The 57,671-nt window shown below is 67.5% G+C and carries 49 protein-coding genes (1 of these 49 running past the window's edge); 26 read left to right on the forward strand and 23 right to left on the reverse strand.

What is annotated here, in order from left to right:
- Positions 1–181 precede the first annotated feature (181 nt).
- From TSO5_RS20245 to TSO5_RS20260, 4 genes are all read right to left on the reverse strand, one after another.
- On the reverse strand, positions 182–2,233 hold the full coding sequence (locus TSO5_RS20245) for a molybdopterin oxidoreductase family protein (RefSeq protein ID WP_109153248.1): 2,052 nt from the start codon (positions 2,231–2,233) through the stop codon (positions 182–184).
- Between the two features lie 187 nt (positions 2,234–2,420).
- Positions 2,421–3,719, reverse strand: a complete 1,299-nt coding sequence (locus tag TSO5_RS20250; protein WP_109153249.1) for a TRAP transporter large permease subunit — start codon at positions 3,717–3,719, stop codon at positions 2,421–2,423.
- Entirely contained in the window at positions 3,716–4,285 is a 570-nt protein-coding gene (locus TSO5_RS20255; protein ID WP_199230955.1) for a TRAP transporter small permease, read from the reverse strand. Before TSO5_RS20255 ends, TSO5_RS20250 begins: the two co-directional genes overlap by 4 nt.
- 238 nt (positions 4,286–4,523) lie before the next feature.
- Positions 4,524–5,546: a TRAP transporter substrate-binding protein gene (locus TSO5_RS20260; protein ID WP_109153250.1), complete on the reverse strand. Its 1,023-nt coding sequence runs from the start codon at positions 5,544–5,546 to the stop codon at positions 4,524–4,526.
- 177 nt (positions 5,547–5,723) lie between these two features.
- Here TSO5_RS20260 and TSO5_RS20265 point away from each other — a divergent pair, with 177 nt between their 5' ends.
- From TSO5_RS20265 to TSO5_RS20275, 3 genes are all read left to right on the forward strand, one after another.
- On the forward strand, positions 5,724–7,916 hold the full coding sequence (locus TSO5_RS20265) for a PAS domain S-box protein (RefSeq protein WP_109153251.1): 2,193 nt from the start codon (positions 5,724–5,726) through the stop codon (positions 7,914–7,916).
- Complete coding sequence (locus tag TSO5_RS20270) at positions 7,913–8,509, forward strand: response regulator (protein WP_109153252.1); 597 nt, start codon at positions 7,913–7,915, stop codon at positions 8,507–8,509. Before TSO5_RS20265 ends, TSO5_RS20270 begins: the two co-directional genes overlap by 4 nt.
- Positions 8,510–8,660: 151 nt before the next feature.
- Positions 8,661–10,379 (forward strand): sensor histidine kinase, encoded by a 1,719-nt coding sequence (locus TSO5_RS20275; RefSeq protein ID WP_109153253.1) that lies wholly within the window; start codon positions 8,661–8,663, stop codon positions 10,377–10,379.
- A 171-nt stretch (positions 10,380–10,550) separates the two neighbouring features.
- Here TSO5_RS20275 and TSO5_RS20280 read toward each other — a convergent pair whose 3' ends face one another.
- Entirely contained in the window at positions 10,551–11,855 is a 1,305-nt protein-coding gene (locus TSO5_RS20280; RefSeq protein ID WP_109153254.1) for a pentapeptide repeat-containing protein, read from the reverse strand.
- Positions 11,856–12,442: 587 nt separating this feature from the next.
- On the opposite strand from TSO5_RS20280, the gene TSO5_RS20285 reads away from it, so the two are divergent.
- Positions 12,443–13,066, forward strand: coding sequence for a DUF882 domain-containing protein (locus tag TSO5_RS20285; protein WP_247870845.1), 624 nt, complete (start codon positions 12,443–12,445; stop codon positions 13,064–13,066).
- Positions 13,067–13,161: 95 nt separating this feature from the next.
- On the opposite strand, the gene TSO5_RS20290 is transcribed toward TSO5_RS20285, so the two are convergent.
- The 5 genes from TSO5_RS20290 to TSO5_RS20310 all read right to left on the reverse strand — a co-directional run bounded on the left by TSO5_RS20290 (position 13,162) and on the right by TSO5_RS20310 (position 17,302).
- Positions 13,162–13,863 (reverse strand): endonuclease/exonuclease/phosphatase family protein, encoded by a 702-nt coding sequence (locus TSO5_RS20290; protein WP_109153255.1) that lies wholly within the window; start codon positions 13,861–13,863, stop codon positions 13,162–13,164.
- A gap of 240 nt (positions 13,864–14,103) precedes the next feature.
- Positions 14,104–14,604, reverse strand: a complete 501-nt coding sequence (locus TSO5_RS20295; RefSeq protein WP_109153256.1) for a DUF934 domain-containing protein — start codon at positions 14,602–14,604, stop codon at positions 14,104–14,106.
- Positions 14,591–16,282, reverse strand: a complete 1,692-nt coding sequence (locus TSO5_RS20300; protein WP_109153257.1) for a nitrite/sulfite reductase — start codon at positions 16,280–16,282, stop codon at positions 14,591–14,593. The genes TSO5_RS20295 and TSO5_RS20300 overlap by 14 nt, the downstream gene beginning before the upstream one ends.
- A gap of 45 nt (positions 16,283–16,327) precedes the next feature.
- A complete protein-coding gene (locus TSO5_RS33360; protein ID WP_109153298.1) occupies positions 16,328–16,615 on the reverse strand; it encodes a DUF2849 domain-containing protein in 288 nt (95 codons plus the stop codon).
- 129 nt (positions 16,616–16,744) lie between these two features.
- Positions 16,745–17,302, reverse strand: coding sequence for an NAD(P)-dependent oxidoreductase (locus TSO5_RS20310; protein WP_109153258.1), 558 nt, complete (start codon positions 17,300–17,302; stop codon positions 16,745–16,747).
- A gap of 275 nt (positions 17,303–17,577) precedes the next feature.
- On the opposite strand from TSO5_RS20310, the gene TSO5_RS20315 reads away from it, so the two are divergent.
- The 3 genes from TSO5_RS20315 to cysC are packed head-to-tail and all read left to right on the forward strand — an operon-like array spanning position 17,578 to position 20,949.
- Positions 17,578–18,285 (forward strand): phosphoadenylyl-sulfate reductase, encoded by a 708-nt coding sequence (locus TSO5_RS20315; RefSeq protein ID WP_109153299.1) that lies wholly within the window; start codon positions 17,578–17,580, stop codon positions 18,283–18,285.
- Positions 18,282–19,079, forward strand: a complete 798-nt coding sequence (gene cysD, locus TSO5_RS20320; protein ID WP_109153259.1) for a sulfate adenylyltransferase subunit CysD — start codon at positions 18,282–18,284, stop codon at positions 19,077–19,079. The genes TSO5_RS20315 and cysD overlap by 4 nt, the downstream gene beginning before the upstream one ends.
- A gap of 1 nt (position 19,080) precedes the next feature.
- Entirely contained in the window at positions 19,081–20,949 is a 1,869-nt protein-coding gene (gene cysC / locus TSO5_RS20325; RefSeq protein ID WP_109153260.1) for an adenylyl-sulfate kinase, read from the forward strand.
- 73 nt (positions 20,950–21,022) lie between these two features.
- Here cysC and TSO5_RS20330 read toward each other — a convergent pair whose 3' ends face one another.
- Complete coding sequence (locus TSO5_RS20330; protein ID WP_109153261.1) at positions 21,023–22,252, reverse strand: MFS transporter; 1,230 nt, start codon at positions 22,250–22,252, stop codon at positions 21,023–21,025.
- Between the two features lie 119 nt (positions 22,253–22,371).
- On the opposite strand from TSO5_RS20330, the gene TSO5_RS20335 reads away from it, so the two are divergent.
- Together TSO5_RS20335 and TSO5_RS20340 are read left to right on the forward strand one after the other, a co-directional pair.
- On the forward strand, positions 22,372–23,259 hold the full coding sequence (locus TSO5_RS20335; protein WP_109153262.1) for a LysR family transcriptional regulator: 888 nt from the start codon (positions 22,372–22,374) through the stop codon (positions 23,257–23,259).
- 104 nt (positions 23,260–23,363) lie between these two features.
- Complete coding sequence (locus tag TSO5_RS20340; RefSeq protein ID WP_109153263.1) at positions 23,364–24,986, forward strand: ABC-F family ATP-binding cassette domain-containing protein; 1,623 nt, start codon at positions 23,364–23,366, stop codon at positions 24,984–24,986.
- Between the two features lie 76 nt (positions 24,987–25,062).
- Here the strand turns inward: TSO5_RS20340 and TSO5_RS20345 are convergent, their stop codons facing one another.
- Positions 25,063–26,007, reverse strand: coding sequence for a DMT family transporter (locus tag TSO5_RS20345; protein ID WP_199230956.1), 945 nt, complete (start codon positions 26,005–26,007; stop codon positions 25,063–25,065).
- A gap of 119 nt (positions 26,008–26,126) precedes the next feature.
- Here TSO5_RS20345 and gcvA point away from each other — a divergent pair, with 119 nt between their 5' ends.
- Both gcvA and TSO5_RS20355 read left to right on the forward strand, forming a co-directional pair.
- A complete protein-coding gene (gcvA, locus tag TSO5_RS20350; RefSeq protein WP_109153265.1) occupies positions 26,127–27,035 on the forward strand; it encodes a transcriptional regulator GcvA in 909 nt (302 codons plus the stop codon).
- A 117-nt stretch (positions 27,036–27,152) separates the two neighbouring features.
- Positions 27,153–28,244: a nitronate monooxygenase gene (locus tag TSO5_RS20355; RefSeq protein ID WP_109153300.1), complete on the forward strand. Its 1,092-nt coding sequence runs from the start codon at positions 27,153–27,155 to the stop codon at positions 28,242–28,244.
- A 37-nt stretch (positions 28,245–28,281) separates the two neighbouring features.
- Here the strand turns inward: TSO5_RS20355 and TSO5_RS20360 are convergent, their stop codons facing one another.
- From TSO5_RS20360 to TSO5_RS20395, 8 genes are all read right to left on the reverse strand, one after another.
- Positions 28,282–29,310 (reverse strand): GGDEF domain-containing protein, encoded by a 1,029-nt coding sequence (locus TSO5_RS20360; RefSeq protein WP_109153301.1) that lies wholly within the window; start codon positions 29,308–29,310, stop codon positions 28,282–28,284.
- 120 nt (positions 29,311–29,430) lie between these two features.
- Positions 29,431–29,967 (reverse strand): pentapeptide repeat-containing protein, encoded by a 537-nt coding sequence (locus TSO5_RS20365; RefSeq protein WP_109153266.1) that lies wholly within the window; start codon positions 29,965–29,967, stop codon positions 29,431–29,433.
- Positions 29,968–30,013: 46 nt separating this feature from the next.
- A complete protein-coding gene (locus TSO5_RS20370; RefSeq protein ID WP_109153267.1) occupies positions 30,014–30,511 on the reverse strand; it encodes a thioesterase family protein in 498 nt (165 codons plus the stop codon).
- A 107-nt stretch (positions 30,512–30,618) separates the two neighbouring features.
- On the reverse strand, positions 30,619–30,951 hold the full coding sequence (locus TSO5_RS20375) for a nucleotidyltransferase domain-containing protein (RefSeq protein ID WP_109153268.1): 333 nt from the start codon (positions 30,949–30,951) through the stop codon (positions 30,619–30,621).
- Between the two features lie 66 nt (positions 30,952–31,017).
- Complete coding sequence (metH, locus tag TSO5_RS20380) at positions 31,018–34,509, reverse strand: methionine synthase (RefSeq protein ID WP_109153269.1); 3,492 nt, start codon at positions 34,507–34,509, stop codon at positions 31,018–31,020.
- A gap of 50 nt (positions 34,510–34,559) precedes the next feature.
- Complete coding sequence (locus tag TSO5_RS20385) at positions 34,560–35,033, reverse strand: DUF29 domain-containing protein (RefSeq protein WP_109153270.1); 474 nt, start codon at positions 35,031–35,033, stop codon at positions 34,560–34,562.
- Between the two features lie 75 nt (positions 35,034–35,108).
- Positions 35,109–36,011: a methylenetetrahydrofolate reductase [NAD(P)H] gene (gene metF, locus TSO5_RS20390; RefSeq protein ID WP_109153271.1), complete on the reverse strand. Its 903-nt coding sequence runs from the start codon at positions 36,009–36,011 to the stop codon at positions 35,109–35,111.
- The gene (locus TSO5_RS20395) at positions 36,008–37,003 is read right to left on the reverse strand and encodes a metalloregulator ArsR/SmtB family transcription factor (RefSeq protein WP_109153272.1); all 996 of its coding nucleotides are present in this window, start codon (positions 37,001–37,003) and stop codon (positions 36,008–36,010) included. The genes metF and TSO5_RS20395 overlap by 4 nt, the downstream gene beginning before the upstream one ends.
- Before the next feature lie 468 nt (positions 37,004–37,471).
- Between TSO5_RS20395 and TSO5_RS20400 the strand changes: the two genes are divergently transcribed.
- The 6 genes from TSO5_RS20400 to TSO5_RS20420 all read left to right on the forward strand — a co-directional run bounded on the left by TSO5_RS20400 (position 37,472) and on the right by TSO5_RS20420 (position 42,695).
- Positions 37,472–38,257, forward strand: coding sequence for a VacJ family lipoprotein (locus TSO5_RS20400; RefSeq protein ID WP_109153273.1), 786 nt, complete (start codon positions 37,472–37,474; stop codon positions 38,255–38,257).
- Positions 38,258–38,420: 163 nt separating this feature from the next.
- On the forward strand, positions 38,421–39,095 hold the full coding sequence (locus TSO5_RS20405; protein WP_247870846.1) for an ABC transporter substrate-binding protein: 675 nt from the start codon (positions 38,421–38,423) through the stop codon (positions 39,093–39,095).
- Positions 39,096–39,288: 193 nt separating this feature from the next.
- On the forward strand, positions 39,289–40,785 hold the full coding sequence (locus TSO5_RS20410; protein WP_109153303.1) for a pentapeptide repeat-containing protein: 1,497 nt from the start codon (positions 39,289–39,291) through the stop codon (positions 40,783–40,785).
- A 158-nt stretch (positions 40,786–40,943) separates the two neighbouring features.
- Positions 40,944–41,084, forward strand: coding sequence for a hypothetical protein (locus tag TSO5_RS32770; protein WP_158282065.1), 141 nt, complete (start codon positions 40,944–40,946; stop codon positions 41,082–41,084).
- A 19-nt stretch (positions 41,085–41,103) separates the two neighbouring features.
- Entirely contained in the window at positions 41,104–41,568 is a 465-nt protein-coding gene (locus tag TSO5_RS20415; RefSeq protein ID WP_109153274.1) for a YsnF/AvaK domain-containing protein, read from the forward strand.
- Positions 41,569–41,573: 5 nt separating this feature from the next.
- Positions 41,574–42,695 (forward strand): YsnF/AvaK domain-containing protein, encoded by a 1,122-nt coding sequence (locus tag TSO5_RS20420; protein WP_109153275.1) that lies wholly within the window; start codon positions 41,574–41,576, stop codon positions 42,693–42,695.
- A gap of 79 nt (positions 42,696–42,774) precedes the next feature.
- Here TSO5_RS20420 and ettA read toward each other — a convergent pair whose 3' ends face one another.
- The gene (gene ettA / locus TSO5_RS20425) at positions 42,775–44,451 is read right to left on the reverse strand and encodes an energy-dependent translational throttle protein EttA (RefSeq protein WP_109153276.1); all 1,677 of its coding nucleotides are present in this window, start codon (positions 44,449–44,451) and stop codon (positions 42,775–42,777) included.
- 136 nt (positions 44,452–44,587) lie between these two features.
- On the opposite strand from ettA, the gene TSO5_RS20430 reads away from it, so the two are divergent.
- Complete coding sequence (locus TSO5_RS20430; RefSeq protein WP_109153277.1) at positions 44,588–45,055, forward strand: YaiI/YqxD family protein; 468 nt, start codon at positions 44,588–44,590, stop codon at positions 45,053–45,055.
- A gap of 123 nt (positions 45,056–45,178) precedes the next feature.
- Here the strand turns inward: TSO5_RS20430 and TSO5_RS20435 are convergent, their stop codons facing one another.
- Entirely contained in the window at positions 45,179–46,582 is a 1,404-nt protein-coding gene (locus TSO5_RS20435; protein ID WP_109153278.1) for an FAD-linked oxidase C-terminal domain-containing protein, read from the reverse strand.
- 345 nt (positions 46,583–46,927) lie between these two features.
- On the opposite strand from TSO5_RS20435, the gene TSO5_RS20440 reads away from it, so the two are divergent.
- The 7 genes from TSO5_RS20440 (at position 46,928) to lipA (ending at position 54,355) form a co-directional block, all read left to right on the forward strand.
- Entirely contained in the window at positions 46,928–47,992 is a 1,065-nt protein-coding gene (locus tag TSO5_RS20440) for an NAD(+)/NADH kinase (protein ID WP_109153279.1), read from the forward strand.
- A gap of 30 nt (positions 47,993–48,022) precedes the next feature.
- A complete protein-coding gene (locus TSO5_RS20445; RefSeq protein ID WP_109075236.1) occupies positions 48,023–49,006 on the forward strand; it encodes a thiamine pyrophosphate-dependent dehydrogenase E1 component subunit alpha in 984 nt (327 codons plus the stop codon).
- A 37-nt stretch (positions 49,007–49,043) separates the two neighbouring features.
- Positions 49,044–50,075, forward strand: a complete 1,032-nt coding sequence (locus TSO5_RS20450; protein ID WP_109153280.1) for an alpha-ketoacid dehydrogenase subunit beta — start codon at positions 49,044–49,046, stop codon at positions 50,073–50,075.
- Positions 50,076–50,250: 175 nt separating this feature from the next.
- The gene (locus tag TSO5_RS20455) at positions 50,251–51,375 is read left to right on the forward strand and encodes an acetoin dehydrogenase dihydrolipoyllysine-residue acetyltransferase subunit (RefSeq protein WP_199230957.1); all 1,125 of its coding nucleotides are present in this window, start codon (positions 50,251–50,253) and stop codon (positions 51,373–51,375) included.
- A gap of 94 nt (positions 51,376–51,469) precedes the next feature.
- Positions 51,470–52,255: a glucose 1-dehydrogenase gene (locus tag TSO5_RS20460; RefSeq protein WP_109153281.1), complete on the forward strand. Its 786-nt coding sequence runs from the start codon at positions 51,470–51,472 to the stop codon at positions 52,253–52,255.
- A 52-nt stretch (positions 52,256–52,307) separates the two neighbouring features.
- Positions 52,308–53,423, forward strand: coding sequence for a 2,3-butanediol dehydrogenase (locus TSO5_RS20465; protein WP_247870847.1), 1,116 nt, complete (start codon positions 52,308–52,310; stop codon positions 53,421–53,423).
- On the forward strand, positions 53,423–54,355 hold the full coding sequence (lipA, locus tag TSO5_RS20470) for a lipoyl synthase (protein WP_109153282.1): 933 nt from the start codon (positions 53,423–53,425) through the stop codon (positions 54,353–54,355). The genes TSO5_RS20465 and lipA overlap by 1 nt, the downstream gene beginning before the upstream one ends.
- A 13-nt stretch (positions 54,356–54,368) precedes the next feature.
- On the opposite strand, the gene zapE is transcribed toward lipA, so the two are convergent.
- Positions 54,369–55,541, reverse strand: coding sequence for a cell division protein ZapE (zapE, locus tag TSO5_RS20475; RefSeq protein ID WP_109153283.1), 1,173 nt, complete (start codon positions 55,539–55,541; stop codon positions 54,369–54,371).
- A 254-nt stretch (positions 55,542–55,795) separates the two neighbouring features.
- Between zapE and TSO5_RS20480 the strand changes: the two genes are divergently transcribed.
- Positions 55,796–57,671, forward strand: the 5' portion of a protein-coding gene (locus TSO5_RS20480) for an ATP-binding protein (RefSeq protein ID WP_109153284.1). It continues 314 nt past the right edge of the window; the window shows 1,876 of its 2,190 coding nt (coding positions 1–1,876); it begins with the start codon at positions 55,796–55,798; its stop codon lies beyond the right edge, outside the window.

Genomic DNA, 57,671 nt, shown 5'->3' on the forward strand with positions numbered 1-57,671 from the left:
AACAAGGAATGGGAGGCAATGCCACACTCACCATGAAAACAACATGGTTGCTCCCCCGCTTCGCGGGAGAGGGGGCAGGACGCTTGGCGGCGTTGCATTAATGGCGAAACGGCGGCAGTCCCCTCTCCCGCCAAAGGCGGGGGAGGGTTAGGGAGGGGGCAACCCGTACCCACAGCCGCACTTACGCCGCCCGCATCCACACCGCCGTGTCATGAAACGCAGCACCTCCGGCCGGCGGGATCGGTTCCGGTGAGGTCAGGCTGTTGATGCCGATGCCCTCGACGAAGGCGCTGTTGGGCCAGATGCCTTCGACGATCACCACACCGCGCGGCACGCCGTCGAAGGGCTTGGCATGGACCAGCACGCTGCCCTGCGGGTTGCCCAGCCGCACCGCGTCGCCGTCGGCCAGCCCGAGCCCGGTCGCGTCGTCGGGGTGGATCAACGCGGTGGGACGGCCCTCGCGCTTCTGGGCGGTCAGCGTCTCGGTGAAGGAGGTGTTGAGGAACTGGCGGGCCGGGGCGGTGACCAGACGGAACGGGTGCTCCGCGTCGGCATCGCGGCCGGGGGGCATGTGGTCGGGCAGTTCCGGCATGCCGCCATAGGGGCCGAGCGCCGCCCAATCGGGGGCGAAGCGGAACCTGTCATCCGGGTGGGCGAAGCCGTTGAGGAAGTGCGAGGTCTCGAAATCGGGCTGGGCGTCGATCCAGCGGTTCTCGCTCAGCGTCGCGGCGTCGCCGAGGTCGGAAGCCTTCAGCATGGCGTCGATGATCTCCAGCGCGGTCATGCCGAAGCCGGGATGCTCGGCGCCGACGCGGCGGGCGACTTCGGAGATGACCCAGTGGTTCTCTCGCGCCTCGAACTGCGGCTCGATCACCTTGCGGCCGATCAGGATGTGCATCTGGCCGCCGCCGCGGTAGATGTCGTCATGCTCCAGGAAGGTGGTGGCGGGGATCACCAGATCGGCCAGCTTGGCCGTGTCGGTCATGAACTGCTCATGCACCGCGACGAACAGATCCTCGCGCAGGAAGCCCTGGCGGACGCGGTTGGAATCCGGGCAGATCGTCACCGGGTTGGTGTTCTGGATCAGCATCGCCGTCACCGGCGGACCGCTGGTCAGGTCGCGCGGGTCGCCGGTCAGCACCGCGCCGATGCGCGACTGGTCGAAACTGCGGACGCTGGTGTCGAGGCGGTCCAGCCCCTCCGACAGGGTCTTGTCCAGCTTGTAGATGCCGGACGAGCAGTAGAGCGCGCCGCCACCCTTGTGCTGCCAGGAACCGGTGACGACCGGCAGGCAGGACACGGCATGGACCTGGGCGGCGCCGTTGTGGGCGCGCGACAGGCCGTAGCCGATGCGCAGGTAGGACCGCTTGGTGGTGCCGTAGAGGCGGGCGAACGCCTCGATCTCCGCCACCGTCAGGCCGGTGATGGCGGCTGCCCATTCGGGCGTGCGGGTGGCGAGGTGCGCCTCCAGCCGGTCGGTGCCGGCGGCGAGGCGGGTCAGATAGGCGCGGTCGGCGTAGCCGTCGCGGAACAGCACATGCATCACCGCGCAGGCCAGCGCCCCGTCGGTGCCCGGCCGCAGCATCAGGTGCAGGTCGGAAACTTCGGCAGTGCCGGTGCGGTAGGGGTCGATGGTGACCAGCTTGGCGCCGCGGCCTTTGCGGGCACGGCTGACATGGGTCATCACGTTGACCTGGGTCGCCACCGGGTTGCCGCCCCAGTTGACGATCAGGTCGCTCTCCGCCATCTCGCGCGGGTCGGCGCCACGGATGTCGCCATAGCCGGCGAGCCAGCCCATGTTGGCCGGCGTGTCGCACACCGTGCTGGTCTGGCGCGAATAGCCCTTGGCATGGCGCAGGCGCTGGATGGCGCCGCGCTGCACCAGACCCATGGTGCCGGCGTAGAAATAGGGCCAGACGGCCTCGGGGCCGTAGGTGCGCTCGGCGGTCAGGAAGGAGTCCGCGATGCGGTCCAGCGCCTCGTCCCAGCCGATCTCCTTCCACTGGCCGGAGCCCTTGGGGCCGGTCCGCAGCAAGGGCGTCTTCAGCCGGTCCGGCGAATGCACCCGCTCGGCATAGCGGCTGACCTTCGCGCAGATGACGCCGGCGGTGTAGCTGTTCTCCGCCGCGCCGCGCACCTTGCCGATGCGGTCGGGGGCGAGGCGTTCCACCTCCAGCGCGCAGGTGCTGGGGCAGTCGTGCGGACAGGCGGTGGGGAGGAACTGGGCCGGCAAGGCTAACCTCTGGTCTGGCTGGCGGCGGGAGAAGACCGCAAGTTTAGGCCCGGCCGCGCGTCCGCTTCAATGCACAACAATGTATGGGTACAATAACGAAGGGCCGCGAAGCCCAATTCCGGACTTCGCGGCCCCTGCCGTTTCAACGAGAAAATCCCCTGACGACTTGTGGTTTACCCTTATCGGTTCACATGGCCCCGATCAGGCGCGGGAACCACAGCGAGATCGCCGGCACATAGGTGACGAGGCCGAGGAAGATCAGCATCGTCAGCAGCCACGGCCACACCGCCACCGTCAGTTCGGTGATGCCCATCTTGGTGATGCCCGACGCGACGTAGAGGTTCAGGCCCACCGGCGGGTGGCACATGCCGACCTCCATGTTCACGATGATCAGGATGCCGAAATGGACCGGGTCGATGCCCAGCGACATCGCCACCGGGAACAGGATCGGCGCCATGATGAGGACGATGGACGACGGCTCCATGAAGTTGCCGGCGGCCAGCAGCACGATGTTCACCACCAGCAGGAAGACCCACACACCCAGATGCTGGCTCTGGATCCAGGCGGCCATCGCCTGCGGGATCTGCTCCGACGTCATGACGAAGGAGAAGAGGACGGCGTTGGTGATGATGTAGAGCAGCATCGCCGACATGCTGGCGCTGTCCAGCAGCACCTTCGGCACCCGGCTGAGCGGCATGTCGCGGTAGACGAACACCGCCACGATGAAGGCATAGACCGCGGCCATCGCCGCCGCTTCCGTCGGGGTGAAGACGCCGGTGTAGATGCCGCCCATCACAACGACGATCAGCAACAGACCCCAGAAGCTTTCGCGGAAGGCGTGCCAGCGCTGGGCGGCCGACGCCTTGGGCAGGCGGGGATAGCCGTACTTGCGGGCGCGGAACCAGGTGGTGAAGCCGAGGAAGGCGGCCAGCATCAGGCCCGGCACCACGCCGGCCAGGAACATCTGGCCGATGGACGGCGCCTGCGGGTGGCCGGTGGTGGCGACGCAGTACATCACCATCACGATCGACGGCGGGATCAGGATGCCGAGAGCGCCCGAGGTGGTGACAATGCCGGCGCCGAAATTCTTCGGGAAGCCCTGGTTGACCATCGCCGGCAGGATGATGGAGCCGATGGCCACCACCGTCGCCGGGCTGGAGCCCGACACCGCCGCGAACAGGGCGCAGGCGAGAACGCCGGCCAGACCGAGGCCGCCGTGCCAATGCCCGACCATCGAAGTGGCGAAGTTGATCATGCGCCGAGCGACACCGCCGTGGGTCAGGAAGTTGCCGGCCAGAATGAAGAACGGGATCGCCATGATCTCGAACTTCTCGATGCCGGTGAACAGCTTCAGCGCCACGGCCGCGATCGGCACGTCGGTCATGGTGAACAGGAAGGTCAGAACCGTCAGGCCGAGCGAGATGGAGATCGGCATGCCGGTGAGCATCAGCGTCAGCAGCAGCCCGAAGATGATGGCGGCGTTCATGCCGGGCCTCCTTCATTGGCGGCTTCGACCGGGTCGATGCCTTCGACCTGGGCATGATCGTGGTGGGGAAGTTCGCCGGTCCGGATGAAGGTCCAGGCGACCTGGAGGAAGCGGAAGCACATCAGGTAGGAGCCGAGCGGGATCGCCAGATAGATGATCCACATCGGCCATTCCAGGTCGGCCGACACCTGCTCCGTTTCCGACATGTGGTAGACGAAGGTGGCGCCCAGCGTGCCGACGACGCCGGTGAACAGGGCACCCGCCAGCAGGCCGAAGATGACGAAGTAGCCGCGGATATCCGGCCGCAGCCGGTTGATCACCACGTCCACGCCGACATGGATGCCGGTGCGCACGCCATAGGCGGCGCCGAACTTGGCCATCCACACGAACAGGTAGATGCACAGCTCCTGGGCCCAGGCCAGATTCCAGTGGATGACGTAGTCCTGGATGTAGGGCACGCCGGAAAGATAACGGTGAAGGACGGCCGCGAAGATGACGAGCGTCGCCACCGCCATGAGCGAGGCGATCAGCGTCTCCTCAAGGCGGTCGAGCAGTTTCATGAGCATGTCGGGGGGATCTCCCGGTCGGCGGAGATGGTCTGGTACGCTGGGGAGGCGCCGCAAAACCCACGGCGCTCGGTCTGGCCGTCATCCCCGCGCAGGCGGGGATCCAGGCGACTGCCGCAGCGAAAGCACCGGAAAGGCTGGATTCCCGCCTTCGCGGGAATGACGGCCGAATAAGGTGGACGTCGCGTTGGAGCGGGCGACGCCTTCCGACGGGAAGGCGCCGTCCCCTCGCAAGTCCTTACATCTTGAAGCCGGCGGCTTCGGCTTCCTTGTAGATCGATTCGATCAGGTCCTTGCCGACGCGGGATTCGGCTTCCTTGTGGACCGGCTTCAGCGCCTTCATCCAGGCCTCGCGCTCGGCCTTGGTCTGGGTGTGGAACTCGGTCTTGCCCGACGCCTTCATCTGGGCCAGCGCGACGTCGTTCTCATGCTGGGCGATGTCGTTGGCGTAGTCGGTCGACTCCTTCATCGCTTCTTCCAGCTGGGTGCGGACGTCGGCCGGCAGGCCTTCCCAGAACTTCTTGTTCACGATGACCGCATAGCCGAGATAGCCGTGGTCGGTCAGCGTGGCGTACTTCTGCACCTCGTGCATCTTCTGGGTGTACATGTTGGACGGCGGGTTCTCGGTGCCGTCGACGACGCCGGTCTGCAGCGCCTGATACACTTCGGAGAAGGCCATCACCTGCGGCAGGGCGCCGAGCGCGCGCATCTGGGCGTCCAGAACCTTGGACGACTGGATGCGCATCTTCAGGCCCTTCACGTCCTCCGGCATGATCAGCGGCTTGTTGGCGCTCATGATCTTGAAGCCGTTGTCCCAATAGGCGAGGCCGATGATGCCCTTGGACTCCAGCTTCTTGAACAGCTTCTTGCCGATCTCGCCCTTGGTGACGCGCTGCAGGACTTCCTTGTTCGGGAAGATGTAGGGCAGGTCGAAGACCTCGAATTCCTTGGCGCCCAGCGGGCCGAACTTGGCCAGCGACGGGGCCAGCATCTGCACGGCGCCCAGCTGCAGCGCCTCAAGCTCTTCCTTGTCCTTGTAGAGCTGGCTGTTCGGATAGACCTCGACCTTGACCTTGCCGGCCGTCAGCTTCTCGGCCAGTTCCTTGAACTTCTCGGCACCCTTGCCCTTCGGCGTCTCCGGCGCGACGACGTGGCTGAACTTGATGACGATCTGGTCCTGGGCCCAGGCCGTCGAAATGGCCATCGGCGCCGCCATCATGCAGCCGACCGCAGCCGCGCACAGGAGCTTCACGAGTTTCATGGGTGCGTCCCCCTTCCGGTGTTGATTGTCGACAGTGCGGATTGTTCCGCTCCGTACTTGTCGCGCATTGTTCATGATCGGACGAATTGCGGCTATTGTGGATATCCGCAGAGTCGGCCTATCCCACTTTCGTCCGGTCCCGCCATCCCCCGCCGCCACACTTTCGTGTCCATTCCAATGTCGAACCCGCTCCGCACCGGCTCCTCCCCTGCCCGCCCCTCCTTGAGCAGTTTCGGGCGGGCGGTGCGGCACGCCATGCCGGTGGTGGCGATGGCGCTGGTCGTGGTGCTGCTGGGCGCCTTCCTGTGGCTGCTTCAGCGCAACGAGCGCGACGAGGAGGCGCTGGCGCTGATCAAGGACGCGCTGTGGGTCGAGCAGAACCTGCATTTCCAGCTCGCCTCCGACGAGGACAAGCTGGAGCGGCTGGCGGAGACGCTGGGGCGCACCGAGGTGGATATGCGGCAGTTCGCCGCAATGGCCCGGCTGGTGGTGAACACCAACCCGGCGATCGAACGGGTGCTGTGGCTGGACGCCCAGGGGCGCACCCAACTGGCGGAGCCGCCGCTGCCGGGGAACGGCGCGCCGGCCGGGGAAAATGCGGCCAAGGAAAATGCGGATGGGGACGACAGCCGGCTCGGCGGGCTGAGCCGGACCGACGCCGTGCGCATCGCCCGCTCCTCCGGCCTGCGCGCCCACAGCGCGCCCTATCGGGTCGATGCCGCCAATCATGGTTTCGACGCCGCCTTCCCGCTGTTCCGCGACGGCAAGTTCACCGGCGCGCTGGTCGGCGTCTTCTCGTTCGAGGCGATGCTGACCCACCATGTCCCCTGGTGGTTCGCCCAGCGCTATCAGCTGGAGGTGATGGACGCGCGGGGGGCGGTCCTGGGGTCGAAGTCGCGGATGTCGGTGCCGGGGTCGATGGCGGGGCCGGCGCCGGACCCGGCGCGCAGCCACGTCATCCCGTTCGATCCGCCCGGCCACGGGCTGTCGCTGGTCGCCACCGCCTATCCCAGCGATTCGAACGTCATGCGCACGGTGCTGGTGGCGGCGATCTTCGCGCTGACCGGATCGGCGCTGTGGAGCCTGTGGTCGCTGCGCCGCCACATCGCCGGCCGCCTGCGCGCCGAGGAGGCGCTGCGCGAGGAGCACGCCTTCCGCAAGGCGATGGAGGACAGCCTGACCGTGGGCATGCGCGCCCGCGACCTGGAAGGGCGCATCACCTACGTCAACCCGGCCTTCTGCAAGATGGTCGGGCTGGAGGCCGAGGATCTGATCGGACGCGGACCGCCGGCGCCCTACTGGCTGCCGGAGGAGATCGACCAGGCCGAGGCCGCCTTCCATGACGTGCTGGCCGGCCGCGCGCCGGAGAGCGGGCTGGAGATGCGGTTCCAGCGCCCCAACGGCGAACGCTTCGACGCCCTGATCTACGAGGCGCCGCTGATCGACGCCAACGGGCGCCAGACCGGCTGGATGGGCTCCGTCCTCGACATCACCGAGCGCAAGCGCGCCGAGGAGTTGGCCCGCCAGCAGCAGGAGCGGCTGCAGCAGACCTCGCGCCTGATCACCATGGGCGAGATGGCCTCCACCCTGGCGCATGAGCTGAACCAGCCGCTGTCGGCCATCGCCAGCTATTGCACCGGCTGTCTCAACCGCCTGCGCTCCGACCGCTGCGACACGCAGGAAGTGGCGGCGGCGCTGGAGAAGCTGGCGGCCCAGGCCAAGCGCGCCGGGCTGGTGGTGCGCCGCATCCACGATTTCGTGCGCAAGCGCGATCCGAAGGTCGCCCCCTGCTCGCTCGCCCGCGTGCTGGAGGACTGCGTCGGGCTGGCCGGCAGCGATGCCGCAAGACTGGGTGTGCGGGTGGAGCTGGACGCCCCGACCGACCTGCCGCCGGTCACCGGCGACCGCATCCTGCTGCAGCAGGTGGTGCTGAACCTGATGCGCAACGGGATCGAGGCGATGGCCCGCACCCCGCGCGCCGACCGCCGGCTGACCGTCACCGTCCGCTTGGCCGGCGGCGATGACAGCGGACAGGCCGGCGACGGCGAAGGCCGCGTGCTGCTGACGGAGATCCGCGATCATGGCTGCGGCATCGCGCCGGATGTCGCCGACCGGCTCTTTTCCCCTTTCTTCACCACCAAGCGCGAAGGTATGGGCATGGGCCTGAACATCTGCCGCTCCATCGTCGAGCATCACCGCGGCCGGCTGTGGTTCGAGGCGGTGGCGGACGGGAACGGCCCGGAGGCGGTCCCTGCGGGAACGCGCTTCCTGTTCACCCTGCCCGTTCACGCCCCGGCTGCGGACCGTCTTCCCGACCGCACCGCGCCAGACAACGCTTCTCAAGACAACACCGCCGAGGCCGCCGAATGACCACGCTCCACATCGTCGACGACGACGAGGCCATCCGCGACGCGCTCGGCTGGCTGTTCCAGTCGCGCAACGTTCCAGTGGCCGGCTGGCCGTCCGCCGAAGCCTTCCTGGAGGCATGGCGTCCGGACACCGCCGGCTGCCTGCTGCTGGACATCCGCATGGAGGGCATGAGCGGGCTGGAGCTGTTCGACCGTCTGCTCGCCAAGGGTTGCCGCATGCCGGTGATCTTCCTGACCGGCCATGGCGACGTGCCGATCGCCGTCGGCGCCCTGAAGAAGGGAGCCCGCGATTTCGTGGAAAAGCCCTTCAACGACAACGAACTGGTCGACCGGGTGATCGACGCGCTGGCCTTCGACGCCGAACAGCGCGAGCGTGAGGCGGGACAGGCGGGGCTGACGGCCCGGCTGGCCACCCTGACCCAGCGCGAGCGGCAGGTGATGGAGCTGGTCGTCGCCGGGCGCCTGAACAAGGTCATCGCCGACGAACTGGGCATCAGCATGCGGACGGTGGAGGTCCACCGCAGCCATGTGTTCGAGAAGATGCGGGTGAAGACGGCGGTCGAGCTGACCCGGCTGCTGACCGGCGCGTCCTGAACGGCCCCTCCCGAGCGGCCCCTCCCGAACGGCAGGGCCCGATTGGGGGAAACCCGCGAAGTCGGCGGACGTCACTGGAGTCGGTACGGATCCCGTACTACTCTGCCCTGCCACTCCGGTGGTTTTACGCAGTGGTTTGGAGCATCCGCGGTTGCGTTTTCGGTTACCCAGTTCCCTGCTCGCCATCGGTCTGGCCGTGGTCGCGCCCCTGCTGCTGTTCGGCGCCGTTCTGGTCTGGCAGTTGGACACGCGCGAACGGGCGGAGACGGAGGACGCGCTGCAATCGGTGGCGCAGTCGCTGTCGCTGTCGGTCGACCGCGAACTGGCCAGCCAGTTGCGGCCGCTGGAACTGCTGGCCTCGCTGCTTCAACCCAATGTCGACGACCTGAGGACCCTGTACCAGGAGACGACCACCGCCACCCACAGCCAGCCGGGCTGGCTGGCGATGGGGCTGATCGACGCCGACACCGGGCGCTTCGTCTTCCACACCCATTACCCGCTGGGGGTCCAGCCGCTACCGCCGCCGCGGCTGGACGAGGTCACCCGACACGTCGTCGAAAGCCGCCGCGCGGTGATCGGCGGCGTGCTGCCGCCGGGTGGGCCGCCCGGCCGGCCGTCGCTGATCCTGCGCGCGCCGATCATGCAGTTCGACCCCGTGCGTCAAAGCGACCGGGTGCGGTATATCCTGTCGCTGGCCGTCGGGCTGGAGGGGCTGAGCGGCGCGCTGCGAACCCGCGATACCCCGCCGGAATGGACGGTCACGGTCATCGATCCAACCATGCTGATCGCCGCCCGCTCCCACAACGCCGCCGCCTATCTGGGCCAGAAGACCTATGCGGCGCTGGAGGCGCGGATCCGGACCGGCAGCAACCGCATGTTCCTCGGCAGGACCAAGGATGGGGTGGAGGTCCATGCCGTCATCCACCGCTCCCCGGAAACCGGCTGGTCGGTGGTGCTGGGCGTGCCCTCGGATATCGTGCAGCGAGAGTTGAACGCCACCCGGATGACGGTGGTCGGCGGCGGCGCCCTGGCCTGCGCGGCGACGCTGATGCTGGCCCTGCTGGTGACGCGCGCCTTTCGCCGCCGCCGCAGCGCCGAGGAGGAGGTGCGCCGCGCCCGCGAGGCGGTGCTGATCGAACAGCGCCGCCGGCTGGAATCGGAAAAGGAGCATGCCGAGGCGGCCAACCAGGCCAAGAGCGACTTCCTGGCCAACATGAGCCACGAGCTGCGAACGCCGCTGAACGCCATCATCGGCTTCGCCGAGGCACTGATGTCCGGCATCTTCGGCGCCGCCCCGCCCAAACATGTCGAGTATCTGTCGGCGATCCACCAGTCCGGCCGCCACCTGCTGGACCTCGTCAACGAATTGCTGGACATGGCGAAGATCGAAGCCGGCCGGCTGGAGCTGTTCCCGGCCAACGTCGCGCTGGACGAACTGCTGGACGACTGCCTGGGGCTGGTGGAGGCGCTCGCCCTGCGCAAGGGCGTGACCCTGACCGGCGGCGCCATCGCGAAGAACCTGCGGGTCACGGTGGACGGCGTGCGCATGCGTCAGGCGGTGCTGAACGTCCTGTCCAACGCCATCAAGTTCACCCCGCCGGGCGGCGCCGTGCGGGTGGAGGCGGCCCCCGGCCCCGACGGCACCGGCGCGGTCATCGTGATCGCCGACACCGGCGTCGGCATGACCGCGGACGAGCTGCTGATCGCGATGGAGCCGTTCCGCCAGGTCCACAATTACCTGACCAAGGCGGAGGCCGGCACCGGGCTGGGCCTGCCGCTGGCCCGCCGCTTCATCGAGGCCCATGGCGGCACCCTGAGCCTGGACAGCAGCCCCGGCGTCGGCACCGCGGTGACGATCAGGTTGCCGTAGGGGTGGGAGTTTTTATGAGCTTCTGAGAGACGCGAGAAACATCACCCACTTCGCATTGGCTCTTATCACGAACGTCTTTCGGCCGTCATTCCCGCGAAGGCGGGAATGACGGCCGAGAAACCCCTGGAACTCAAGCCTCTGAGCAGGGAACGCGCGCCCCCCGCCGGACCTTTACCCCCGGCGGGGCGGGCGTCCGGGAAGCATCGCGCGCTGCAGCTTGGCGCCGGCAAGGTCGGCGCCGTCCATGTCGGCGCTGTCGAGATTCGCGTCGGACAGGTTGGCCTGCACCAGACAGGTGCCGACCATCAGGGCGCCGCGCAGGTCGGCACCCATCAGGTTGGCGGCCCAGGAGCGGCCGGTGGGGCGGCCCGAGGGATCCTTGATCGCCGCCGGACCCAGCCGAACCCGCGTCAGGTCGGCGCCGGTCAGCACGGCATAGCTGAGGTTGGCGCCCGACAGGTCGGCGCCCATCAGGTTGGCGCCCTCCAGATTGGCGCCGGACAGGTCGGTCATCATCAGCCGGGCGCCGGTCAGCGCCGCCGCCGACAGGTTCGCCCCGCGCAAGCTTGCGGCGCTGAGGTTGACGTTGCGCAGGTCGGCGCGGCTGAGGTCGGTGCCGTCGAGGTCGGCCCTCTGGCCACGCTGGCCGAAGCTGTCGATCCAGCGTTCATGGTCGAAGATGGCGCGCTGGATCTCCGACCCCATGCTGTCGATGGGGCGGGTCATCTGCGCGGTGGCGATCCGGGTGGAGGACAGGTCGCAGTCGGCCATCCGCGTGCCGACCATGTCGGCCTTGTCGAAGCGGGTGCCGTCCAGCGCCGCGCCCGACAGGTTGGCGCCGTTCAGCCGCGCCCCGGTCAGGTCCGCCCCGTTCAGCACCGCCCCCGACAGGTCGGCGTTCTGCAGCACCGCGCCGCTGAGGTCGGCGTCCGCCAGATTGGCGCCGCGCAGCACCGCGCCGGTCAGGTCGGTGGGAATGCCGCCTTCCGCCGTCAGGCCGTTCTGCAGGCGGGCCAGGGCCGCCTTGTGGATCTGGCGGGCGCTTTCGGCGTCCTGCGCATCGGGGCCGGCGCCGCGCCGGGCGGTGCCGCCCGGCTCCAGCGTGCCGGCGCGCAGGTCGGCGCCCTTCAGGTTGGCATTGGAGAAGTCGGCCGCGCGCAGCCGCGCGCCGCGCAGATCGGTCTGCATCAGGTTGGCGCGGCTGATGTCCGCATCGCGCAGATCGACGCCGAACAGGTCTGCCCCGGCCAGATTGGTGCCGTTCAGCCGCCCGCGCGCCAGCCGCGCACCGACCAGCCGTGCGCCGCGCAGGTCACGCTGCGACAGGTCCGCACCCTCCAGATCGGCCATGGCGAGGTTGGCGCGGGCACCGCCCGGCTGGCCCTTGATCCAGCGGGCGTGCCGGTCCAGCACCTCGGCCAGTTGGTCGGGCCGGAAGAAGGACACGGTGGAGGCGGTCGGTGAGGTGGTTGGCACGGACAAGTTGTCGCCGTGAAAATGGTTACATCGCGACAATCATGCGATTCATTCCTTACCGAAGGCTGAATGAATCCCCCTTTTGCGCATCCCCTTTTGGGGGATGCGTTTCGGCCGCCCGCCGCTATGGCTCCCCGCCGATGCGGCGGCAGAGTCGGTCGGGATGAATATGGAAAACAGACGCTTGGCCATAGGCGCGGCCATAGGCCCCTCCCTGGTTCTGCCGGTGATGATACGGCAATGATCCCGAGTCGCGCACGTTACGGTTCTGTAATCGAACCACCTGCGAACGAGTCGCGAACAGCTTCGACTCGGCTGCTGTCACGGCGGGCGGGCGAGTCGGCGGAAACCCTGGAGTCACCGAAAAACCGGCATCGGTTAAGCAATGGTTTCTTGACAGAAAAGGCCACGGGCATCCTAAAAGTGTCCCACCTTTCGGAATAACGCACCGCAGCGCGCCTTGACCTTAGCCAGGGTGTGACTTTGGCCGTAACCGGAACGATGGGCTCCAGAGGACGGATCCCGGGTGCCGGAGCGGAAAAACGGGATATGAAGGAAGAATGATGAAGGATGCGGACGCCCGGTCGATGACGACCGCACGCCCGAGCGCTGGCGAGAGCCACGCCACCGAACGCCATCATCTTGATCGCTGCCATCTCGATCGCCGCCATCTTCTGCGCGCCGGCCTGGGGCTGGCGGCGGCGGCATCAGCCGGGGGAACCCTGTTCAGCAGCGAAGAGGCGGAGGCCGCCTCCCTGCGCGCGCCGCCGCGGGTGCTGTCCCTGGTGAACCTGCACACCGGCGAGAAGCTCAATGCCGAATACTGGTCGAGGGGCCGCTACGTGCGCGACGCGATGCGGGCGGTCAACCATCTGCTGCGCGACCACCGCAACAACTCGGTGCACGCCATCGACCCGAAGCTGCTGGATCTGGTCCATGCGTTGAGCCGCAAGCTCGGCCGCCGCGGCCCGATCGAGATCGTGTCCGGCTACCGCTCGCCCGAGACCAACGCGATGCTGCGCGAGGCCGACCACAGCGGCGTCGCCCAGAATAGCTTCCACATGCGCGGCATGGCCATCGACCTGCGGGTGCCGAACATGGCCACCCGACATCTGCAGCGGGCGGCGCTGAGCCTGCGCGGCGGCGGTGTCGGCTATTACCCCGACAGCAACTTCGTCCATGTCGACGTCGGCCCGCTGCGCCACTGGTGAGCGCTATCCGACACGGAGATCCACGTCGAAGGCCCCGGACACCATCCGGGGCCTTCGACGTTTCGGGGGCGCCGTTTCAGGCTCCCCGTCCTGGATCAGGCGACGCGGAATCCGATCGGCGTGTGGTCGATGACGTCCCAGTCGCTCCAGTCATGGGTCGCCGTTGCCGCACGGGCATAGCCGTCGATGCCGGTCAGCCAGGCGTAATCGATCACGCGCCCCAGCCGATGGGTTTTCGACAGCGCCTGCGCCGCGTTCGAAGCCTTGCAGGGTGCGCGGAGGGTCCAACCCTTGGTGTAGGCCGAATCGAACACACTCCATTTATCGATGGCATAGTTCATGTCGCCCAGCAGGATGGCCCCCTTGCGCTTGTGGGTGGAGGCGGTGCCGCCGAGATGGGCCAGCATGTCCAGGATCTCCTCCTTGGACGGTTCCCCCTGGGTGGCGATGGTGTGGCAGGCGCCGACCAGGATGTCGCCGGTGTCGATGAAGATCAGCGGGCGCTTGCCGTCGCCGACCGCCATGGCCTCCACCTTCACGCCCTTGGACAGGACCATGAAGGAACAGGGGCTGACGCCGCCCTTCTTGTTGGCCACCGGCACGAACTGGCACCACATGTTGGTCGATTTCATCTCCTTCACCAGCGCCGGACCGTTCTGCGTCACCTCCGCCAGAACGATGAGGTCGAAGCGCTTCGCCATCTCGTCGACCCAGGCGGCCATCAGGCCGTAGCGGGCGGCGGCGTCCGACGTACCCCAGGACGAGGCGCGCTGAATGTTCCAGAACGCGATATCCATGAAGCCCCTCTGTCATCCCTGTTCCCGGCTCCGTTCGCCGTCGACCGGCCGCTTGCGGGACCGGCGCGGACGATCGAGCCATGCACCGGTTCGAGGGTATCGGCACAATCGAAGCAACGCAAACGCGACAAGCTCGGCCGGATCTCACGCATTGCGAAAATCCGTTTCCGGTATCCAGACACGAGAAAGGCGCCGTCCCGGGAGACGGCGCCTTGCAGGCTTCCCTATGCGAAAGCCGCCCTACCCCACCTTCAGCTTGCGGCGCAGCAGAGACAGCGGCGCGGTGTCGTCCAGGCTGGGCTGAAAGGCGACGGTGACCTCGGTCAGCGCGTTGGCCCAGCTGTCCGGGTTGGTGCCTTCCGGCGCCTCGACCGAGGTGAAGCCGGTGCGGACCAGATAGAGATACTGGTCGGGGATGACATGGCCGACCGCGCGGATCTCGCCGGTGTAGCCGTAACGCTCCCGCAACTCGCGCCCGGTCGAGAAGCCGCGGCCGTCGCGGAATTTGGGGAACTCCACCGCCACCAGCGAGAAGCGGTCGAGGTCGGCGGCAATGGCGCCCGCCAGCGTGCCGCTCTTCAGCCGCACGCCGAGCCGGGCGTTGCGGCCCTCGAAGCTGTCACGCTCCGCCTGCCAGCGCTCGAAGCTGATGATGACCGGGCGGTCGTTGGGGACCGGCTCCCCGTCGGGGATGAAGCTCCAGGCATCCTCGCCGATGCGCCCATTCTCAATCAGCGGCATAGATTCTCTCCTTGAACGGGGCATGGCCGACGCGCTTGAGCGTGTCGATGAAGCGCTCGCTCTCGTCCGACCGGTTGGCGAGATAGACGTCGACGATCGCCTCGATGGCGTCCACCGCTTCGGTCTCCGTCACCGCCGGGCCGAGGATGTCGCCGATCGCCGTGGTCAGCGTCGGGTCGCCGCCGACGGTGATCTGGTAATACTCGGTGCCCTTCTTGTCGACGCCGAGGATGCCGATGGCGCCGACATGGTGATGGCCGCAGGCGTTGATGCAGCCGCTGATCTTGATGCCGAGTTCACCGATGGTGCGCTGGCGGACCGGATCGGCGAAGCGGGCGGAGATCGCCTGTGCCAGCGGGATCGAGCGGGCATTCGCCAGCGCGCAGTAATCCAGCCCCGGGCAGGCGATGATGTCGCCGATCAGCCCGGCATTGGCGCTGCCGAGGCCGGCGGCGTCGAGCTGCTTCCACAGATCGTACAACTCGTCCTTCTTCACATGCGCCAGGACGAGGTTCTGGACGTGGGTGACGCGCAGCTCGCCGAAGCTGTGACGCTCGGCCAGATCGGCGACAAGGTCCATCTGGTCGCAGGTGGCGTCGCCGGGGATGCCGCCGGCAGGCTTCAGCGAGATGGTGGCGATGGCATAGCCCGGCGCCTTGTGCTCCGCGACATTGACCGCCAGCCAGTTGGCGAAGGCCGGGTCGGACGCATGGGCGCGCTCCAGCGCTTCGGAGTGGTCGGGCAGCTCCTCGAACGGCGGCGGGGCGAAGTGCTTGCGGATCGACTCGACGATCTCCGGGTCCAGGCGGTATTTGGGGCCGCGCAGCCGCGCGAACTCCTCCTCCACCTCCTGGGTGAACTTCTCCAGGCCCAGCTCGTGGACCAGGATCTTGATGCGCGCTTTATAGATGTTGTCGCGGCGGCCATACTGGTTGTAGACGCGCAGGATGGCTTCCAGGTAGGCGACGAAATCCTCCTGCGCCACCCACTCGCGCACCAGCTTGCCGACGAAGGGCGAGCGGCCGAGACCACCGCCGACATAGAAGGAGAATCCGGCTTCGCCCTTGTCGTTGCGGCGCGCCACCAGACCGACGTCGTGGATGCGCACCGCCGCGCGGTCGCTCTCGGCGCCGGAGATGGCGATCTTGAACTTGCGCGGCAGATAGGTGAACTCAGGGTGCATCGTCGTCCACTGCCGCAGGATCTCGGCATAGACGCGGCCGTCCACCACCTCGTCGCGCGCAGCGCCGACGAAGGGATCGGTGGTGACGTTGCGCACGCAGTTGCCGCTGGTCTGCAGCGCGTGCATGTCCACCTCGGCCAGTTCGTTCAGGATCGCCGGGGTGTCCTCCAGCCTGATCCAGTTGTATTGCAGGTTCTGGCGGGTGGTGAAATGGCCGTAGCCGCGGTCGTACTTGCGCCCTATGGCCGACAGCTTGCGCAGCTGGGTGGCCGACATCACGCCATAGGGCACGGCGATGCGCAGCATGTAGGCGTGAAGCTGGAGATAGAGGCCGTTCATCAGCCGGATCGGCTTGAACTCCTCTTCCGACAGCTCGCCCGACAGGCGGCGGTCGACCTGTTTGCGGAACTGCTCGACGCGCTCGGCGACGAACTGCCGGTCGATTTCGTCGTAATGATAGATGCCGGCACGGGCGCCGGGCGCGATGTGGTTCATGTCGGTAAACCCTCAGAGCCGCCGGAACGGCCAGCGATCAGTGATTCAGGCGGCCTGCTTGCCGAGATCGAGGCGGACGGTCGGGCCGGCGGTGCGGATGCGCTCGCGCATCGTCGCCGGGACCGGAACGCCGTCCTGCTCCACCACCTCGAAGGTGTAGATGTCGACGGCGAACTGCGCGCGCTCCGCCTTCTCCTTGGCGGGGGCCAGAGCGGCGTCGGCCTCGGCGCGCGGGAACAGCGCGGCCTCGGCGAAGGATTCGACCCACCGGCCGCCCTCGCCCAGGAACACGACTTCCCCGTCGCGCAGGCGGTTGGCGGTGATGGCTTTCATCGACCCTTCCTTCGATCGATCCTTGGCCGACATCTGGCTCTCCTGGCTGGTCGTTCTCTAAAGCGGTGGTGTCTTACCCGAACCGACGATGGTCCGGCAGTGAATTCCGTGGGGCGGCAGGCGTGCCGGTCATGGCAGCCAACCCTCCCGGTCGATCAGTTCGCGCGTCTCGCGGGCGACCTCGGACATCGCCGCCCCCTCCGCCCGGCGGCGGTTGCGGAAGTCGGCGATGGTGCGCAGACGCTCCGCCCACTCCTCCGGGAACAGCGCCTCCAGCCGCTGGCGCAGCAGGCTGGCGAGGGTCGGGCTGTGGCCGCCGGTGGAGATGGTCATCACCAGATCGCCACGCCGCACCACGGAGGGCGAATGGAAATCACACAAGGGGATGACGTCCTCGACATTCACCAGCACGCGGCGCTGTCGCGCCAGTCCCGCCAGCGCCGTCTCGGTCTCCGTCCCCAGCCCCATGACATACAGCACGCCAACCTTGTCCAAATCGCCGGCTTCCGGCAGAGCGCGCACCAGACGGTCGCCGGCCAGTGTGGCCAATTCCCCATCCGGTTCCGGTGAAAAGACCTGCGGGTCCGCCCCGCCTTCGCGCAGCTGGGTCAGGCGGCGCACCGCGAGCGGGCCGTTGCCGGCCAGCGCGATCACCACCCGCGACGGATCGAGAGCCAGCGGAATCATCGTTGCACCCCCAATTCCGATGCCGAGTTGGGCAGAACGGAGCGGCGGATTGCGGCGCCTATGACGGTGATCTTGTGCATGGCGGTATTTAGCCCAGCCGCCGCACGACAATCAACATATTTCACACAAGCACCTGCAGCGCAGCACAAGCCTATTAAACAAGTAGAGAATGTATTTACGTTGCGCGGGTTTTCCGCTGGTGTTAATGTGCAAACGCAAACTGATTATCTACTAGTTAAGTAGATTTAATGAGCCACCGCGAAAGGCAGCCGATGATGGACGCGGAAACACGGGTGAAGCATCTGACCGACAGCTACGGCACGCTGGAAGGCGCCCCGCTGCTGGCCGCCATGCATGAGGTGTTCGGCGGGCGGATCGCGCTGCTGTCGTCCTTCGGCGCCGAATCCGCGGTGCTGCTGGCGCTCGCCGCCGAGGCAACGCCGGATTTCCCGGTTCTGTTTGTGAATACCGGCAAGCTGTTCGGCGAGACGCTGCGCTACCGCGACCAGCTTGTGGAGCGTCTGGGCCTGCATGACGTGCGGGAGATCGGGCCGACCGCCGACGACCTCGCCGCCGGCGACAAGGACGGCCTGCTGTTCAACCGCGACTATGACGCCTGCTGCAATCTGCGCAAGACGGTGCCGCTGGACCGCGCGCTGGCCGCCGCCGGACTGGAGGCTTGGGTGACCGGACGCAAGCGCTTCCAGTCGACGACCCGCGCCGCCCTGCCCCTGTTCGAGGCGGAGGGGGGGCGCGTCAAGGTCAACCCGCTGGCCACCTGGGACAAGGACCGGCTGGAGGAAGAGTTCACCCGGCGCGACCTGCCGCGCCACCCGCTGGAGGCCGACGGGTTCCTGTCGATCGGCTGTTACACCTGCACCGAGCGAGTGGCGCCCGGTGCCGACCCGCGTTCCGGCCGTTGGGCCGGCAGCGCCAAGACCGAATGCGGCATACACACCACCATGATTGGAATCGCCCGATGAGCGCCGATCTCGACCAGCTCGAAAACCAGAGCATCTATATTCTGCGCGAGGCCTACAACCGCATCGACAAGCTGGCGATGCTCTGGTCGATCGGCAAGGACAGCAACGCGCTGCTCTGGCTCTGCCGCAAGGCGTTCTTCGGCCGCATCCCCTTCCCCGTCGTGCAGCTCGACACCGCTATGGAGCTGCCGGAGGTCTACGAGTTCCGCGACCGCATCACCAAGGAATGGGACCTCGACCTGAAGGTGGAGCAATGCCCGCCCGAGGAGGAGATGGACCAGACCCTGCCGCCGCTGACCCGCGCCGCCGCGCGCAAGACGGAAGGCCTGAAGAATCTGCTGCGCGACCATGCCTATCAGGGCGTCATGGTCGGCATCCGCCGCGACGAGCAGGCGACCCGCGCCAAGGAGCGCGTTTTCTCGCCGCGCTCGCTGGAAGGCGATTGGGACGTCAAGGACCAGCCGGCGGAGTTCTGGGACCATTACAAGACCCGCTTCCCGGAAGGGGTCCATGTCCGCATCCATCCGCTGCTGGCCTGGACCGAGCTGGACATCTGGCGCTATTCGCAGCGCGAGGGGATTCCCATCGTCCCGCTGTACTTCGCAAAGGACGGCAAGCGCTATCGCTCGCTGGGCGAGAAGAACATTACCTTCCCGGTCGACAGCACTGCCTCGACCATCGACGAGATCATCGCCGAGCTTCAGGTGACCCGCATTCCGGAGCGCGCCGGCCGCGCGATGGACAACGAATCCGAAGACAGCTTCGAGCGCCTGCGCAGCGTGGGGTACATGTAAGATGCCGCATTCTCAACTTCGCATCGTCATCGTCGGCCATGTCGACCATGGCAAGTCCACGCTGATCGGCCGCCTGCTGAACGACACCGGCAGCCTGCCCGACGGCAAGGTGGAGCAGGTCCGCGAGATGAGCCGCAAGCGCGGCATGCCGTTCGAATGGGCCTTTGTCATGGACGCGCTCCAGGCCGAGCGCGACCAGGGCATCACCATCGACACCACGCAGATCCACTTCAAGACGAAGCAGCGCCCCTACGTCATCATCGACGCGCCGGGCCACACCGAGTTCCTGAAGAACATGGTGACCGGTGCCTCCCAGGCCGACGCCGCCCTGCTGGTGATCGACGCCGACGAAGGCGCGCTGGAACAGTCGCGCCGCCACGCCTTCCTGCTGCACCTGCTGGGCGTGCGTCAGGTCGCGGTCGTCGTCAACAAGATGGACAAGGTCGAGTTCTCCAGCCGCCGCTATGAGGTGGTCGCACAGGAGATCAAGGACTATCTGGCCGAACTGGGCCTCCAGCCCAAGGCAGTGATCCCGGTGTCCGCCCGCAACGGCGACAACATCGTCACGCGCAGCGAGCAGTCGGACTGGTATCTGGGCCCCACGGTGATCGAGCAGCTCGACGCCTTCCGTCCGCAGCAGACCTCGCCCGACCAGCCGCTGCGGTTCCCGCTGCAGGACGTCTACAAGCCGGACGACCGCCGCATCCTGGCCGGCCGCATCGAGAGCGGGCGCCTGCGCGTCGGCGACACCCTGCACTTCTCCCCCACCGGGGCCAGCGCCAAGGTGGTCAGCATCGAGGCGTGGAACCATCCGGAGACCGTTCTGTCGGCCCAGGCCGGGCAGAGCATCGGCATCACGCTGGACAAGCGCATCTTCGCCGAGCGCGGCCACATCGCCCACCATCAGGCCGACGCCCCGACGCTGGCGCACCGGCTGAGCGTGCGGCTGTTCTGGCTGGTGTCGGACCCGCTGGTGGTTGGCAAGACCTACACGCTGAAGATCGCCACCGCCGAGCACCGGGTGACGGTCGAGCAGGTCACGGCGGTCATCAATGTGGAGGATCTGTCGAGCACGCCCGGCAAGGCCGTGCGCCGCAACGAGGTGGCGGAGGTGGTGCTGCGCTCCCGCTCGCCCATCGCGCTCGATCTGGCATCGGACCTGCCGCGCACCGGCCGCGGCGCGCTGATTGACGGCAACGACGTGGTCGGCGGCTGCCTGGTTGTGGAGATCGAGGACGCCGCGGCGGCCAACATCACCGAGGTGTCGCACGCCGTCTCGCTGGAAGAGCGGTCCCAGGCCAACGGCCACCAGGGCGGCATCGTCTGGCTGACCGGTCTGTCGGGCGCCGGCAAGTCGACGCTGGCGATGGCGCTGGAACGCGCGCTGTTCGACCGCGGCTGGCAGACCTTCGTGCTGGACGGCGACAATGTCCGCAATGGGCTGAACGCGGGCTTGGGCTTCTCGTCGGATGACCGGGCGGAGAACATCCGCCGGGTGGCCGAGACGGCGAAGCTGTTCGCCGACGCCGGCATGGTGGTGATCGCCTCGCTGATCTCGCCGCTGAAGTCGGACCGGGCGCGGGCACGGGTGATCGGTGGCGAGCGCTTCCACGAGGTGCATGTCGCCGCCGACCTCGCCACCTGCGAGGAGCGCGACCCGAAGGGCCTGTACAAGAAGGCGCGGGCCGGCGAGATCGCCGAGTTCACCGGCATCACGGCTCCCTACGAGGCGCCGGACCAGCCCGAACTGGTGATCGACACCGACGCGCTGAGCCGCAGCGAGGCGCTGGCGCAGCTGCTCGACTATGTCGACGAGACCTTGGGCAAGAACAGCCTGAAGTCGGAGAAAGAGCTGACCTACGTCATTTGATGGGCGTGATCTGAGGGTCGGCTCTATAGGGTGAGGCTTCGGGCGCGGGGAAAGACCGCGCCCGAAGCTGTTTTCAGGCCGCCTTCCGCTCCTGACGATACATCGCCATGACGATCAGCGCCGCGGTCGCCAGTGCCAGCGGCACGAAGGAGATGCGCAGGACGGTGTCCCAGCCGTAGCTGGTCAGCAGGCTGCCCGAGGCGAAGGAGCCGAAGGCCATGGTGCCGAAGACGAGGAAGTCGTTCACCGACTGGACCCGCGTCTTCTCCTCCGGCCGGTGGCAGTCCAGCACCAGGGCGGACGCGCCGAGGAAGCCGAAGTTCCATCCCACCCCCAGCAGGATCAGGCTGATCCAGAAATGGGCCACGTCCTGCCCCGACAGCCCGACGAACGAGGCGGCGGCGATCAGCGTCAGTCCGACGGCGACCATGCGCGGGGCGCCGAAGCGGGTGATCAGCCGCCCGGTGAAGAAGCTGGGGGCGTACATGGCGATGACGTGCCATTGCAGGCCGAGGTTGGCCGACTCCTGCGGCAGGCCGCACAGCCGCATCGCCAGCGGGGCGGCGGTCATGACGAAGTTCATCAGCAGGTAGGACACCACGCCGCAGATCACCGCGGTGATGAAGCGGGGCTGGCGCAGGATGGCGCCCAGCGGACGGCCGCCGGCGACCTCCGCCGCGGTCGGCTTCGGCAGACGGACGCCCATCAGGACGAGCGCCGACAGCGCGGCGACGGCGGCCTGCGCCACATAGGTCGCGACGAACAGGTGGGGCGGCCACAGGTTCATGGTGTGGGTGACCAGCTGCGGCCCGACCACGCCGGCGACCACGCCCCCCGCCATCACCGCCGACATGGCGCGCGGCCGGCGCTCCACCGAGGTGCAATCGGCGGCGGCGAAGCGGAAGGACAGCACCACGGCGGCATAGGCTCCGCCGGGGATCATCGCCGCGCAGAACAGCCAGAACGACCCGAGCAGGATGGCCAGCGCCGACAGCAGCCCGACCAGCACGCCGCATCCGGTCCCCGCCAGGAAGGCGGCGCGCCGACCGAAGCGGCGGGCGATAACCCCCGCCGGCAGGGTGCAGATCGCCATGCCGACCACGAAGATGGAGATCGGCAGGGTCGCCAGCGCGGGGTTGGGGCCCAGCGTGTTGCCGACGATGGCGCCGGTCGCATAGACGACGATCGCATTGGCCCCGGCGAGCGCCTGCGCGATCACAAGCCGGGCGATGTTGCCAAGCTCATGTGCCTGGGGGACTGCGGAGGCCGTTTCGGTCCGGGTGGTGGCTTCGGCTTGCGACATGGGATCCTTTGGCGATAGGGCGGCGGATGGCGGCGATGGAAGGGTTGATGCAGGAGTAACGACCCGGCAGTATGAGCGGAAATGGTTTCTCCTCATGGATCGATGAATGGGAGTCATGGATGCTTGATCGCCAGATCCTTGCGATCCTGCGCGAGGTGGACCGGTCGGGCAGCGTCACCGCCGCCGCCGGCCGGCTGAACCTGAGCCAGTCTGCGCTGAGCCACACCATCCGCAAGTTCGAAGAACGCCACGGCGTCGAAATCTGGATGAAGAAGGGCCGCAGCCTGCGCTTCACCCAGGCGGGAAACCATCTGCTGGCGCTGGCACAACGGCTGCTGCCGCAGTTCGAGCATGCCGAGCGGGTGCTGGCCGATTTCGCATCGGGCCGGCGCGGCACCCTGCGGGTGGGGATGGAATGCCACCCCTGCGAACGCTGGCTGATGCGGATGACCGGCCTCTATCTGGCGCGCTGGCCCGATGTGGATTTCGACCTGCGCACGGCGTTCCGCTATGACGGAGTCGCGGCGCTGCTGGACAACGAGATCGACCTGCTGATCACCCCCGATCCGGTCGAGCAGCCGGAAATCCTGTTCACGCCGGTCTTCGATTACCAACTCGTGCTGGTCGTGCATGAGGCGCATCCGTTGGCCGTGCGCGGCGCGGTGCAGCCGCAGGACCTGCTGGACGAGGAGCTGATCACCGTGCCGGTCAGCCTGGAGCGGCTGGACATCTACACCCGCTTCCTGGTGCCCGCCCATTGCCGGCCGCGCCGTCACCGGACGGCGGAGACCACCGACCTGATGCTGCAACTGGTCGCCGCCGGGCGCGGCGTGACCGTCCTGCCCGACTGGCTGGTGCGGGAGGACGGCGCCGGCCTACCCGTGCGTGCCCTGCGGCTGGGCGCCGACGGCATCGGCAAGAGCATCCATCTCGGCATCCGTCGCGGCGAGGAGGAGGTGGACTATCTCGCCGGCTTCCTGGCGCTGGCGCGGGAGATGGGGAGGTAGCGGTGCTGCGGAGCCGATCAGGACTCTGTTGCGGCACGCATCCTGTGGCATAAGGGGCCGCCATCACGCCCCCAGCTTTATGCCGTCAAGGACCCCTGTCACCCATGATCCGCTTCGATAACGTCAGCAAGCAGAACGGCCACCGCATCCTGTTCCTGGAGGCCTCCGCGGCGCTCAACCGGGGTGAGAAGATCGGACTGGTCGGTCCGAACGGTGCCGGCAAGACCACCCTGTTCCGCATGATCACCGGCGAGGAACAGCCGGACGGCGGGCAGGTGGCGATCGAGAAGCAGGTCAGCATCGGCTATTTCAACCAGGATGTCGGCGAGATGTCCGGCCGCTCCGCCGTGGCGGAGGTGATGGACGGCGCCGGCCCGGTCAGCGTCGTCGCCGCCGAACTGGCGGAGCTGGAAGCCGCCATGGCCGACCCTGACCGAGCCGACGAGATGGACGCCATCATCGAACGCTACGGCGAGGTCCAGGCCCGTTTCGACGAGTTGGGCGGCTATGAGCTGGAGGGCAAGGCGCGCGAGGTGCTGGCGGGCTTGAGCTTCAGCCAGGAGATGATGGACGGCGATGTCGGCGGGCTGTCGGGCGGCTGGAAGATGCGCGTGGCGCTGGCCCGCATCCTGCTGATGCGCCCCGACGCCATGCTGCTCGATGAGCCGAGCAACCATCTGGATATCGAAAGCCTGATCTGGCTGGAAGGCTTCCTGAAGGGCTATGAGGGCGCCCTGCTGATGACCTCGCACGACCGCGAGTTCATGAACCGCATCGTCACCAAGATCATCGAGATCGACGGCGGAACCCTGACCAGCTATTCCGGAGACTACGGCTTCTATGAGAAGCAGCGGGCGCTGAAGGAGAAGCAGCAGGAGGCGCAGTTCGAGCGCCAGCAGGCGATGCTGGCGAAGGAGCTGAAATTCATCGAGCGCTTCAAGGCCCGCGCCTCGCACGCCTCCCAGGTGCAGAGCCGGGTCAAGAAGCTGGACAAGATCGAACGCTTCGAGCCGCCCAAGCGCCGCCAGGTGGTGACCTTCGACTTCCCGCCGGCCCCGCGCTCCGGCGACGACGTGGCGGTTCTGAAGAACGTCCACAAGGGCTATGGCAGCCGCGCCATCTATGAGGGGCTGGACCTGACCATCCGTCGCAAGGAGCGCTGGTGCGTGATGGGCGTCAACGGCGCCGGCAAATCGACCCTGTTGAAGCTGATTGCCGGCGCGGCCGAACCGGACAGCGGCACCGTCACCGTCGGCGGCAGCGTCAAGATGGGCTATTTCTCGCAGCACGCGATGGAACTGCTGGACGGCGACCAGACCATCTTCGAAGCGCTGGAGGCGCATTTCCCGCAGGCCAGCCAGGGCTCGCTGCGGGCGCTGGCCGGCTGTTTCGGCTTTTCCGGCGACGATGTGGAGAAGAAGTGCCGCGTGCTGTCGGGCGGCGAGAAGGCCCGTCTGGTGATGGCGATCATGCTGTTCAACCCGCCCAACTTCCTGGTGCTGGACGAGCCGACCAACCACCTGGACCTCGACACCAAGCAGATGCTGATCCAGGCGCTGGCGGCCTATGAGGGCACGATGCTGTTCGTGTCGCACGACCGCCATTTCCTGGCGGCATTGTCCAACCGCGTGCTGGAACTGACGCCGGAGGGCATCCACCAGTATGGCGGCGGCTACACTGAATATGTGGAGCGCACCGGGCAGGAGGCGCCGGGGCTGCGCAGCTGACAGGGGGCGGCATCACACCCCATGCCGCACTCCCGCTGTGGGCCGGTCATCGCGCCGGCCCGCCGCTTTTGACCCATTACGAAGCATCGCCCTGCTTCGGGCCGCGCACCCGAAGCGCCATCGCGAGCCCTGCCAGGATAAGAGCAACACCCGTCAGGAACTGGGGTCCAATCTTGTCTCCGAACATGATCGCGGAGGCGGCAATACCGAACACGGGCTGGAGGTACTGCACACTAGCCGCAATGGAGGCGGGCACGTCACGCAGGATACGCAGCCAAAGGAAAAGACCGGCCGCCGTCACAGCGAGGCCAAGGTATGCCGCCGCTCCCAATGCCTGGCCAGTCAGTTCGAAGGACGTGTGATGGGCCTCCCAGCCCGCCCATGGCACCAGCGCCACGAATCCGAAAACCGTGCTCCAAGTCGCCACCACCACGGTGCCATATCTGTTCGTAAGCTCGACGCTCCAAACATAGTAGAAGGCGACCGCCAGCGCCGATATCAGCATCCAGATCGGCCCGAGAGTGGTTGTTCCGGCAACTCCCGCATCGCCTGCGTTTTCCGAAGCCACGACGACGATTCCTGCGAAGGCGGCCACCACGCCGACAATCTGTGAAATCGAGACCGCCTGCTTGAGCCGGATCATCGCAAACAACACGATGAACAGCGGAATGGTCGCAGACAGTATCGTGCCGATAGAGGCCGAAGTTCCGGCCACCCCGAATGTCTGTGCCACCTGCCCCACACCGATGCCAAGCACGCCAAGACTGGCGACAGCTGGGAGAGCCTTCCATGGCAGAGGCTCTTTCCCAATGAGCAGGAGCATCATGAACGGAATCGCGACAGCAAACCGGATCGCCGTCAGGGTCAGGGGCGGCATCGTAATCAGACCCAGCTTCGTCACCGGGATCGACAAACCCCACACCAGGGCAAGGAGCAGCATCGCCCCAAAATTCCCAAGCGAGACTGGACGTGAGACGGCGACCGGCGAAAGAGATGCGGGTTCGTTGGCGATCTGGCTCATGGCGTGTCGCAGTCCGTCGGTATGCTCTTGTTTGGAGCACATCTAAAGTTCTGTCGGCCTTGCAGACAAACCATTTGTCGTCACAGTATGCGTGAGAAGCGCGCACGCATAGGCCCGTCATGACGAATCAACTTCCACCGCTGCAAACGCTGCGTGCCTTCGAGGCGACCGGGCGGAGATTGAGCATGACGCTGGCGGCTGAAGAACTGCATGTTACGCACGGTGCGGTCAGCCGGCAGATCAAGGCGCTGGAGGAGCATCTCGGTGTCCAACTCTTCCGACGGATGACCCGCAGGATTGAATTCAGCGCGGAAGGTGCGGCGTTCTTTGCCGTCGTCACACGCCTTCTGTCGGAACTCTCCCGAGAGACGGAGAGCATCCGTCGCAGAAACGAGACCGCGCGGCTCGTTGTGAGTTCCGGCGTCTCGTTTGCGAGCAAGTGGCTAACCCCGCGTCTGCATCGGTTGATGGACCGTTACCCCACTTATGACGTTCAGCTTGAAGTGACCGATGTCGAGATTGATTTCGCAAAGTCGCAGACCGACGTGGCGATGCGGTATGGGAACGGGCGCTATCCCAATGCGGAGTCGGAGCGGATCATGAACGAGACCGTCAGCCCCGTCTGCTCGCCCGGGTACCGCGAGCGGATGGGCGGTCTTCGAACCGCCAAGGACATCGCGTCAGCTCGCCTCATCCATGAGAACGGGATGAAGGCCGATTGGCATCAATGGTTCGGGATGATGGGGATTCCGACCCCTGCCGCACGGGGCCCAGGCTACAGTCATGGAAGCATGTCGATCGAGGCGGCGATCCGAGGGGAAGGTGTGGCGCTCGGCCGAAGCGTTCTCGTCTCGGAGGACATTGCCGCGGGCCGCCTTGTCGCCCTTTTCCCGGAAGCCCGACTGGATGTCGAGCACGGATACGACCTCGTCTACCCAGTGGGGCAGCGAGACCACCCGAAGGTCTGTGCGGTCAGAGCCTGGATCAAAGACGAAGTGGAGCAGTTCAAAATCGCTGTCGAAGCATGACGCACCGTCGCTCTCTTCCCATCACTCCCAGTGAACGCCCCCTTCAGAACAAGTCATTGGTCGTGAAGAACGCCGGGGCGTAGCATCGCCTCACTTGTCGAAGCGATGGAGGCGGACATGCCCTCTCACACGGAATCCCTTGAACGGCTGGGGCTGCGGTCGCCGGTGATCCAGGCGCCGATGGCCGGGGGTGGCGACACCGCCGCGCTGGTGGCGGCGGTCAACGAGGCCGGCGGGCTGGGCTTCGTCGGCGCCGCCTACCTCACCCCGGCGCAGATCGCCGAGCGGGCGCGTGACATCCGCGGCCGCACCGCCCTGCCCTTCGGCATCAACCTGTTCGCGCCGACGCCCGCGCCCGGACCGGCGCCGATGATGGCCGAGGCGATGACCCGCGTGGCAGCTTTCCATGCCGAGCTTGGGTTGCCGGAGGCAGAGGAACCCGCTTACTCTGGCGATACATTCGACCGGCAGATGGCGGCTGTGCTGGACAGCGGAGCGGCCTTCTACAGCGTCACCTTCGGGCTGCCGCCGGCCAACAGCGTCGCCGCGGCCAAGGCGCGCGGCATCAGGGTGCTGGGCACCGCGACCACGGTGGCGGAGGCGGTGGCGCTGGAGCAGGTTGGTGTCGATGCGGTGATCGCCCAGGGCGGTGAGGCCGGCGGGCATCGCGGCAGCTTCATCGGCGATGCCTGGACGGATCGCGGGGCCAATCTGGTCGGCACGATGGCGCTGGTGCCGCAGGTGGCGGATGCGGTGAGCGTGCCGGTGATCGCGTCGGGCGGCATCATGGACGGGCGCGGCATCGCCGCGGCGCTGGCGTTGGGCGCAACGGCGGTGCAGATGGGCACCGTCTTCCTGCCCACCGAGGAGGCCGGCATTCCGGAGGCGCACAAGGCCGCCATCCTGGCCGCGCGGGAGGACCAGACCCGCATCACCCGCGCCTTCTCCGGCCGGCCGGCGCGCGGCATCGTCAATCGCTTCATGGAGGCGGTGGAGGACCCGGGCGCGCCCGATGCGGTGCTGCCCTTCCCCTTGCAGAACACGCTGACCAGGCCGCTGCGCACCGCCGCCGGCAAGGCCGGCCGGGCGGAGTTCCTGTCGCTGTGGGCCGGCCAGGGGCTGGGGCTGGCGCGGCGGCGCGCGGCGGGGGAGTTGGTGGCGGAGCTGCTGCGCGGGACCGAGGAGGTGCGGCGGAGGCTGGCCGGCTGACCGGCTGTCGGGCGGGGCGGCTGTCGGGCGGGGCCGCTCAGCCCGCCTCGACCGACACGCGGTTGCGGCCGCCGCGCTTGGCGGAATAGAGCGCCTGATCGGCACGGCGGACCAGCGACATGGCCTGTTCGCCGGGGCGGAACTGGGCGACGCCGACCGACAGGGCGACGGTGCCGTAATTGGCGTTGCGCGCCTTGTTCACGATCTGGCGGCCGCCGACGAAGGTCCGCACTTGATCCGCCAGCTTGATGGCGTTTTCCAGGCTGGTGCGCGGCAGGATGATCGCGAATTCCTCGCCGCCATAGCGGGCGGCGGTGTCGCGGCCCTTGATGCATTCGGTCAGCATGCGGGCGACCAGCTTCAGCACATGGTCGCCGACCAGATGGCCGTGGGTGTCGTTGAAGGCCTTGAAATGGTCGATGTCGACCATCAGCAGCGACAGCGGCTGCTCGTCGCGCACGGACGCCTCCATCGCCTCCTGCAGCATCTGGTCGAAGGCCTTGCGGTTGCCGATGCCGGTCAGCCCGTCGGTCAGCGCCTCGCGCCGGGCGCTGTCCAGGTTGACCCGCATCTCCGCCAGTTGCTGGCTCGATTCCTGAAGCTGGGATTGCAGGGCGGCCTGATGGTCGACAATCTCCCTGGTTTCCGCGGCGATGGCGGCGATCATGGCGCGCAGTTCCGGCAGGCTGATCGGCTGGTCCAGCTCCTCCCGGAAACCGGACAGGGCGTTGCCGTAGCGCTCCGTCTCCGACCCGACATTGCCCAGCTGTTCCAGGATGCGGCCCAGCGCGAAACGCGCCTTGTCGGAGGTCTCGCGAATCGCCTGCGCTTCCGCATCCGTGGTGAAGAAGCGCTTGTACAGCTCGTCGCACAGGGTCTGCGAAACGGCCAGCCCGTCCCGCCGCGCCAGATCGATGGCGCGGGTCAGATCGGGGTTGTTCCCGCTGAAATAGACGTACCAGAGCGTGAAATTCTCCGGGATGGGCGCCAGCCCGTCGGACAGCATCCGCTCCATGGCCTTTGCGGCGAGGCCGCTGGAACGCTCGAAATCCTCCGCGGTTGCCACGACTGCCGTCCGTTCAAAAATCATTCGGTTTCGAACGGTACGCGGCGCAAGCCCTTACGGCAAGAAGGTTCTTGGAAGCGCGACGAGATGCTGCAAACGGTTTGGTTGCGTCTCATCCGATTAGTTGCACTGACCGACCGAGCTTTCCGCGCAGATGTGGGTGCCGTCGGTCCAGCGGGCGCCCGACAGGTCGGCATGGCGCAGGTCGGTGCCGGACAATCTGGCACCGGTCAGATCGGCCCGCGCCAGCGATGCGCCCACCATCTTGGCGTTGCGCAGGTCGGCCTCGCGGAAGCTGGCGCCGGTCAGGTCGGCGCGGGTGAAGTCCGCCTCGATCAGCCGCGCCTTGTCGAACACCGCGCCGGGGGCGGTGGCGCTGATGAACTTGGCGCGATAGCCGTCGGCATCGGTCAGCTTCGCCTCCCCCAATGTGGCGCGCTGAAAGGTCGCATCGCGCAGCATGGCGCCGCTGAGGTCGACACCGGTCAGCGTCTGCCCCTCCAGCGAGCAGCGGCGCCAATTGACCTTGGGCTGCGCCGCCTCCGTGCAATCGGCCAGCGCCGGCACGGCGGAAAGCACGGCCAGGACGGCGGCTGCGGCGAAGAGGATGCCGGAACGGATAGGCGAGCGGATCGGCTGGACGGATGCGGTCTTCATTCTTCGATAGATGGGGGCAGCAACCGTCAACTCAACCACCCGGACGCTACCGGCCGGCCGAAGACCCATCCAGCCGGGCCACCGCCCGTCCGGCCTGCAGCGGCCGGGGGTGGGCGGCGTGGGCCGTCGCCTGTTCGGTCAGTGCCGCAGCGACGGCCGGCGGGAACGGGCTGGTCTTGCGGGTGCCGAGGTCGACATGCAGCAGCATGAACTCCGCCGTCGCCGCCAGCCAGCCTTCCTCCGCATGCCGCATCTCGTGGAACAGGTGCAGGCGCTTGGCATCGGCGCCGAGCAGGAGCGACTCGAAGCGCAGCGGCGTTCCCTCCGTCACCTCACGGGCGTAGGTCAGGTGGGCATCGACGACGAAGACCGACCGGTTCTCCGCCGCCACATAGGCCTTGCCGATCCCGAACCGGTCGAGCACGGCGTCCGTCGCATGGTCGAAGGCCAGCAGGTAATAGGCGACGTTCATGTGCCCGTTGTAGTCGATCCACTCCGGGCGGACGGTTTCGCGGTGCGGGGTCAGGGGGGTGGTGGGGGTCATGGAGGAGATCCAGTGGCGGCTGTGACGAGGGATTGGGAACGGACAGAGATGTCAGGTTGGTGCACAGGCAGACACAGGCCGTTTCCAGTCATGCGTCCGGTCCGACCCTAGACCCCATAGACCCGTACTCCTTCATGCTTGGCCTTGTAGCTCAACGTGCCGACGACATCCTTGGACGCCTCGTAGTTGGTGCGTGTGCAGGGAATGATGTCGGCCGGAATGCCAGTGCCGATCTTCGACGCATAGGCGTAGTGAATCGACCGCCGTTCCTTCGGCGCGTCATCCGGGACGATCACCAGCAGATCGTAATCGCTGTCCTCGTCGAAGTCGCCGCGCGCCCGGCTGCCGAACAGATAGACGGCTTCCGGTTCCAGGGCCGGCACGATCCGGTCCAGCAGGATTTGCAGCTTTTCGTCGTTCCGTACGTCGACCACGGCCATGGAAATCCTCCGCCGCCCATCCTAACACGGAACGGGCGGCGGAGGATCAACGTCAAACCGAAGGCATCAGACCGAGAAGTACTTGGCCCGCGGGTGGTGCAGGACGATGGCCGAGGTGCTCTGCTCCGGATGGAGTTGGTCTTCGTCCGACATCTCGATGCCGATGCGGCCGGCATCCAGCAGCTTCAGAAGCTGCTCCTGGTCTTTCAGGTTCGGGCAGGCCGGGTAGCCGAAGCTGTAGCGGCTGCCGCGGTAGGACTGCTGCAGCAGCTTCTCCTTGTCGCGGCTGTCTTCGGCGCCGAAGCCCAGCTCCGCACGGATGCGGGCGTGGACATACTCCGCCATCGCCTCGGTCATCTCCACCGACAGGCCGTGCAGGTAGAGATAATCCTGATAGCGGTTCTCGGCGAACCACTCGCGCGCCACCTCGGCGCAATGCTGGCCCATGGTGACGACCTGCAGGCCGAGCACGTCACGCTCCGGATCGGTCACGTCGCGCAGGAAATCGGCGATGCACTCGCCGTCCTCCTTGGCCTGACGGGGCAAGGTGAAGCGCGCGGCCTCGGTCGTGCCGTCCTCCTCGAACAGGATGACGTCGTTGCCGTCGGCCGCCGCCTTCCAATAGCCGTAGACCGCGGTCGGGCGCAGGATTTCCTCCTTCGCCGCGATCTGGAGGATGCGGTCGAGCACCGGCCGCAGCTCCTTCTTCGACCACTCCTTGAACTCCTCGAAGGACTTGCCGTCCTTCCGGTAGCCCCATTGCAGCTGATAGAGCATGCGCTCGTTCAGGTAGGTGACCAGAGTCTTCAGCGGCACATGGTCGATCAGCTTCGGCCCCCAGAAGGGCGGGGTCGGCACCGGCACGCCCTCGGCCAGCCGGTGGCGGCGGGCGCGGACGGCGTCCTTGTCGACCGGGCCGGTGGCGGCGCTGGTCGCCTGCCCCAGCACGCGGCGGCGGTTGGTCGCCTTGCCGGCGCGCTTGGCCTGCTGGATGGCGAGCTGCTGGTCGAAGCTGCCCTCCACCACCTTGTCCATCAGGGTCAGCCCGTCGAAGGCGTCGCCGGCGTAAGCCACGCGGCCGGAGCCGTAGGACGCCACGCAGTCGCCCTCGACATAGGCGCGGGTCAGCGCGGCGCCACCGAGCAGGACCGGCACGTCCAGACCCTCGCGCGTCATCTCCTCCAGGTTCTCGCGCATCACCACCGTGGACTTCACCAGCAGGCCGGACATGCCGATGGCGGTCGCCTTGTGCTCCTTGGCGGCCTGGATGATGGCGGTGACCGGCTGCTTGATGCCGAGGTTGATGACCTTGTAGCCGTTGTTGGTCAGGATGATGTCGACGAGGTTCTTGCCGATGTCGTGGACGTCGCCCTTCACGGTGGCGAGAACCAGCGTGCCCTTCTGCTGGCCCTCCACCTTCTCCATGTGGGGCTCCAGCCACGCGACGGCGGCCTTCATCGTCTCCGCCGACTGGAGAACGAAAGGAAGCTGCATCTTGCCGGCGCCGAACAGTTCGCCGACCACCTTCATGCCGTCGAGCAGGTAGGTGTTGATGATCTCCAGCGGCGGGTGGGTCTTCATCGCCTCGGCGAGGTCATCCTCCAGCCCGGTGCGGTCGCCGTCGACGATGCGCTCCTTCAGCCGTTCCTCGACGGTCTCGGCGCGGGCCTTCTTCTTGGCGTCGGCAGCCTTACGGCCCTCGAACAGGGCGATGAAGGCGTGCAGCGGGTCGTAACCCTCGGCACGGCGGTCGAAAATCAGGTCCTCGGCAGTCTTGACCTCGTTCTCCGGGATCTGGTGCAGCGGCAGGATCTTGGAGACATGGACGATGGCGCCCGTCATCCCCTTCTTGACCGCATGGTCGAGGAAGACCGAGTTCAGCACATGGCGCGCCGCGGCGTTCAGGCCAAAGGAGACGTTCGACAGGCCCAGGATGATCTGGCAGCCGGGCATCTCGCGGGCGATCGCCTCGATGCCCTCCAGCGTCCAGATGGCGAGCTTGCGGTCGTCCTCGTTGCCGGTGGCGATGGTGAAGGTCAGCGGGTCGAACAGCAGGTCGGACGGGGCGAGGCCGTACTCGTTCACCGCCAGATCATAGAGCCGCTTGGCGATGGCGAGCTTGCGGTCGGGCGTCTTCGCCATGCCCTCTTCGTCGATGGTCAGCGCGATGACGGCAGCGCCGAACTTCTTGGCCAGCGCCAGACGCTTGCGCGCCGGTTCCTCACCGTCCTCGAAGTTGATCGAGTTCAGGATCGCCTTGCCGCCATACAGCGCCAGCGCCTGCTCCAGCACGCCGTATTCGGTGGAATCGACCACCAGCGGCGCCGTGACGGAGCCGACGAAGCGCGACATCACCGCGTTCATCTCCGCCACCTCGTCGCGACCGACGAAGGCGGTGCAGACGTCCAGCGCGTGGCTGCCTTCCTTCACCTGCTCGCGCGCCATCTCGACGCAGCCATCCCAGTCGTTCTTCTCCTGCAGCTCGCGCCACTTCTTGGACCCGTTGGCATTGCAGCGTTCGCCGATGGCGAAGAAGGCATTCTCCTGGCGCAGCGTGACCTGGGAGTAGAGCGAGGCCACCGCCGGCACCCAATGGACAGTGCGGCCCTTCGGGACCGGGCGGTGCGAGCCGGCCGGGGCCAACTTGCGCAGCATCTGGTTCGCCGCCGCAATGTGCGGAACGTTGGTGCCGCAGCAGCCGCCGACGAGGTTGACCCCGTCCTCCGACACGAAGCGCTCCAGCCAGTGGGCGAAGTCGTCGGCGCGGAGCGGATAGTGGGTCTTGCCGTCCACCAGTTCGGGCAGGCCGGCATTCGGCTGGACCGAGATCAGGCCCGGCCAGTTCTGCGACAGCCAGCGCACATGCTCGCTCATCTCCAGCGGGCCGGTGGCGCAGTTCAGGCCCATCAGCGGCACGTCCAGCGCCTGGATGACGGTGGCGGCGGCAGCGATGTCGGTGCCGACCAGCAGCGTGCCGGTGGTCTCAACCGTCACCTGGACGAAGACGGGGGTGTCGGACTTGGCCTCCAGCCGGGCGCGCTTGATGCCGTTGACGGCGGCCTTGATCTGCAGGGGATCCTGGCAGGTCTCCACCAGAATGGCGTCTGCCCCGCCGGCGATCAGGCCGGCGGCCTGGACATAGAAGCTGTCCTCCGCCGGCTGATAGGCGATGTGGCCCAGGCTGGGCAGCTTGGTGCCCGGTCCGATCGAGCCGATGACGAAGCGCGGCTGGCCATCCTTGAAGCTTTCCGCCGCCTCGCGCGCCAGTTCGACGGCGCGTTGGTTGATCTCGAAAGCCTTTTCGGAGATGCCGAACTCACCCAGCGTCACCGGCGAGGCGCCGAAGGTGTCGGTCTCCACCATGTCGGCGCCGGCTTCGAAATAGCCGCGATGGATGTCGCGGACGATGTCCGGGCGCGACAGGGGCAGGATGTCGGTGCAGTTCTCGTGCCCCCAGTAATCCTTCTCGACGTCGAGGTCGAGCGCCTGGATGCGGCTGCCGAACCCGCCGTCACAAAGCAGAACGCGGTCACGCAGGGTGTCGAGGATGTGGGCCATGGGAATGCGTCTTGTCCGTTATTTGGCGGGTTCAGAGCAGAAGCGGTGTGTCAGGCGAGGCCGTGGCGGTTGGTGGGCCACCAGCCGGTGTCGAGAAGCTGTTCCAGTGAATAGGGGCAGTCGGCAGGCATCAGATCAACAGGCAGCCTGTCCTGCTCCAGCCCTTCCGCCGCATAGTCGCGGCCACGCCTGTATGCCTTGGTGAGGTCGATCTTGCCGCGCAGGCTGGGGCTGTCCTCCAGGCCGTCGATTGCCTGGTCGCGCTGCTCGCGAACGGTACGGCGCCAGTTGCCGCGCGGGTCGGCTGCGGGCGAGTGTTCCAGTTTCAGCAGATGTTCGATCACACGGACCAGCGCGCTTTCGACCGCGCGCAATTCCGATCGGCCCATGCTCTCGATCTCCTCCGCGACATTCTCCCAATCGATGGGCGTGTTGATGCGCTCCCGCGAGGCTTCACGGAGCAGGCGGGCCTGTTCCTCGGTCCAAGCGAGGTAATCGGTGTCGTATCCGATCCGGCTGTCCATGGCATCGCCCTCCCACGCCCCGTTCAGCTGCCCAGTTCCGCCGCCCCAGCATAGCACAGGGCGGCGTCCGGCGCCCTACCCCGCCACCGCCGCGGCAGGCGCGGCCTTCGCCTTCACGCCCAGCATGCGGCAGATGGCGATGGTCAGGTCGGAGCGGTTCAGCGTGTAGAAATGGAAGTCGTTCACACCCTGGGCCTGCAACGCCTGACACTGCTCGGCGGCCACGGTCGCGGCGACGAGCTGGCGGGTCTCCGGGTCGTCGTCCAGGCCCTCGAAGGTCTCGGCCAGCTTCTTCGGCATCGACGCGCCGCACTTGCCGGCGAACTCCACCGCGCGGGCGAAGTTGGTGATCGGCAGGATGCCGGGGACGATCGGCACATGGATGCCGGCCGCGGCGCAGCGGTCGAGGAAGCGGAAATAAGCGTCGTTGTCGAAGAAGAACTGGGTGATGGCGCGGGTGGCGCCGGCATCGACCTTGCGCTTCAGGTTGTCGAGGTCGAACTGGGCGCTCGGCGCCTCCGGATGGGATTCCGGATAGGCGGCGACCGAGATCTCGAAATCGGCGATGCGCTTCATCCCGGCGACCAGATCGGCGGCATAGGCGTAGCCGCCGGGGAACGGCTCGTAACGGCCGCCGACACCGCCGGCGGTCTCCGGCGGATCGCCGCGCAGAGCCACCAGATGGCGGATGCCGGCGTCCCAATAGGTGCGGGCGATGGCGTCGATCTCGTCACGGGTGGCGCCGACGCAGGTGAAGTGCGCAGCGGCCGGGATGCCGGTCTCCGCCTGGATGCGGCAGACGGTGGCATGGGTGCGTTCGCGGGTCGAGCCGCCGGCGCCGTAGGTCACCGACACGAAGCTGGGCGACAGCGGGGCCAGCCGCCGGATCGACTGCCACAGGCTCTGCTCCATCTTCTCCGACTTGGGCGGGAAGAACTCGAAGCTGATGGACGGCAGCGCAGAGGTGGGCGCGGTCATGACGGAACTCCGCTGAGCGAGTGGGCTGGCTTTTGGACTTGCGGGGAAGGAATTTGCGCGCCGGCCGCAAGACGGGTGGCCGGCCAGATGGAAACTGTGAGCGGATCGCCCGGCAGATGCACCACCGGGCCGCAATCGAGGCCCGACTGCCGGCACCAGCCGGCGACCTCGGCGTCAGAGAAGCCCAGGCGGCGGTGCGCATGCTCCTCGCGCAGGGCTTCCAGATGATGGGGGGCGAAATCGACGACCAGCAGCAGGCCGCCGGGGCGCAGGACCCGCGCCGCCTCGGCCAGGACGCCGGCCGGCGATTCGGTGTAATGCAGCACCTGATGGATCACCGCAGCGTCGAAGGAGCCGGACGGAAACGGCAGCTGGTACATGTCGGCCTGCCGGACATGGCAGTGGCGCAGCCCCGCCTCCTCCAGCCGGTTGCGGGCGACGGCCAGCATCTCGCGCGACTGGTCTACCCCGATCGCGCGATGGACGCGCCCGGCCAGCACCTCCAGCATTCTTCCGGTGCCGGTGCCGATATCCAGCAGTTCCTCCACCCCTTCTTCCGGGAACAGGCGCAGCAGGGCGGCCTCGACCTCGCCTTCCGCAACGTGAAGGGAGCGGATTTCGTGCCAGCGCGCGGCATTCTCACGGAAATAGGCGGCGGCGGTCTCCGACCGGGCGCGCTTGATGGCGTCCAGCCGCTCCAGATCCAGGATCAGGGTGGGGTCGTCCGCGGGGATGGCGGCGACCAGCACCCGCGCCAGCTCGGCCGACTGCCCCTTCTCGGCGAGGCGGTAGAAGGCGAAGGTGCCCTCGCGGAAGCGGTCGAGCAGGCCGGCGTCGCACAGAAGCTTCAGATGACGGGAGACGCGCGGCTGGCTCTGGCCCAGGATCTGGGTCAGCTCCGTCACCGTCAGTTCGCCATGCGCGCAGAGCGCGAGCAGCCTGAGCCGGGTCGTTTCGGCCGCCGCCTTCAGCGTCGCAAGCAGATCGTCCATCGCCTCACGTCCGATTCGGGCCAGGGGGAGGGCCAGAGAGGGTGGTGGCCGGCCGGTGCACCATGCACCGCCGCTCCGGATACAGATATAAAGATATCTTTATGCGTCGTAAACCGCTTTTCGCGAATGGCAGCGGCAATGGCGGCGAAACGGCCTCGCCCGGCCGCTTTCACTGTGCAGTTCCGCGGTCGGAGCCGACCCCACGCAAGCTTTCCCGGGGTTCTGCGGCAAGGCCGCCACAATCGTTGCGCCGTTCCGGAGGGCAGGCCCGCGCATGCTGGTCAAAAGGCCAAGCCTGTGTTAGGTCAGGAAACGGTGGAAATTCTGCGATATCTCGCCCAATCTTCCCCCCGACCGCGTAGCCACCTTGCCAAGGTTGAGGACTTCGGGCATCGGAGTCTTCGGTTGTGGACAGGACATGCGACGCCCCGCACCTGAGTCGAGCCCACAGATAAAGAGCCGTCGCACATGAAGCTGGCCAGCCTTTCCCGCTCCCTCCTCCGTTCGGCTACCGTCCTGGCCTTCGCCCTGACGGCCACCGCCTGCGCGACCAATCCGGGCGACTCGGGTGCTTCGGATGCGGCCTACCGGGTCAGCGATCCGCTGGAAATCCCCAACCGCTTCGTCTTCGCCGCCAACGAGGCGGCCGACGTCCTGGTGATCCGCCCGGCGGCCGAGGTCTATGTGGGCGTCGTGCCCGATCCGGTGCGCGAGGCGGTCCACAACTTCATCGACAACCTGATGGCGCCGCTCTACATCGCCAACAACCTGCTGCAGGGCAACGTCGAAGGGGCGACGAACGCCACCGGCCGCTTCATGACCAACACCATCCTGGGCGTGGGCGGTCTCGCCGACGTCGCCAGCGAGGCGGGCATCCCGCACGCGCCGGAGGATTTCGGTCAGACCCTGGCGGTTTGGGGCGTCGGCGACGGCCCGTATCTGGTCCTGCCGCTGCTCGGACCGTCGAACCTGCGCGACACCGCCGGCTATGCCGTCGACACCGTCGGCGACCCGATCCGCATCTGGGCCTACGGCACCGACCACAAGGGCATCTATATGACCCGCGGTATCGTCAGCGCCGTCGACCGCCGGTCGGAGGTGCTGAAGGAGGTCGACGACCTGCGCCGCAACTCGCTGGACTTCTACGCCACCGTGCGCAGCCTGTACCAGCAGCAGCGCCGCGCGGCGATCAACAACAACAAGGCGGGTACGACGCCGGAATTCCCGGATTTCACCACGCCGCCGAAGCCCTGACCACCTCATCGATGCCATGGCCCGCGCCGGGGGCCGCGCCGGGATTGCCGCACCCTGCCCATCGGGATGGGAGCGGCGATCCGGCGGCGGTCGATCCGGCGGGCGTGGGCCGCGACCCGGCCGGGACCGCCCCAAAAGCGTTCAGATGCCGCCCAAAGGCCAGATGACCGTTGACAAAGTCGCCGCAACAGCCACCTTTCGCCCCATCATGCTGACACGCCGCCAGTTTGTCGCGTCCGCTGCCCTGCTCGCGGTGAGCGGTTGGGCCGGGCACTCTCTCATCTCTCCCGCCGCAGCGCAGAGCGCGGACCAGGGGGCAGCCTCGTTCATCCAGAAACTGGGGAACGACGCCATCGCAACCTTCTCGGACAAGAGCCTGTCGCGCGATCAGGCGATCCAGCGCTTCCGCAAGCTGCTGTACGCCGGTTTCGACGTGCCGTACATCGGGCGCTGGGTGCTGGGCCGCTACTGGAACAGCGCCAACGAGGCGCAACGGACCGAGTACCAGAAGCTGTTCGAACAGCTGATCGTCAACACCTATGCCGAGCGTTTCGTCGAATATTCGGGCGAGACCTTCAAGATCGCCGGCGTAACCCCGGCCGGTGAATCGGACAGCATGGTGACGACGCAGATCGTCCGTCCCAACGGCCCGCCGGTGAATGTCAGCTGGCGTGTCCGCAAGGTCGGCGCCGATTACAAGATCATCGACGTGGTGGTGGAGAATGTCAGCATGGGCGTGACCCAGCGGCAGGAATTCGCCTCCGTCATCGAACAGAATGGCGGTCGCGTCGACGGCCTGATCCAGGCGTTGCGCCAGAAGGTCGGCCGCACCGGCTGACAGCCGGGCGGCCAGGCAGACAACAATCCGCAAAAGGCCGCTTCCCCGACGGGAGGCGGCCTTTTTCTTGTTCGGCTTGCCGGTGCTGCCATTGGCCGGCCGTTCAGAATCCGTGACGCGCCTGCCCGAACGGGCTATCGTTGCCCCGACGCTGCTGTCTTTCGTCATACGGTGGATCCGGGAACCCGACGCCATGGCCGAACGCGATCCGAAAGAGATCGACGAACTCCGGACGATCATCCAGGCGCATCAGGCGTGGCTGAAGCGGCCATCCAGCGGCCGGCGCGCCGACCTCAGCTTCCGCGACCTGTCGCGGCTGAACCTGGAGCGGGTGTCGCTGGCCGGCGCCAAGCTGGCCGGGGCCAATCTCAGCAACACCCGCATGGTGAAGGCAGACCTGTCGCAGGCCGATCTGTTCGGCGCCGACATGGAGGCGGTCAACCTGACCGGCGCCATCCTGACCGGCGCCGACCTGCGCGGCGCCAACCTGCACCGTGCGCTGCTGACCGACGCCAACCTGCGCGGCGCCGATTTCCGCGCCGGCGAACTGGTGGACAGCGGTGGAACGGACGGCAGCCCAACGGCCCGCGGCACCGGCACCACCCGGCTGACCGAAGCGAAGATGGAGCGGTCGATCCTGGCCGGCGCCAACTTCTCCGGCTGCGACCTGACCGGCGCCGACCTGAACGATGCCGACCTGACCGGGGCGGAGCTGACCTCGGCCGTGCTGATGGGCACCGATTTCTGCGGCGCCAACCTGGACGGGGCCGTGTTCGGCAACACGGTGATGGACCACGCCACCCTGACCCGCACCTTCATCCCCTTCGCCCTGCCCCCCGACGCCATCGTCCAGCCCAGCTACACCGCGATGCCGGTCTCCGAGTTCCTGGATCTGGTGGAGCGGCACGAGCGCTGGGTCGACAGCGGCGGTGCGGAGGGGGCGCGGCTCGACCTCGACCTCGTGTCGGTGGCCGGGGCGGACCTGCATGGGCGGACGCTGGCGGCGGCCCGGCTGCGCCGCTGCCGCCTGCCCGGCGCCCGCCTGACCAAGGCCAGCCTGGAAATGGCGGAGCTGTCCTATATCGATCTGGACGAGGCCGACCTGCGCGACGCCGTGCTGCGCGGTGCCACCCTGCGCCGCGCCTATCTGGCGCATACGCTGATGAATGGTGTGGACGCCCGACCGGTGCCGCTGGCCGGCGGCCGCGACTGGCCGGCCAATTTCGAGGGCGCCGATTTCTCGGACTCCGACCTGCGCGACTCCACCATGGGGCCGGCGGTGGTGCGCGGCGCCGTGTTCAAGAACGCGCTGACCGACCGGTCCGGCATCGACATGCCGGGCGCGTCCAGCCCCTTCCCCCCTCCTCCACCGGAAGAGCGGCGGCGGCAGAAGCGCTTCGTCCGGCCCGGCATGGTCGTCCACACCGACCATGGCAGCTTCCCGGCCCGCAACTGGTCGGTGGGCGGGCTGTGCCTGCTGGCGGTCAACCAGCCCTACCAGCGCGGCCAGACCTTCCAGGCCCGCGTCGTCCTGGCCGACCGGCAGGAGGTGGCCGCCGTCGCCAACCTTGTCGTCCTGCATCGCGACGAGGAGCGCGGCCAGCTGTCCGTCCGCTTCCACCAGTATGGCGACGACCTGAAGGCGCTGCTGAAGACCGCCTTCCTGGAGCACCAGAAGATGGCGGGCTGAGGCCGGCAGTCATTCCGCCTTCCGCCGAACCGTTCGAAAACACAGGATCGTTGATTCTCCGAAACGAACAGGGGGAACGATCCAAAGGACCTCCTGTTTGAAGGGAGCACGCCGGATGGGGGCAAGAGCCCGCCGGTCGACACCCGAAGGAGGCTCCCATGGCAGACGAACAGAAGCCCAGGAAAGTTGGTGTGTATGACGGCTCCGACGGCGGGGCCGGCAGTTCGGGTATGAACTGGATGTGGATCATCATCGGCCTGATCGTGGTCGCGATCGTCCTCTATCTCCTGTTCCGCTGACCCGGCAGCACCCGCCGCCATGACGGCCGACAACGGACCGCCCCTCGCCCGGAGCGCCGACAAAGGCGATGGCGAAGGCGATGCGGTCATTCCCCTGCACGACGAGTCGGTGACCGTCGGCAAGCAGCGGGTGGAACGAAGCCGCGTCCGCGTCACCACGCGCGTTTCCGAACGCGAAGAGATGGTCCGCGAAGCGCTGGAGCATGAAGAGGCCACGGTCACCCGCGTGCCCATCGATCGCGAGATCGACGCCCATCCCGGCATCCGCCAGGAAGGCGACGTGACGGTGATCCCGCTGGTCGAGGAAGTGCTGGTGGTGGAACGCCGCCTGATCCTCCGCGAAGAACTGCACATCCGCAAATCCCGGCGCACCGTCGAAGTCGAGCAGCCCGTCACCCTGCGTTCCGAAGAGGCGGTGGTGGAGCGGGTCACAGCCCCGACCGCACCCGTCCGGTCCCCCAATCAGAACATGTCTGAGGAGTAAAGCCGATGACCAAGACCATCGTCGCCCTCTACGACCACCGATCCGACGCCGAAACCGCCTCGCGCGACCTGCAGGCCGCCGGCTTCGAGTCCAGCGCCATCGAAATCCTGTCGCACGGCGACCTGATCGGCGGTGGCTGGAGCGGCGGGACGTCCGCGACCGGAACCGGTATGGGCACCACCACCGGCGACGCGTCGCTGGGTGCGGCCAGCGGCATGGCCCGCACCGACCTGTCCACCGGCTATGTCGCCTCGCCCAACACGGTGCCGGGCAGCGGCATCGGGACCGGCACGACGGCGACGGGGACCACGGGCTACACGGGCTCCACAACCGGCACCGGTTCGGGCGGCATGCTGACCCGCCTCGCCGGCTGGGGCGTCCCGAACCGGGATGCGGAGGTTTATGCCGAGGGCGTCCGCCGCGGCGGCTCGCTGCTGAAGGTCCGGCTGGACGAGGACGATGTCGACCGCGCCATGGAGGTGCTGGAGCGCGGCAATGTGGTGGATGTCGAGGCACGCGGCAGCGCCTATCGCGAGTCCGGCTGGACCGGCTACGACGAGACCGCCGACTATTATGACGACCGCTCGGCGGAAGAGGAGCGGCTGCGCTATTCACCGGGCCGCACCACCACCGAAGGGACCGGCCTGACCGGTGCCGCGGCGGCCATGCGCGACGTGAACACCGAACGCACCCGCACCGGCACGTCCGAACGGGAGGAGCAGATCCCGGTCGTCGAGGAGCAGGTCAACATCGGCAAGCGCACCGTCGAGCGCGGTGGCGTCCGCGTCCGCAGCTATGTCGTCGAGACCCCGGTGGAGGAACAGGTGCGCCTGCGTGACGAGACCGTCACCGTCGAGCGGCGCCCCGGCGGCATGGTGGAGGGCAGCGCGGATGTCCCGGCCGACGCCTTCCGCGAGCGCACCATCGAGGTGACGGAGACCGACGAGGAAGCGGTGGTCAGCAAGACCGCCCATGTCCGCGAGACGGTCGTTGTCCGCAAGGACGTCGAGGAACGCGCCCAGAGCGTCCGCGACACCGTCCGCCGCACCGAGGTCGAGATCGAGGATACGCGGGACGAGAACCTGCGCGACCGCCGCACCGACCGGTCGGACGACGTCACCCGCTAACGGGCTTGACCGTTCGCGGTCATGAAAAAGGCCGCCCCTTCCAGCCGGAGGGGGCGGCCTTTTCCGTCAGCCTACAGGATCAGCTGCGGACCAGCGGCTTGTACTTGATGCGGTGCGGCTGGTCGGCATCGGCGCCGAGGCGGCGCTTCTTGTCGGCCTCGTAATCCTGGAAGTTGCCTTCGAACCACTCGACGTGGCTGTCGCCCTCGAAGGCCAGGATGTGGGTGGCGATGCGGTCGAGGAACCAGCGATCGTGGCTGATGACCACGGCACAGCCGGCGAAGCCCTCCAGCGCGTCTTCCAGGGCGCGCAGGGTGTCGACGTCCAGGTCGTTGGTCGGTTCGTCGAGCAGCAGGACGTTGGCGCCCGACTTCAGCATCTTGGCGAGGTGGACGCGGTTGCGCTCACCGCCCGACAGCTGGCCGACCTTCTTCTGCTGGTCGGGGCCGCGGAAGTTGAAGCTTGAGACGTAGGCGCGGCTGGGCATGGTTTTCTTGCCCAGTTCGACAAGGTCGAGCCCGTCGGAGATCTCCTCCCACACCGACTTCTTCGGGTTCAGGCTGTCGCGGCTCTGGTCGACATAGCCCAGCTTCACCGTGTCGCCGACGCGGAAGGTGCCGGCGTCCGGCCCCTCCTGCCCGGTGATCATGCGGAACAGGGTGGTCTTGCCGGCGCCGTTCGGGCCGATGACGCCGACGATGCCGCCCGGCGGCAGGCGGAAGGACAGGCCATCGATCAGCAGGCGGTCACCAAAGCCCTTGGCGATGTTCTCCGCCTCGATGACGACGTTGCCCAGGCGCGGCGGCACCGGGATGACGATCTTCGTCTCGCCGGCCTGCTCCTTGCCGCTCTCGGCCAGCATCGTCTCGTAGGCAGTGATGCGGGCCTTGCTCTTGGCCTGACGGGCGCGCGGCGACTGCCGGATCCATTCCAGCTCGGTGGCGAGCTGCTTCTGGCGCGACTCCTCCTGGCGGCCTTCCTGCTCCAGGCGCTTCTGCTTCTGCTCCAGCCAGGACGAATAGTTGCCCTCGTAGGGGATGCCGGCGCCGCGGTCGAGTTCGAGGATCCAGCCGGTGACGCTGTCGAGGAAGTAGCGGTCGTGGGTGACCAGGACGACGGTGCCCTTGTAGTCCTCCAGGTGCTTCTGCAGCCACGCCACCGATTCGGCGTCGAGATGGTTGGTCGGCTCGTCGAGCAGCAGCAGGTCGGGCTTTTCCAGCAGCAGCTTGCAGAGCGCGACACGGCGCTTCTCACCGCCGGACAGCTTGGTCACGTCGGCGTCGCCCGGCGGGCAGCGCAGCGCGTCCATGGCAATCTCGACCGTGCGGTCGATGTCCCAGGCGTCGGCGGCGTCGATCTTCTCCTGCAGCTCGCCCTGTTCGGTCAGCAGCGCGTCGAAATCGGCGTCGGGATCGGCCATCAGGTTCGACACTTCGTTGAAGCGGTCGAGCAGGGCCTTGGTCTCCGCCAGCGCCTCCAGGACATTCTCCTGGACGTTCTTGGTCGGATCGAGCTGCGGTTCCTGCGGCAGGTAGCCGACCTTGGCGCCCTCCGCCACCCAGGCTTCGCCGGAGTAGTCCTTGTCGAGGCCGGCCATGATCTTGAGCAGCGTCGACTTACCGGCGCCGTTCACGCCGAGCACGCCGATCTTCACCCCCGGCAGGAACGAGAGCCACACGTTGTCGAGGGTCTTCTTGCCGCCAGGATAGACCTTGGTCAGGCCCTTCATGACGTAGACATACTGATAGGACGCCATGCGCCGCTCCGACTTTCTCAACCGGGGAATGAAAAAGGCACCGCCGAACGGCGCCACTTCGCTGACCCGAGGTTTTAGCGCATAAGAACGGCGGGCGAAACCATGTTGGCTGATCGGAACAAGAGGGAGAGCAGCATTGGTCGAGATTTATGTGGACGGCGATGCCTGCCCGGTGAAGGCCGAGATTTACAAGGTCGCCGGCCGCACCGGCTGCAAGGTCTGGCTGGTCGCCAACGCGCCCTTGCGCCTGCCGACGGAGTGCATGGCGGAACTGGTGGTGGTCAGCGACGGCTTCGACGCCGCCGACAACTGGATCGCCGAACAGGCCGGCCCGACCGACATCGTGGTGACCGCCGACATCCAGCTTGCCGACCGCTGCGTGAAGCGGAACGCGGTGGTGATCGGCCCGACCGGACGCCCCTTCACGCCGGACAGCGTCGGCTCGGCGCTCGCCACCCGCGCGCTGATGCAGGACCTGCGTGACATGGGCGTGGTCGGCGGCGGCAACGCCCCGATGAGCCAGCGCGACAAGTCGCAGTTCCTGCAGACGCTGGACCAAGCGGTCCAGGCGCTGAAGGCTGGGCGGCGGCCGAAGTTCCGGTGAGGGGCTGCGGCGGGTGCCCCCACCCCTGCCCTCCCCCGCTGACGCGGGAGAGGGAGTAAGCGCTAGTACGGCGGAGTTCCCTCTCCCACCGCAGGTGGGGGGTTTGGGAGGGGGCCGCAGCCCCTACACCCGCACCACCTTGCCCGGGTTCAGCAGGTTGTCCGGATCGAAGGCGCGCTTCAGGTCGCCCATGACGTTGAACGCTTCGCCGGTCTCCTGCTCCAGGAACGCCATCTTGCCGTAACCGATGCCGTGTTCGCCGGTGCAGGTGCCGCCCATCTCCAGCGCGCGGGTCACCATCTTGTCGGCAAGGCGCTGAGCCTCGGCCAGCTCGGCCGGGTTCTCCGGGTCGAGGACATAGACGAGGTGGAAGTTGCCGTCGCCGACATGGCCGACCATCGGGGCCAGCATATTGGATTCCGCCAGATCCTGCTTGGTTTCCAGGATGCAGTCGGCGAGCCGCGAGATCGGCACGCAGACGTCGGTCGGCCAGCCCTTCGACCCCGGACGCAGGGCCAGCGCGGCGTAGTAGGCGTCGTGCCGGGCCTGCCACAGCTTCGACCGGTCCTCCGGCCGGGTGGCCCAGGCGAACTCCATGCCGCCATGCTCGGCAGCGATGGCGGCGACCATCTCCGCCTGCTCCTTCACGCCGGCCTCGGTGCCGTGGAATTCGAAGAACAGGGTGGGAGCGACCGCGTAGTCGAGCTTGGAGTATTTGTTGACGGCGTCGATCTGCACCTCGTCCAGCAGCTCGATGCGGGCGACGGGGACGCCGACCTGAATGGTCTGGATCACCGTGTCGACCGCGCCCTTGATGGTCTGGAAGGCGCAGACGGCCGACGAGACGGCCTCCGGAATTCCGTAGAGCTTCAGCGTCACCTCGGTGATGATGCCAAGCGTGCCTTCGGAGCCGACGAACAGGCGGGTCAGGTCATAGCCGGCCGCCGATTTGCGCGCCCGCCCGCCGGTCTTGATGACGCGGCCGTCGGCCAGCACCACGGTCAGGCCCAGGACATTCTCGCGCATGGTGCCGTAGCGCACTGCGTTGGTGCCGCTGGCCCGCGTCGCCGTCATGCCACCGAGCGAGGCGTTGGCGCCGGGATCGATGGGGAAGAACAGGCCGGTGTCGCGCAGATGCTCGTTCAACTGCTTGCGGGTCACGCCGGCCTGGACGGTGACGTCCAGATCCTCCGGGCTGACGCGCAGAATCTGCTGCATGCCCGACAGGTCGATGGTGATGCCGCCGGCCAGCGCGGCGATGCCGCCCTCCAGCGAGGTGCCGGTGCCGAAGGGGATGACCGGCAGCTTGTGCTTCGCGCAGATCTTCACGATCGCGCTGACTTCGTCGGTCGAGTTGGCGAAGGCGACGCCGTCCGGCGGACAGGGCGTGTGATAGGACTCGTCCTTGCCGTGATGCTCGCGCACCGGCAGGGAGGTGGTGAACCGGTCGCCCAGCAGAGCCGTCAGCTCGGCCCGAGCCTCCTCGGTCAGGGCCGCGCGCGGCTGGGTGGTGGCGATGACGGTCATGGGTGTTGTCCTCCCCGGTCGATGAGTCATTGGAATGGTTCATTGGTATGACCAAGCGAGGCTAAAGCGGCAGGCAAGCCCTTGGCAAGACAGGCGCTGCGCAGGGGTGGAATGCCGGAGCGCAACAGGCTGGCGCCAGCCTCGCACTTGAACCGCCACACCTGTTGCACCGGCGGCGCAACAGTCCGTGCAACACCTGTTGCAGCGCCCCACCCTGCCGCATCACCTCCAACCGTTGAAAATCAAGAAAATCCGCTGAACTGACCATTTGGCACGGCGGTTGCTTTTACCCCTTCGAACCGCGCGTCGATCAACGGCGCGCCGCAACGAGGGGGAGGCGCAATCTTGGCTCCGGTCGTCGGCATCGTCGCCAATCCGGTTTCCGCCCGCGACATCCGCCGGGTCGTCGCCAACGCCACCAGCCTGCAGATCGCCGACCGGGCGAACATCCTGCTGCGGGTGCTGGCGGCGCTGCATGCCTGCGGCGTCCGCGACGTTCTGATGATGCCGGAAAATGGCGGCATCCGCGCCCATGTAGACCGCGGCATGATGCGTGCCCGGTCGCGCGGCGAGGACATCTACCCCGCTCTCCACCCGGTTTCGATGCCGATCACCGGCACCGTCGCCGACACCCATCGCGCCACCGCCGAGATGCGGCAGGCCGGCGTCTCGGCCCTGGTGGTGCTGGGCGGCGACGGCACCCACCGGGCGGTGGCGGCGGAATGCGGGACGGTGCCGATCGCCGGCATCTCCACCGGGACCAACAACGCCTTCCCCGAACACCGTGAGCCGACGATCACCGGGCTCGCCACCGGGCTGGCGGTCACCGGCCGGGTGCCGCCGCACATCGCCTTCGCCGCCAACAAGCGCATCGACGTCTCCCTCGACCGTGGGGCGAACGGCGGGGTGGTCACCGAGATGGCGCTGGTCGACGTGGCGCTGGTGACGGAGCGCTACATCGGCGCCCGCGCCCTGTGGCGGACCGAGAATTTCCGCGAACTCTACGTCACCTTCGCCGACCCGGAGGTGATCGGCATGTCGGCCATCGCCGGCCTGCTCGAACCCATCGGCCGTGACGAGAGCGGCGGCCTGATGGTGCGGCTGTCACCCGACGGCAATTGCCGCAGGAGCACCACGCTCCACGCCCCCATCGCGCCGGGGATGATGGCCCAGGTCGGTGTCACCGACTGGCGCCGCATGCCGGCCGACGTGGCCTTCGTGCCGGAGGTCACCGCCGGCTCCATCGCGCTGGATGGCGAGCGCGAACTGTCCTTCACCGAACGCGACCGTCTGTCCCTGACGCTCCGGGACGACGCCTTCCGCACGGTCAACGTCGCCGCGGTGATGCGGCACGCCGGCCAGAACCGGCTGCTGACCGGCACACCCGTGCCCGTCACGGCCGCTTTCTAAACATCAAATCAACCAGGGAGAAAACACCTCATGGCCCAGAATCCCTTCCCCCTCGGCAAGGACGAGTTGCTGAAGGCCTACCGCACCATGCGGACGATCCGCGAGTTCGAGGAGCGGCTGCACGTCGATTTCGCCAAGGGCGACATCCCCGGCTTCGTCCACCTCTATGCCGGCGAGGAGGCCTGCGCCACCGGCATCATGATGCACCTGAACGACAATGACCGCATTGCCTCCACCCACCGCGGCCACGGCCACTGCATCGCCAAGGGCGTCGATGTCCACGCGATGATGGCGGAGATCTACGGCCGCAGCACCGGCGCCTGCCGGGGCAAGGGCGGGTCGATGCACATCGCCGACCTGTCCAAGGGCATGATGGGCGCCAACGGCATCCTCGGCGCCGGCGCACCGCTGATCTGCGGCGCGGCGCTGGCGGCTAAGGTGCGCGGCGACCGCGGCGTCGGCATCACCTTCGTCGGCGACGGCGCGTCCAACCAGGGCACCTTCCTGGAAAGCCTGAACCTCGCCGCGGTGTGGAACCTGCCGGTGGTCTTCGTGGTGGAGAACAACGGCTACGCCGAATCCACCGCGATGGAGTGGGCGGTGTCCTGTGACAGCTACGTCGACCGCGCCACCGGCTTCGGCATGCCGGGCGTCACGGTGGACGGCACCGACTTCTTCGCGGTGTACGAGGCGGCCGGCGAGATCATCCGCCGGGCCCGCGACGGCGGCGGCCCCGCCCTGCTGGAATGCAACATGGTCCGCTTCTACGGCCATTTCGAAGGCGACGCCCAGACCTACCGCGCCAAGGGCGAGCTGGAGGCGATCCGCGCGTCGCGCGACTGTCTGACCATCCTGTCGGAACGGCTGATCGAGGCCGGGGTGATCGCACGGGAGGAGTTGCAGGCCGTCGACCGCGAGGTGAACGCGCTGATCGAGGACGCCGTGCGCGCCGCCAAGGCCGCCCCGCTGCCGGCGGCGGAAGACCTGCTGAGCGACGTCTACGTCACCTACTGAGCCCATTCAAGAAACGCCAAACGCGCGGAGGAAACACATGTCCCGCAAGATCAGCATGAAACAGGCGATCAACGAGGCCCTGGACCTGGAGATGCGCCGCGACCCCACCGTCATCGTCATGGGCGAGGACATCGTCGGCGGCACCGGCGCCCAGGGCGAGGATGACGCCTGGGGCGGCGTGCTGGGCGTCACCAAGGGTCTGTACGCCAAGCATGGCAATCGGCTGATGGACACGCCGCTGTCGGAATCCGCCTATATCGGCGCGGCCATCGGTGCCGCCGCCTGCGGGCTGCGGCCGGTGGCGGAGCTGATGTTCCTGGACTTCATGGGCGTCTGCTTCGACCAGATCTTCAACCAGGCCGCCAAGTTCCGCTACATGTTCGGCGGCAAGGCGGTGACGCCGGTGGTGATCCGCGGCATGGTCGGCGCCGGCTTCCGCGCCGCCGCCCAGCATTCGCAGATGCTGACCCCGCTGTTCACCCACATTCCGGGGCTGAAGGTAGTCTGCCCCAGCAACGCCTATGACGCCAAGGGCCTGCTGATCCAGTCGATCCGCGACAACGACCCCGTCATCTTCTGCGAGCACAAGAACCTCTACGGCCTGGAATGCGAGGTTCCGGCGGAGAGCTACGCCATCCCCTTCGGCGAGGCGAATGTTCTCCGCGACGGCGACGACGTGACCATCGTCAGCTATGGCCTGACCGTCCACCGCGCGATGGAGGCGGCGACGGCCCTGGCCAAGGACGGCACCGAGGCTGAGGTGATCGACCTGCGCACCCTGTCGCCCATCGACTGGGACACCATCATCGAGAGCGTCGAGCGCACCGGCCGTCTTGTGGTGGTGGACGAGGCGCATCCGCGCTGCAACCTCGCCACCGACATCGCCGCCTTCGTCGGGCAGAACGCCTTCGGAGCGCTGAAGGCCGGCATTCAGATGGTGACGGCGCCGCATACCCCGGTGCCCTTCGCGCCGTCGCTGGAGGACCTGTACGTCCCCAGCGCCGACAGCATCGCCAGCGCCGTGCGGCGCACGTTGTCGCCCAAGGGCGCGCGCAGCATCGCGGCGTGATGATCGCGACGTGATCTAGGCGCGAGCCTCTGCCCCCTCCCTAACCCTCCTCCGCCTTTGGCGGTGGAGGGAACTGCCGCCGCTTTGCGTAAGGCACCCTCTCCCGCGAAGCGGGGGAGGGCTGGGGAGGGGGCACCCGCTGCAAAACAAGAAATCCCCCAGGAGACCGAGTTCCATGTTGAACGAGCGCATCAAGCCCATCGTCATGCCGAAATGGGGCCTGTCCATGTCGGAGGGCAAGGTCACCGGCTGGCTGAAGCGGCCGGGGTCCACCATCTCCATCGGCGATGAGCTGCTGGAGGTCGAGACCGACAAGATCACCAACGTGGTCGAGGCGGGCGAGACCGGCGTCCTGCGCCGTGTGCTGGGCGAACCCGGCACCGTCTATCCGGTCAAGGCGCTGATCGCGGTGCTGGCCGAACCCGACGTGCCGGACGACGACATCGACGCCTTCATCAGCGCCTATGCCGTCCCGGCCAGCGAAGACGACGGCGAGGCCGAGGCCGGCCCGCAGTACCACACCGCCGAGACCCCGGCCGGCACCATCCGCTACGCCAAGCGTGGCGAGGGCGGCCCGACCGTCCTGCTGGTGCACGGCTTCGGCGGCGATCTCGACAACTGGCTGTTCACCATCGACGCGCTGGCGGAGAACGCCACCGTCTATGCGCTCGACCTGCCCGGCCATGGCCAGTCGACCAAGCAGATCGCCGATGCCAGCCTGTCCGGCCTGTCGCAGGCGGTGCTGGGCTTCCTCGACACGGTCGGGGTGGAGCGCGCCCATTTCGTCGGCCATTCCATGGGTGGGGCGGTATCGATGCGCACCGCGCTCGACGCGCCGGGCCGGGTGGCGTCGCTGTCGCTGATCGCGTCGGCCGGCCTGGGCGAGCAGATCGATCACGGCTACATCCAGGGCTTCATCAGTGCGACATCGCGCCGCGACCTGAAACCGGTCCTGGAGACGCTGTTCGCCGACCGTGGCCTTGTCAGCCGCAATCTGGTTGACGACCTCTTGAAGTACAAGCGGCTGGACGGCGTGGACGAGGCACTGCGGGCGCTGTCGGCGTCGCTGTTCGCCGACGGCCGGCAGGCCAGCGTGCTCGCCGCCGGGGTCGCGGATGCGAAGACGCCGACGCTCGTCGTGTGGGGCGAGGAGGACCGCGTCATCCCCGCCGACCACGCCCAGGCGCTGGCGATCACCGCACAGGTCGCCGTCCTCCCCGGCGCCGGCCACATGGTGCAGATGGAGGCGGCCGGCAAAGTGAATGCGCTGCTGAAGGACCACATCGCCAAGGCGGACTGAGGAGGCCAGCCCCCTTCCCGCCCCTCTCCCGGTTCCTGAACCCCTCGCCACCGGCGTGCAGGCCATCTGCCAGCGCGCCGGCAGGAGACCGCTCATGCCTGACCTCAAGGACAAGAGCATCATCGTCACCGGCGCCGGCCGCGGCATCGGCGCCACCATCGCCAAGGCGCTGGCCGCCGACGGTGCCAAGCTGACCGTCGCAGACCGCACCGAGACCGACGCCCGGCAGGTGGCCGAGGCCATCCGTGCGGCTGGCGGCAGCGCAATCGCCGTCACCGTCGATGTCCGCGACCGCGCCGCCGTCCGCCGCATGATCGACGAGACGGTGAAGGCCCATGGCCGGCTCGACGTCATTTTCAACAATGCCGGCATCGCCCAGACCAAGCCCTTCCTCGACATCACCGAGGACGACTGGCACACGGTCAACGACGTCAACGCGATGGGCGTGCTGATCGGCATGCAGGAAGCGATCAAGACGTTCAAGAAGCAGGGTGGCGGCGGCAAGATCGTCAACACCGCCTCCATCGCCGGCAAGCAGGGTTACGAACCGCTGGCCCATTACTCCGCCAGCAAATTCGCCGTCGTAGCCCTGACCCAGGCCGCCGCCCGCGGCTTCGGCAAGGACGGCATCACCGCCAACGCCATCTGCCCCGGCGTGGTGGCGACCGAGATGTGGAAGATCATCGACCAGGGATTCCGCGACACCGGCATCACCAAGTCCGAGAACGAAGCCTTCGACATGTTCGCCGCCGGCGCCGTGCTCGGCCGGCCGTCGCGCCCCGAGGATCTGGTCGGCGTCGCCCGCTTCCTCGCCTCGTCCGACAGCGACTTCATGACCGGCCAGTCCCTGCTGGTCGATGGCGGGATGGTGTTCGCCTGACCGTCCTGAACGCCTGCCCCGCTCATAAGAATAAATCCGGAGGACACATCCCATGAGTTCGACCGACACGATGAAGGCCGCCGTCTGGCATGGCCGCAAGGACATCCGCGTCGAAGACGTGCCGCTGCCGGGCGCCCCGCCCGCCGGCTGGGTGCAGATCAAGGTGCATTGGTGCGGCATCTGCGGGTCCGACCTGCATGAGTATGTCGCCGGCCCGGTCTTCATCCCCGTCGACACCCCCCACCCGCTGACCGGGCTGAAGGGCCAGTGCATCCTGGGCCACGAATTCAGCGGCGAGATCGCGACGCTGGGCGAGGGTGTCACCGGCTTTGCCGTCGGCGACCGGGTGGCGGCCGACGCCTGCCAGCATTGTGGCGAGTGCTATTACTGCAAGCACGGCATGTACAACATCTGCGAAAAGCTGGCCTTCACCGGCCTGATGAACAACGGCGCCTTCGCCAGCCTGGTCAATGTCCCGGCCGAACTGCTCTACAAGCTGCCCGATGGCTTCCCGACCGAGGCCGGCGCCCTGATCGAGCCGCTGGCGGTCGGCATGCACGCGGTGAAGAAGGCCGGCAGCATCGTCGGCGAGACCGTGGTGGTGGTCGGCGCCGGAACCATCGGCCTGTGCACCATCATGTGCGCGAAGGCGGCGGGCGCCGGCCGGGTCATCGTCCTGGAGATGTCCGCCGCCCGCAAGGCCAAGGCACTGGAGGTCGGGGCCAGCATCGTGCTCGACCCCAAGGAATGCGACGCGGTGGCGGAGGTGAAGGCGCTGACCGGCGGCTATGGCGCCGACGTGTCGTTCGAGTGCATCGGCCACCGCGACACCGCCAAGCTCGCCATCGACGTGATCCGCAAGGCCGGCAAGGCGGTGCTGGTCGGCATCTTCGAGGAGCCGAGTTCCTTCAACTTCTTCGAGATCGTCGCCACCGAGAAGCAGGTCATCGGCTCGCTGGCCTACAATGGCGAGTTCGCCGACGTCATCCGCTTCATCGCCGATGGCCGGATCGACGTGCAGCCGCTGATCACCGGCCGCATCGCCCTGAACGACATTGTCAGCGGCGGCTTCGAGGAGCTGGTCGCCCACAAGGACCGCAACGTGAAGATCATCGTGCAGCCGCAGGCGGCGCTTGCTGCCGCCGAACAGCCGGAGCTCGTCCACTGATGGCCCTGCCCGCGATGCACATGAAGCCCGCCCGGCCGGAGCACCGGGCCGAGAAGCCGGCCTGGCTCCGCGCCCGCGCGCCCGGCGGCGCGGCGTTCGAGGACACCCAGTCGCTCGTCCGCCGCCACGGCCTGAACACGGTCTGCGAGGAGGCCGCCTGCCCCAACATCGGCGAATGCTGGAGCAAGCGGCACGCCACGGTGATGATCCTGGGCAGCGTGTGCACGCGGGCCTGCGCCTTCTGCAACGTCGCCACCGGCCGGCCGGACGCGCTCGATCCCCACGAGCCGGACCGTTTGGCCGAGGCGGTGGGTGAACTTGGCCTTGCCCATGTCGTCATCACCTCGGTCGACCGCGACGATCTGCCGGACGGCGGTGCGGCGCATTTCGCCCGCTGCATCCGCCGCCTGCGCGAGACCGCGCCGACCACGACGGTGGAGGTGCTGACGCCGGATTTCCGCAACAAGCCAGGGGCGGTGGAGGCGGTGGCGGATGCCCGGCCCGACGTCTACAACCACAATCTGGAAACCGTGCCGCGGCTCTACGCCGATGTGCGGCCGGGAGCGCGCTATTACGGTTCGCTCCGTCTGCTGGAACGGGTGAAGGAGCGCGACCCGTCGATCTTCACCAAGTCCGGCATCATGGTCGGGCTGGGCGAGGAGCCGGCGGAGGTGTTGCAGGTGATGGACGACCTGCGGGCGGCGGGCGTCAATTTCCTGACCATCGGCCAGTATCTCCGCCCCACCCCCAACCACCACCCGGTCGCCCGCCACGTCACGCCCGAGGAGTTCGAGCGCTACGGCACGGTGGCGCGGGCGAAGGGCTTCCTGATGGTGTCGGCAACGCCGCTGACCCGCTCCTCCCACCATGCTGGCCGCGATTTCGAAGAGTTGCGGCGGCGGGCGGGGGAAAAGGGCGCGGCGATGGGGTAAACTGGGGGACCGATCAGGTGAGGTGCTGCCGTTGCAGGTAGTCCTCGCTCTGCATCTCCATCAGCCGGCTGACGGTCCGCTCGAACTCGAAAGCGTGGGTGCCTTCCGGATAAAGGCGTTCGGGCGGGCCCTCGGCGGCGATGACGACGTTCACCTTGTGCTCGTACAGCGCGTCGATCAGCGTCATGAAGCGCTTGGCCTCGTTGCGCAGCTCATCCTTCATCGTGGGCACGTGGTTGATCAGCACCGTGTGGAAATGGGTGGCGATGGCCAGATAGTCGGCCGCCCCCAGCGGCTTGCCGCACAGGTTCCAGAAATCGACCCAGGCCACGCATTTGGCGGCACGGTCGATCTCGACGCGGCGGCCCTGCACAGTCAGGTGGCAGGGCTCGCCAGCCGCATCGCCGGTCAGGTCCGAGAAGGCCTTGGCAAGGGCGGCATCCGATGCGGCGCCCAGCGGGTGGTGGTAGATCGGCACGCCCTTCAGACGGTCCAGACGATAGTCGGTCGGGCCGTCCAGCGACAGGATGTCCAGCTTGTCCTTGAGGAGCGCGATGAAGGGCAGGAACAGCTCGCGCTGGAGCCCGTCCTTGTACAGCATGTCCGGTGGCCAGTTGGAGGTCGCCACCACCACCACGCCCAAATCGAACAGGTTGGTGAACAGCCGGCCGAGAATCATCGCATCGACGATGTTGGTGACGTGGAACTCGTCGAAGCAGAGCAGCCACGCCTCGTCCGCCAGCGCGCGGGCCAGTTCGGGCAGCGCTTCGTCCGGGCCGTCTCCCTTGCCCTTGCCGGACTGGCGGTGGTCGTGGATGCGCTGGTGGATCTCCAGCATGAATTCATGGAAATGGACGCGCCGCTTCTTGTCGACCGGAGCGGTCTCATAGAACAGGTCCATCAGCATCGACTTGCCGCGGCCGACGCTGCCGTAGATGTACAGCCCCTGCGGCGCGGTGGAGGCGATGTCCGGCGGCGGCGGGGTGGCGCGGCGGCGGCCCAGGCCGAACCGTTCCAGCCACCCTCCCCCGGCCGGCTTGTCGTCGCCGGCGGGCTGCGGCTGATAGCCCTTCAGCGCCTGATACAGGCTTTGGAACTTCTCCGCCGCCAATTCCTGGTCGGGATCGGGGCGAAGCGTGCCGCTGCCGCGGCGGGCGCGGTAGAGCGAAAGCGGTCCGTCGGTCATGGGACTATGGGCAATCCGGCTGCCAAGATGGTCCCTTACCTAGCCGATGGAGCCGCTCCCGGCAACCGCAGACGGGACGGTGACGGGGAATGGCTGGGTGGCGTCCGCCGCCCGGGCGAAGGAACCGGCGGCGCGGCATCTGCGCGCATCAGCAATCCCCATGTTTCAGTCCAATTACACTTTCTTTAGGGTACCGGTTCATCTAGTCAACATGGGCCGTCCGGCCGCAAGCCCCACTGGAAATCGACACGCCGATGCCCGTCCCCGGGTCTGCCTCCCCCCCGCTGTCCTGCCCCGCCGGTCTGGCGCGGGCGTTGCGTGGCCGCTTGGGATCGGTGCGGTTCCTGATGACTGCGTCCGGCCTTGCCTTCATCCTGGTGGTGAACGCGCTGATCGGCTACGGCATCGTCCAGGGCCGGCGCGAGGCGCTGGATGCCGGCGAGCGCGCCACCCGCGATCTTGCCCGCATGCTGGAATCGCAGACGCTGCGGACGGCCTTCGCGGTGGACCAGCTTCTGCGCGACCTGTCCTTCGCACTCGACACGCTTCCCGAGGGCACGCGCCGCGGCAGCACGGCCATCCACGACCATTTGCGCCAGCGGCGCGATTCCTTTGCCGAACTGGCCGATCTGGTGGTGGTCGACAGTGACGGCTTCGCCCTGCATCATTCGGCCGACGTGCCTCTTCCGAAGCTTCCGCTGTCCGACCGCGCCTATTTCAGCGGGCCGCGCAAGGGTGCCGGAGAGGGGCTGTATGTCGGTGCCGCCATCAACAGCCGGGTGAAGCCCGGCACCCAGGTCATCCCCTTCAGCCGGCGCTGGCTGGACCGGGACGGCGGCTTCCGTGGCGTGATGGTCGCCATGGTCGATCCGACGCGCTTGGCGGCGACGCTGGAATCGCGGGACATCGACCGCAAGGGCAGCGTGTTCCTGGCGCTGGAGGACGGCACCGTCCTGCTGGACCGGCCGCCGGGCCGCAACGGACCGGACCGGCTGACCGATTGGCCGGCGGTGTGGACTGCGCTCGCCGCGCATGACGAGACCACCATCCGCGGCATGGCACCCGGCCCGGGGGCCGGAATCGACAGTCTGGTCAGCGTGCGGCGGGTGCAGGGCTATCCCTTCGTCATCGTGGCGACATTGCCGGTGGCGGTGGCGCTGGCCGAATGGCGGCGCGATACCGCGGCCTGGACCTCCATCGGCACGGCGATGACGATCGCGATCGCCCTGCTGACCGCCTTCGTCGTCCGCCAGCATGCCCGTCGCGAGGAGGATCAGGCCCGTCTGGCCCGCGCCTCGCGCCGGATCCGCGGCATCCTCGACTCCATGCTGGATGCGGTGGTGACCTTCGACACCGCCGGGCGCATCGTCACCTTCAACCGGGCGGCCGAGATGATGTTCGGCGTGCCGGAGCGCGAGATGATCGGCCAGCCGATCGAGGCGCTGATCCCCGACGCCCGTGGCGGCGCCAACGACCGCGACCTGACCGCCCTGCGCCGCGACGGCCGTGCCTTTCCGGTCGGCTTCACCGTCAGCGATCTGCGGTTGGGCGGCGGCCCCTGCGCAGCGGACTCCTACCCGGCTTCCGTCGGCGCGCTGCGTCCGGACGAACCGCGCATCTATGTCGGCGTCATCCGCGACATGACCCGCCGCAAGCAGCAGGAGGCGGAACTGATCGCCTCGAAGACGCAGGCGGAACTGGCGAACCGGGCGAAGAGCGAATTCCTGGCCAACATGAGCCACGAGCTGCGCACCCCGCTGAACGCCATCATCGGCTTCGCCGAGGTGCTGGACAGCGAGTTCTTCGGCGCCGTCAACGAACGACAGAAGTCCTGCATCGCCGACATCCACGACAGCGGCCGCCATCTGCTCGACATCGTCAACGCCGTGCTGGACATGTCGAAGCTGGAATCCGGCCAGTTCGAGCTGTGCGAAGAGGCGGTCGAGGCGCATGAGGCGGTCGGGCAATGCCTGATGATGGTGCGCGACCGCGCCGCCGCCGGCGGGATCGCCATCCACAACGAGGCGACCGCCGCCGTCGCCACCCTGTGGGTCGACCGCCGGGCCTTCAAGCAGGTGATCCTGAACCTGCTGTCCAACGCCGTGAAGTTCACGCCCAACGGCGGAAGCA

The sequence above is a fragment of the Azospirillum sp. TSO5 genome (assembly GCF_003116065.1).
Taxonomy (GTDB): Bacteria; Pseudomonadota; Alphaproteobacteria; order Azospirillales; family Azospirillaceae; genus Azospirillum.

Coding starts and splice junctions, on each gene's coding strand:
- TSO5_RS20250 (WP_109153249.1), bottom strand. CDS start 3,719: ATGAACGCCGCCATCATCTTCGGGCTGCTGCTGACGCTGATGCTCACC.
- TSO5_RS20255 (WP_199230955.1), bottom strand. CDS start 4,285: ATGCTCATGAAACTGCTCGACCGCCTTGAGGAGACGCTGATCGCCTCG.
- TSO5_RS20260 (WP_109153250.1), bottom strand. CDS start 5,546: ATGAAACTCGTGAAGCTCCTGTGCGCGGCTGCGGTCGGCTGCATGATG.
- TSO5_RS20265 (WP_109153251.1), top strand. CDS start 5,724: ATGTCGAACCCGCTCCGCACCGGCTCCTCCCCTGCCCGCCCCTCCTTG.
- TSO5_RS20270 (WP_109153252.1), top strand. CDS start 7,913: ATGACCACGCTCCACATCGTCGACGACGACGAGGCCATCCGCGACGCG.
- TSO5_RS20285 (WP_247870845.1), top strand. CDS start 12,443: ATGACGACCGCACGCCCGAGCGCTGGCGAGAGCCACGCCACCGAACGC.
- TSO5_RS20290 (WP_109153255.1), bottom strand. CDS start 13,863: ATGGATATCGCGTTCTGGAACATTCAGCGCGCCTCGTCCTGGGGTACG.
- TSO5_RS20295 (WP_109153256.1), bottom strand. CDS start 14,604: ATGCCGCTGATTGAGAATGGGCGCATCGGCGAGGATGCCTGGAGCTTC.
- TSO5_RS20300 (WP_109153257.1), bottom strand. CDS start 16,282: ATGAACCACATCGCGCCCGGCGCCCGTGCCGGCATCTATCATTACGAC.
- TSO5_RS33360 (WP_109153298.1), bottom strand. CDS start 16,615: ATGAAAGCCATCACCGCCAACCGCCTGCGCGACGGGGAAGTCGTGTTC.
- TSO5_RS20310 (WP_109153258.1), bottom strand. CDS start 17,302: ATGATTCCGCTGGCTCTCGATCCGTCGCGGGTGGTGATCGCGCTGGCC.
- TSO5_RS20315 (WP_109153299.1), top strand. CDS start 17,578: ATGGACGCGGAAACACGGGTGAAGCATCTGACCGACAGCTACGGCACG.
- cysD (WP_109153259.1), top strand. CDS start 18,282: ATGAGCGCCGATCTCGACCAGCTCGAAAACCAGAGCATCTATATTCTG.
- cysC (WP_109153260.1), top strand. CDS start 19,081: ATGCCGCATTCTCAACTTCGCATCGTCATCGTCGGCCATGTCGACCAT.
- TSO5_RS20330 (WP_109153261.1), bottom strand. CDS start 22,252: ATGTCGCAAGCCGAAGCCACCACCCGGACCGAAACGGCCTCCGCAGTC.
- TSO5_RS20335 (WP_109153262.1), top strand. CDS start 22,372: ATGCTTGATCGCCAGATCCTTGCGATCCTGCGCGAGGTGGACCGGTCG.
- TSO5_RS20340 (WP_109153263.1), top strand. CDS start 23,364: ATGATCCGCTTCGATAACGTCAGCAAGCAGAACGGCCACCGCATCCTG.
- TSO5_RS20345 (WP_199230956.1), bottom strand. CDS start 26,007: ATGAGCCAGATCGCCAACGAACCCGCATCTCTTTCGCCGGTCGCCGTC.
- gcvA (WP_109153265.1), top strand. CDS start 26,127: ATGACGAATCAACTTCCACCGCTGCAAACGCTGCGTGCCTTCGAGGCG.
- TSO5_RS20355 (WP_109153300.1), top strand. CDS start 27,153: ATGCCCTCTCACACGGAATCCCTTGAACGGCTGGGGCTGCGGTCGCCG.
- TSO5_RS20365 (WP_109153266.1), bottom strand. CDS start 29,967: ATGAAGACCGCATCCGTCCAGCCGATCCGCTCGCCTATCCGTTCCGGC.
- TSO5_RS20370 (WP_109153267.1), bottom strand. CDS start 30,511: ATGACCCCCACCACCCCCCTGACCCCGCACCGCGAAACCGTCCGCCCG.
- TSO5_RS20375 (WP_109153268.1), bottom strand. CDS start 30,951: ATGGCCGTGGTCGACGTACGGAACGACGAAAAGCTGCAAATCCTGCTG.
- metH (WP_109153269.1), bottom strand. CDS start 34,509: ATGGCCCACATCCTCGACACCCTGCGTGACCGCGTTCTGCTTTGTGAC.
- TSO5_RS20385 (WP_109153270.1), bottom strand. CDS start 35,033: ATGGACAGCCGGATCGGATACGACACCGATTACCTCGCTTGGACCGAG.
- metF (WP_109153271.1), bottom strand. CDS start 36,011: ATGACCGCGCCCACCTCTGCGCTGCCGTCCATCAGCTTCGAGTTCTTC.
- TSO5_RS20395 (WP_109153272.1), bottom strand. CDS start 37,003: ATGGACGATCTGCTTGCGACGCTGAAGGCGGCGGCCGAAACGACCCGG.
- TSO5_RS20400 (WP_109153273.1), top strand. CDS start 37,472: ATGAAGCTGGCCAGCCTTTCCCGCTCCCTCCTCCGTTCGGCTACCGTC.
- TSO5_RS20405 (WP_247870846.1), top strand. CDS start 38,421: ATGACCGTTGACAAAGTCGCCGCAACAGCCACCTTTCGCCCCATCATG.
- TSO5_RS20410 (WP_109153303.1), top strand. CDS start 39,289: ATGGCCGAACGCGATCCGAAAGAGATCGACGAACTCCGGACGATCATC.
- TSO5_RS32770 (WP_158282065.1), top strand. CDS start 40,944: ATGGCAGACGAACAGAAGCCCAGGAAAGTTGGTGTGTATGACGGCTCC.
- TSO5_RS20415 (WP_109153274.1), top strand. CDS start 41,104: ATGACGGCCGACAACGGACCGCCCCTCGCCCGGAGCGCCGACAAAGGC.
- TSO5_RS20420 (WP_109153275.1), top strand. CDS start 41,574: ATGACCAAGACCATCGTCGCCCTCTACGACCACCGATCCGACGCCGAA.
- ettA (WP_109153276.1), bottom strand. CDS start 44,451: ATGGCGTCCTATCAGTATGTCTACGTCATGAAGGGCCTGACCAAGGTC.
- TSO5_RS20435 (WP_109153278.1), bottom strand. CDS start 46,582: ATGACCGTCATCGCCACCACCCAGCCGCGCGCGGCCCTGACCGAGGAG.
- TSO5_RS20445 (WP_109075236.1), top strand. CDS start 48,023: ATGGCCCAGAATCCCTTCCCCCTCGGCAAGGACGAGTTGCTGAAGGCC.
- TSO5_RS20450 (WP_109153280.1), top strand. CDS start 49,044: ATGTCCCGCAAGATCAGCATGAAACAGGCGATCAACGAGGCCCTGGAC.
- TSO5_RS20455 (WP_199230957.1), top strand. CDS start 50,251: ATGTTGAACGAGCGCATCAAGCCCATCGTCATGCCGAAATGGGGCCTG.
- TSO5_RS20460 (WP_109153281.1), top strand. CDS start 51,470: ATGCCTGACCTCAAGGACAAGAGCATCATCGTCACCGGCGCCGGCCGC.
- TSO5_RS20465 (WP_247870847.1), top strand. CDS start 52,308: ATGAGTTCGACCGACACGATGAAGGCCGCCGTCTGGCATGGCCGCAAG.
- lipA (WP_109153282.1), top strand. CDS start 53,423: ATGGCCCTGCCCGCGATGCACATGAAGCCCGCCCGGCCGGAGCACCGG.
- zapE (WP_109153283.1), bottom strand. CDS start 55,541: ATGACCGACGGACCGCTTTCGCTCTACCGCGCCCGCCGCGGCAGCGGC.